The following is a 57671-nucleotide window of genomic DNA, read 5'->3' on the forward strand; positions in this document are numbered from 1 at the left end:
CTCGATGCCTCCGGCAGGGAGGTCCCTCTTGCGATTCTCATGGCACTGACGGGGCTTGGGAAGGGTAAGTGCGAGGAATCTTTGAAGCGTAACAGAGGCCATGTGCGTTCGGCTCTAAAAGAACTTGGAGGAGTAAAGTGAGAGAGGCTGGAGCTCCGGTTTACTACCGAATCTACAAAGAGCTTAAACGGCGAATAGGCAAAGGCGTTTACTCAAAGAAACTTCCTACTGAGAAGGAGCTTTGCGGCGAGTTCAAGGTAAGCAGGTTGACGCTGCGGAGAGCGCTCGACGAACTGAAGAGAGAATCCGTTATCGAGTCTTCTAAAGGTCGGGGGACCTTCGTCGTCGAAGAAAAACACGAAGAAAGTATCAGTTCCCTCACAGGATTCACCGAAGAAGCTGCCAGAGACAATCGTAAAGCGAAGTCGATAGTATTGAAAGACGGTCTCGTCGTTCCTCCTGTAGAGATCGCAGAGCTATTCGGTATTCCCACTGACGGTATGGTAGTGTTGCTCCAAAGAGTTAGGTATCTCGATGATGAACCGTATGGAATTGAGAGAGCCTACCTCAATCCGCTGGCAGATATAAGGATTCTCAACATAGTGAATAGAGATATGAGTGAAGAATCGCTCTACGCAATTCTGAAAAACGAGTTTTCCATTGTCCTCGATCATGCCCAGGAGAACATCGAGGTTTGCAGGTTGTCGAGAGAAGAGGCGAAGCATCTAAAAGTCAAAGAGGACAGCTACGCAATATCTAGAGAGAGACAGACATTTACCAATAAGAATCTATGTGTGGAAGTGGTCAGATCTGTTTACAGAGGGGATCGCTACAGACTAAAAGTTGTGAGGAGAGTAGAATGAGTAAGAAAATCATCGCAATGGACGGAGGCGGAACTAATCTTAGAGTCACTGCAATCTCAAGTGAAGGTAAGATAAGAAAGAACTACGGCACCGGGGTTAATATAACTGCGGTCAGCAGTAGCAATCTCATATCGATTTTCTCGTTAGTTCGCGACGACATATGGGTCCCGGATGTGATAGTCGCTGCCTTCTCCGGTGCGGGAGACAGAACTCGCGAAGGAAAGCTCGTTCAGGCGCTGGAATCGGTTTTCAGAGGAGCTAGCATCGAAGTGATTATGGACATCGAGGGACTTTACAGAGCGGCAGTCGGCGAAGGAAGAGGTGTTGTTGTCGTTTCTGGAACCGGTTCTACTGTTTACGGCCATGACTATGCGGGAGAAGCCGTGAAGTCTGGGGGCTGGGGACACATATTCGATGACGAGGGAAGCGCCTATTGGATTTCCATGAAGCTGATCACCGCAGCGCTCAAGTATAGAGATGGATTGATTCCTCACGATCCCGTTTTCGACCGGCTTGTAGAATTCTTTGAGATGGAGAGCATAGAGGAACTTGTCAATCTTACGCTTCTGCCTGATATGAAAACGAAGATCGCCTCCTTCAGCAGAGTTGCTCTAGAAGACCCTTCGGAACTGACTAAAAGAGTTGCAGATGAGGGAATAGAGATACTGGCAAAAAGGACTCTCAACGTTCTTGAGAGAACAGGTGAGGTCGATACAATCCACACATTTGGCGGCTCATTTGCCTCCGCCTATTATAACGAGAGATTCTCGGAGATGATAAACAACCACAAGACCTCACTCTTCACGGGGAACGTGGATGAGATCCTTGCAGAACAGGCATTTGAGAAACTCAATAGATCCTGAACTCTTCGATCAGACTCTCAAACTCTCTCTGTTCACCTTCCCATAAGCGGGAAAGCTCTGCTGAAGTTGCTCCCTTCAGCAACTCTTCTCTATACCTTTCTTCTCCCATTATCAGGTCGAAATGGTATCTGCCGTCCCACATCTTGTTTAGAGGGATGCTGGTCCCGTGATAATGCACATCCCAGTCAAATTTCTCTGGCCACAATCTTATTAGAGTGGCGATTATGTCTAAAGCAAGTTCCAAGGGTTTAATGGTGTTTCTATCGGCAACATAGAATTCAAGACCATTACAAGACTGGTTGTGCAACTTGAATGCCCCTGGAATGAAACTCCTCTCTCTGAAGGCAACACCGGGATGATCATGCTTTTTCAGTTCCGTATAAAGCGATGAGGAGTCAATCCATGGCGCTCCTATGTATTTGAAGGGATGAACAGTGCCGCGCCCCATGGATAGGTTCGTGCCCTCGAAGAGACAGAAGCCCGAGTATAGTATCGCATGTTCAAGAGAAGGTATATTTGGAGAGGGAGTACTCCATAGATGGCCGGTCTCATCATAATACATGTCTTTGTCGTAGTTCTCCATGGGGATTACGATCAGATCTGCGCCGATGTCAAAAACCTTGTTGAAGTACTTCGCAACTTCTCCCACTGTCATACCGTACCTCAGAGCCAAACCGTAGCCACCAACGATGCTGTCCAATCTCTTCTTAATTGTTGGGCCGACGACTTTGCAGGACAGAGGATTGGGTCGATCGAGAACAACTACCTCTATTCCCCGCTTTGCACACTCTTCCATCGAATATACAAGAGAGTAGAGGTATGTATAGAAGCGAAGTCCGACATCCTGGATATCATAAACAAAGGAGTCAATTCCCGAAAGCATTTCTTCTGTAGGACGTATGACATCTCCGAAGAGCGAATAGATTGGGATGCCGTACCTAGGGTCGAGCGCATTGGCTACACTTACTCCATCTGCCGCGGCTCCCGAGATTCCATGTTCGGGACCGAACAACTTCACGACGTTGAATCTGTTACTGAGCAACAGGTCAACGTTGATTCGTAAATCTCCATTTACACCGCTGGAATTGGTTAACAAGCCGATCCGTTTACTCTTCAGCTGGTTTCCAGCCAGAAGGCAGTCGATTCCAAGCTTCACTTTCACGCCAGACACCTCACTTTATAGCTCCCTGCGTCATACCTGTTATGAATTGCCTTGAGAACAACAAGAAGAGTATTATCGTCGGGGCCACTGCGAGAGTAAGGCCCGAGAAGAGCAGGTGCCACTGATTGACGTATTCTCCGAAGAAGATCGAGACTGCGAGAGTTATAGTTGCCTTGGATCTGTCGGTTATGAAGATCAGCGGGAAGAAGAAATCGTTCCACACATTGACGAAACTGACAATCGATACTATGGAGAGAGCCGGTTTGACCAGTGGAAGTACAATCTTCCAGTATATCTGCATCGGAGAAGCTCCATCGATTCTGGCTGCTTCAGAAAGCTCATTCGGAACCCCGTCAATGAAATTCTTGAGAAGAAAGACAGAGAAAGGGATATTTACGGAGGTGTAGATTAGAATCAGTCCAAACAGAGAGTTCGTGAGATGAAAGTTTCTCAGTAGTATGAATATGGGGATTATTGCGAGCCTCGCCGGAAAGGCTAGACCCAGCATCGAGTAAATGAAGAGAAATCTTCTTCCCTTGAAGGTATACTTAGAAATTGCATAGGCGAACATAGACGACACTATAACAATTCCAATTACCGAGGTTCCGGCAACAATCAAACTGTTTTTGTAGCCCGTCCCTATACCGGCCTGTTGCCAGGCCTTGGAATAGTTCTCGAACATAACCTTTGACGGAAAGGAGAAGGGTTGAAGATAGATCTCCCTCATCGACTTGAGAGAGTTCAAAATCATCATGAAAAAAGGAACAAGTATGACCAGGCAGTAGACGGCCAGAAGGAAGTAGACGATTATCTTTCCGAAAAGACTTAGCTTCAGCATGTTTCAAGCACTCCTTTGTCTCTTCTCGACAATGTATACATACAGAATCGAGACGGGCATAACTATGGTGAAGATAAAGACTGTTACCGAAGCTCCCAGTCCCATGTCGACTGCCCCGCTGCCAAGTCCTCCGAAAGCCGTCCTGTAGAAGAGAGTCCCGAGAACGTCTGTAGTTCTGTAAGGACCAGCCTGTACACCCACAAGAGCGTATACCATGTCGAATATATTGAAACTCCATATGAAAATGAGAATTGCTAGCGTTCTGAAAGTTGAAAACGTCAGAGGGAATATTATTCTCCACGTAATCTTCCAGTTGTTGGCACCATCAATGTAAGCGGCCTCTATCAACTCAGGCGATATATCAAGTATCGCTGCGAGAATAACGAGTACATAGAACCCAAGATTTCGCCAAACATTGACCAGAATAATCGTCGTGAGAGCCGTACTTGCCTGACCCAGCCACGGCTGTGCGAATCTTCCAAGCCCTACAAGTTTTAGAAGCTGGTTAACAAGGCCTGCTTGAGGATTCAGGAAGAGCACCCACATGAATCCCACAAGAACCAGAGGTATCATATTCGGAATGTATGTGACCACTCTGAACACTCCGGCTCCCTTTATCTTGCTTGCCAGCATAAGTGCGATAAGGAATCCGAGTCCCAGCTCAAAGATTACAAGCATGATGAAGAAATAAACGTTATGTGAGAATGCATTGAACAGTTCTTTGGAAAAGCTTCCGGTAAAAAGCGTACGGAAGTTCTTTAAACCGACGAAGGTCCTTGCCCCTACACCAGACCAGCTGAAAAAGCTCAGTATGAGGCTGTCGATCAGTGGGTATATTATGAACATAGAGTACAGAATCAAGGCAGGTAAGATGAAAACAAGAAGGTATCTAAGTTTAATCTGCATCTTCGTTTCTCCTCAATGAACTCTTCCCCGCCGGCTGGCGGGGAAGAGAAGAATTAACTGATTACTTGTTCATCAAAGGCGGGTACCACTGAGAAATAGCGTCCTGAGCCATCTGAGAGAGTCCTTCGGGAGTAAGCTGTCCTGCGTAAAGAGCTTGCATTCCTGGGCTAAGAACGTCGTCATAGAGAGAAGGTTTCTGTGTTGTGAATACAGAGCCTACCCAGTAAACCCATGGAGAGGCGTTGTTGTTGTAAACATCAAGAACCTCTTCTAGAAGAGGATCAGGCGGGATTTCTGCGCCAACAACGGCAGGAATATTGTAAGTGATTCCGGCGAATATCGTACCGAATTCTGGAGTGGCACAGAATTTGATGATCTCTTTCGCGTCCTCGAGATTCTTGACGTTTGATGTCAAAGCGATCGCTCCATCGAGATATGTGTAGGCGTAAGGTGTCTGGTCTTTTGTTTCCGGAGGAACCATGAAGTAGCCGACATTTAGATCGGGATTGAGATCCTTCCATGTCTGGTAGCCCCATGCTCCGTAGAAGACCATTGCAGCCTGTCCAAATGCGAAAGCAGCATCCTGATCTACGGTCGAATTACCCATAAATCCATCCTGATAGTAAACTTTGAGGTCGTTAAGTTTCTTGTTGAGGTCGGTGAACTTTGGATCCAGGAAGTTCGTTTCGCCATAAGTGAGCGCCTTTATCCAGTCTGGTCCGAGAATGCTGACGCCACACATCGCATGCTGCATTGCCAGCGCCCAGGCTTCCTTTCCGTAAAGGAAGAATGGGGTGATACCGTTCTTCTTGAACACTTCAGCATTAGCAATTAGTTCGTCCCAGGTTTCAGGTTCTTCAAGTCCAAACTGGTCGTAGTAGTCCTTGTTGTAGAATATTCCGACCACCTGAACCGCGAAAGGAACTCCATAAACTTCGTCTTCCCATGTAACAGAGTTCAGCGAAGCCTGGGGGAAGTTCGACATGTCCGTGAAATCACCGATCGGAAGATAGAGCCCGTTTTCAATTAGAACCTGAGTTCTTCCTCCAGGAAGTCTTCTGGAGTAAACAATATCTGGACCTTCACCGGTCTGCAGAGCGAGAGCTACCTTTGAATCATATTCCGTCGGAGCAAAGGCTGTGAATTCGATCGTTATGTTGAGTCCCTGACTCCTGAGTGCGGCCTCAACATCTCTCCAGACCTGAGCATCTTGTGTCCGCCAGCTCCAGATCGTTACCTTACCGGCAAACGCACTAACTACGAGAATCGCAATTAAAGCGACTAGCAAGAATTTCTTCATCTTTCGCCTCCTAACAAATTAAAGTGAGAACACATTACTTGTTATGCCATCGTGAATCTATTGAGTGATACATACAACGCATAGATAAACCATTCTGTCTTGTCACAAGAGGGATATCCCGGATCGGCGAATGATATTGTTAGTATGATTATACAATATATGTCTAAGCGAAAAAAACAGTAATTAGCATTGAACAGGCACGATCATTGGAGCTCAATGCTAAAAATTGGCGTTAGGCATTCCTCAATGAAAGAAGATGGGTGTAATTACTGTCGTTGTTATCTATTACCTAAACATTGACTACGAAAGGACGAACAGATCGAGAGCGTTTGGAGGAAGTCTGAAGAGCAAGTTTGGCGTTTTCGACTGCTCTATCGGTAAGCACATAGTTCAGGTGAAAACAAGACTTCATAATATCAGGATAATCATATAGAATCGTTATATGGTTCTGACAGGACCGCGGATATTGGAAAGAGTTACTAGATTATTTTCTGCCGGAGGCGACTCATGGAGAGAGTGACGGTTACCATTGAAGCAAGTATGGAGGGTGCTGTTGACAGCTTCTTGATAAGAAGGCATGGTGACGTTGAATCCCTCAAAGAAGCAATTGTTGCCGATGATTTCGAAAGAATGGGGGAAATCGCCGAATTCATGAAGAATGAGGGAAGCTGTAGCGGTTTTGATCTCATCTCCTCGTTGGGCGCAAAGCTCTCTTTTGCCGCTTCAGAGAAGAATAGACTGGCAGCCGAGATCTGTGTTGACATTCTCAACTGGTACATGACGGGAATAAGGACAGAGATATTCGGAGAGGGATAGAAACGAACGCGTCTACAATGCACGGGGGTTAGTATTGCTTCTGAAACCTATGGAAAAGCCGGTTCTACCGGAAAGGCTTTCTGGAAAACCTTTGATAGCGATAACTATTGGCGATCCCGCAGGCATCGGCCCCGAGATCGTCTGTAAAGCTATAGCACACGGGGAAATCTTCGAGATCTGCAGGCCGGTTGTTATTGGGGACCGCAAGATCATTCAGCGAGAGATCTACAGAAATAAGCTGTCGCTTGACATAACTCTGATTGAGGGCGTAAATGAAGAGATGGAATCAACTTCAGGCAATATCTCGTTGATTGACTTGGGGAATGCTGATGACCTACCCGATTACGGAAAGATCTGCGGTGGATGCGGAAGGGCCGCCTATGAATACCTCGAGAAGGCTGCGGAACTGGCGCAAAAGGGAAAGATTTCTGCAATTACGACTGCACCGATTAACAAAATGTCCATCAAGGCTGCAGGAGTTCCCTTTGCAGGACATACCGAGATTCTGGGCTCGCTATTGGGGGCGAGAGACCCGCTGACGATGTTTGAAATAGCCGGTGAGCTACGAGTCTTCTTTCTTTCCAGACACATTTCACTTATGGAGGCCTGTCGCATGGTGAAGAGAGACAGAATATTCGATTATATAGTTAGATGTGACGCAGCCCTTAAGCAGCTGGACATCGAGCAGCGAAGGCCGATTGGTGTTGCAGCCTTGAACCCACATGGCGGAGAAGGTGGACTCTTCGGGCGCGAGGAACTCGATGAAATTATTCCCGCCGTTGAGCTAGCAAGGCAGAAAGGGATTGATGTCCTCGGACCGATAGGGGCAGACTCGATCTTCTCTATGGCAAGAAGAGGCGCATTTTCTGCAGTTCTCTCTATGTACCATGACCAGGGCCACATAGCAACGAAGACACTGGATTTCGAAAGGACCGTATCGATTACCCTTGGAATGCCAATTCTGAGGACTTCCGTAGATCACGGAACGGCCTTCGACATTGCGGGAAGGGGAATCGCCGATCCCACGAATTTGATCGAAGCCGTTAAGGCCGCAGCCCGATATTCATAAGAGCTGTCGATAACCTCAAAAGACTTCTTCAACTATGATGCGGCTCCCGGAAAATTAATAGGGCACAGCTCCGGAAGGCACGCTCCCCTCACCTTCCTGAAATATCCCTCGATTGATCTCATTGTTTCTATTATCTCAATTTCGCGCCTTCCTCTCTCATCTAAATGGCAGAGAGTTTCTCTTTACTGTTCTTTTCTCGAGTAGTTTCCATTTCGATGCACCGTTACAGAGTACTGATGCTGGATACTTCCTCTTTGTCGCGAAGTGCGGGATGGGCTATAATAGAAGATCAAATACTTTTCCAGAAAGGAAGCTTCGTGAGCACAATAGAAGGCCGAAAACTCGACCCCATGGTTACGAGCGAGAACTCAAATGAAGGATTCAATGCGATTAGTCATATAGTGGCAGCGGTTCTCGGACTTGCCGGGCTGGTGTTCTTGATAGTCTTCTCTGCTATTCAGGGTAAATGGTTACATCTTGTAAGCTTCGCGATATACGGGACAACCGTAGTCGTCTCAATGACCTTTAGCGGACTCCTTCACTTTTTCTTGTGGTTTAGAAAGTATTTCAAGGTCTTCGCTATCCTCGACCACACTGCGATATACTTTCTCATCGCCGGCACCTATACGCCTTTCTGTCTCGTTGTCGTCGGCGGTTGGGTTGGCTGGACGGTCTTCGTGATAATATGGAGTCTTGCCATCCTTAACGTCGTGCTGAAGTCGGTATTCTTTTCCACGATGCCCCTTTGGTTATCAATGGCGGGATACCTCTCAATGGGCTGGCTCTCGCTTGCGCTGGTTTACAGTGTGTATATAAAGTTGGGGCTTTCTGCCATCCTGTTGCTGCTTCTAGGCGGCGCCTTCTATACGGTTGGCGCAGTGATTTTCATAAGGGAGAAACCGAACCCATTCCCAGGGAAATTCGGAAACCATGAACTCTGGCATATTCTGGTCATGCTCGGTAATCTCACCTTTCTCATGATGATGTTTTTCTATGTACTTCCATACTAATTCATTTGGAACAGCAATAGTTCTTCGTAAGTAGTCGAAAATATGAGTGTCGATCAATGCCGAAGTCTTAGTTCCAGCGGGAATGAGGCTTTTTATTGGAAATTGAGGCTCATATGACTTTCACCATCCCTTCAGATAACGCTTACGAAAGTTAATAAACGAAACGGACTCAACTCTTATCTTGAATTAATTGAAGTCTAATACAATAAATTGAAGTGGATCTAAATATATTTAAGTTATAGTTTGACTTTTCGAGTCGGAAGTTGTATAATGAACTCAGTTGAAGGTGATATTTGTTCAACTTATGTTTTGGAGGTGGACCGATGAAATACTCAATTAGCAACTGTCCCGTCTGTGGAGGGAAGATGACGATCACTGAGTACAAGTGTGATAGTTGTGGCACAACGATTAGGGGAAGATTTGAGCTTGACGATATCATGAAGCTATCTGCCGAGCAGCTCGACTACCTGAAGACTTTCATCAAGAATAGAGGCAATCTATCCGAGGTTCAGAAGGAACTGGATATTTCCTATCCGACGGCTAGAAACAGACTCGAGGATATTGTTAGGGCAATGGGCTACCAGGTTGTCGACAAGGATAGGGAGGAGGCTTCAAGAATCCTTGAAAGACTTGAATCCGGAGAACTACAGCCAGATGAAGCCCTTGAGATGTTAAGAAAAGTCAGAAAAAAGAAGTAGGTGATCTAAGTGGATAGAGAAGAAGTCTTAAAGATCCTGAAGCTCGTTGCCGATGGAAAAGTTTCTCCCGAGCAAGGCAGGGACTTGCTAGAGGAGTTCTTTGAATCATATGAAGAAGTGAAGTCAGGAGGGAAATTCGCCATAGAGGTTGTGGACAACATAACGGGAAAGATTGAGGCCAACATAAAGCTTCCCGTAAGACTTGCGAAGTTTGTGGGGAATTTTGTGAAGGAGAAAGACGCGAATTTTAGAATCGGTGGAAGAGTGGTAGACTACAATCTCAAGGAAGTGCTTGAAGAGGTAATCAAGACTAGGGAGTCGGTTGAAATTGAAACCGAGGACAAGAGAGTAACGATAAAGGTAGAGGATTGAGGAGGTATGGTCGTGGAGAAAAAGTTTGAATTCGACAGCTCGGGTATTGAGATTTTGAAGACAACCTCGGCTAGCGCGGATCTTCAGATCGACCTTGTTGAAGAGGGAAATGTGATTGCGTACGTCGAAGTGGATTCGAAAGATTATGTTCCCGAAGCCGAGAGGTCAGGAAAGAAGCTTACGATAAGATTCCAGAAGGGTACTAACATCAATATTCCTTTTATAAAGAATCTCTTTGACGGCGGAGCGGATGTCGAGAATATAAGGCTTCTGGTGCCAAGAGGCATCCAGGAACTTGATGCAAACAACGTTTCCGGCGACATAAGTATTACTGATTTTGATCTTAGAGGCCTTAAGATAAACAACGTCAGCGGTGATGTCAAGATAGAGAACTGTTCGATGAACGAGTTCAATTTCAGCACAGTAAGCGGGGACTTGACTTTCGTCGCTTCGAACTACCGAAGGGGTAAATTTGGCTCAGTTTCTGGCGATCTGAATATAAAGGGGCTTCCTCCGATGGAAAGAGACACAAGTGTTTCTACGGTAAGCGGGGATGCAATTATCTCTTATTCCGATGAGCCAAGATTTGATGCCACTATCTCATCGGTAAGCGGTGATGTCTCCTCTGACGTAGGACTTGTTAAAGTAGACAAGAAGCATTACAGGTCGGGAAACGGAGAGCCACAGGAATACCTGAAAATGAGCAGCGTGTCGGGAGATCTCATTATAAATGCCAAGTACAGGGGAACGCCTGCCAAAGAAGTCAAGGTTGAGACGGCACCAAAGGCTTCGGAAGATCGAAGATCCGATCGAGCGACCGTGGAAGAGAATCTCCAGGATCAGGAGACCAAGAAGATACTTCTGCTTTTCAAAGAAGGGAAACTTACGAAAGAGTATGCTGTCGAGATGCTGGGAATACTTGGATACTCCGAAAAGGAGATTGAAGAGATGCTAGAAGTCGACGAGGAGCTTAAGAAGCTTAAAGACTCAGTAGATGTAGTAATGACAGAGGAAAATGCTGAAAGCGAAGAGTCTTCCGAAGAGCCAGAGGCACCTGAAAAACCGAAATCGACCTGACTAAAGGAAGAGGGTGATAAGAGATGAGATTTGGAGCACTATTTGCGATTTTCCTGGGAATACTGATCATTCTTTCGGTAACCCATATAATACCGAGCTTTGCCTTTACAATTGAAATCTTCTTTGCCATTATCTTCATCTATCATGGGCTTAAGGTGTTTAGAAGATTTAAGTCGGAACATATGGGTAGTTTGATATTCGGAGGAATTCTTGTTATTGACCTTCTGATAGGCTGGAATATTATCAAAGGGTTCAGAGGATGGGGCTTCTGGGAACTCATTGTAGCCATGATAGGATCTTACATAGTGGGATGGGGTGTTGTGACGCTTTTCAAGAAGAGTTTCAAGCTGGGAAAGGCGCCGAGCTCGACCAGACAGGTTCTAAATATGTCAAGACCCAAAGAATTCGACGAACTAGATATTGAACTGGAAGTTAACCTTACAAAGGTGCTGCTTATGGACAACACATCCAACGGAGTTGATGCAAACGTAAGTTTCGATAGAATGAGCTTTAACGGGGATCTGAAATACGATATGGATAAGGGAAAGGGCATTGTAAGGGCGAGGTGCAAAGCAAAATCCGGCGTTTCAAGTGTCTTGTCAAAGTCGAGAATGAACATCGAAGTCAATTCGGAGCCTGTTGTAAGGGTCGAGGCTACGCTTGATGGAGCCGATACAGTGCTTGACTTTTCGAACATCAATCTAGACAGGGCGACAATCAAGACATCGCTCTCCAGATTGTCTATAATCCCCTCCCAATTGAGAGACTCGATTGTGGATATAGATTGTGAAGTGACTTCTCTGAATATAAGGGCTCCCAAAGACGTTGCTTTAAGCATTCTTCACGAAGGTGAGTTGAACTGGAGCAATTTCAACAACCTTATGGAGAGAGAAAAGGGCTATGTCTCGACCAACATAGATAAGGCAGTAACGACCTGTCAGATCAATGTGAAATCAGATATGTCAAAGATATCGATAGACTGGATATAGAGCAGATAACGTCTTGGGAACCGGCCTTGTGGCCGGTTTCTTTTTGGGCTGGTCCAATTCATGAGAATAAGCAGCGGTCGTGAGCCGAAAGTGACTTATTATTATATAATCAGGTTACCGGATACTGTGTTCCGGCGATTTTTGCTCGCAAATACGGCGACAGTAGGGGGCATTCCGTGAACAAGTGCAGAATCGACCCGAGGGTCTTCAAGGTTCCGATAGATAAGATGCGATCAGGCTACTACTCGGACAAATACTTCACGAGACTTGTCGAAGTCCTCAAGAAAGCAGAGAAAAAGTCGAGGGTACTCTATCAGTTTTTCCCGAGGAGAGATTCGACAATAGTGGGAATTGACGAAGCCCTGGCCATTCTTCGCTTTGGAACCGGCTATTACTCTAATGAAGAAGAGGCGAAGAGGCTCTTCGAAGAGGTATTGGAGATTGAGAAGGCAGTCAACCACGCAGCCTGGGAGATGGATCGGCAGGCACTGGTGGAACTGACCGCTCGAAAATGGGATCTGAAGATGAAGCTGAATGATCTCTGGGTTGACAAATGGCCAGAACTCGAAGTTCGCGCCTTGTATGATGGTGATGAAGCAAAGGATATGGAACCTGTTATGACGATAGAAGGCGACCCCAGATATTTCTCGTATCTCGAAACCATATTGCTGGGTGTTATTGCGAGAGCCTCCTCAACTGCGACTGCCGTCAAGTCCGTCGTGAAGGCCGCCAGAGGAAAGGAGATTCTGTTCTTCAGTGCCAGATTCGATCACTTCTGGACTCAGGCAACGGACGGATACGCGGCGCTCAAGGCCGGGGCCTTCGGAGTCTCTACCGATGCGAATGCAGATTACTGGGGCGTTGAGAGCATGGGGACGATACCTCACGCGCTTATCGCAGTATATAAAGGCGATACGGCCGAGGCATCGATTGCATTCGATCGATATATAAAACCGACTGTCAATCGAATCGTTCTGGTTGATTGGGACAACGATGTTATAGGAACCACCGTGGACTGCGTTGCACGAACGTACAAAACCGAGACTGGGGAAGAATTTCTTCCGGGTCAGACGGATCCCTCTTGTGTTATAGGCCCGGGAAAAGGAAAGATTTGGGGTGTCAGGTTCGATACCTCGGGCAGTCTGAGAGACATGTCGGTTGTTCCGAAAGACTCATCTTCTCTAGGTGTCTGTCCGGAGCTTGTATGGAGGGCAAGAAAGGAATTCGACAGGCTAGGAATGAAGGATCTGAAGATCATTGTTTCGGGTGGCTTCACGGCAGAGAAGATAGACCTCTTCGAGAAGTTGAATGTCCCCGCAGACGTCTACGGGGTTGGCTCATCTCTGCTCAAGAACAAGGTGGACTTCACCGCAGACATCGTTGAAGTTGACGGAAGGCCGTGTGCCAAAGTTGGAAGGGGAAAGAGAGACTCTTCAAGACTAAGTGGATTAGATAGCAACTATTGGAACAACGATAAAGAAGAGAGGTGTTGAAAATGGAAGCAAAGGGAACCTGGACAGTGAAAAAAGGGTTCGCTGAAATGTTCAAGAACGGCGTCATCATGGACGTAACGAATCCCGAGCAGGCGAAGATAGCTCAGGAGGCTGGCGCCACAGCTGTTATGGCTCTTGAGAGAGTACCGGCAGATATAAGAAAAGAGGGCGGAGTAGCCCGAATGGCCAAGATTGGCCTTATCAAAGAGATCATGGATTCCGTTACGATCCCAGTCATGGCTAAGGTAAGGATCGGCCATATCGCCGAAGCGAAGATCCTTGAAGCCATCGGAGTTGACTTCATAGATGAATCTGAAGTCCTTACACCGGCTGATGACAGATATCACATAGACAAGCGGATATTCACCGTTCCCTTCGTCTGTGGAGCCAGAAATCTCGGCGAGGCGGTTAGGAGAATCGCAGAGGGAGCCGCGATGATTCGTACAAAAGGAGAGGCCGGTACAGGAAATATTATCGAAGCCGTCAAGCACATGAGAACGGTCAATGAAGAAGTCAGAAAGGTTCAGATGATGAATGATGCCGAGCTCGTCCACTACGGAAAGGAGATCGGCGCACCTGTCGAGATTCTGAGCCAGGTTAGGGAGCTCCGAAGACTTCCCGTTGTCAACTTCGCCGCGGGAGGAGTAGCCACGCCGGCCGATGCTGCGCTCATGATGATGCTCGGCTGCGATGGAGTCTTTGTCGGTTCGGGAATCTTCAAATCCAAAGACCCTGCAAGAATGGCTAAGGCAATAGTGGAAGCAGTTATGCACTATGATAACCCCGAAAAGCTAGCCGAAATCTCTGAAGATGTTGGGGATGCCATGGACGGTCTCGAGATCGGGACTCTCGAAGTCCGGATGGAAGAAAGAGGCTGGTAAGAGTTGAAAATAGGAGTTCTCGGAATTCAGGGTGCAATTCAGGAACATCTTTTGGCTCTGAATAGTGCGGGGGCGGAAGCTATTTGGGTGAAGGATTCAAAGGAGCTATCTTCCGTCAAAGCACTGGTTATGCCTGGTGGTGAATCTACCACGATGATCAGACTCCTGAAGAGATTTGAGATGTGGGAGCTTCTTGAGGAGAGGTTGAAGAGCGGAATGCCTGCTTTCGCTACTTGCGCGGGCATGATTCTCCTCTCGAAGGCTATCGAAAACGTCTCTAATCAGGACTCTTTAAGCGCTCTGGATATTAGTGTGAAAAGGAATGGATACGGAAGACAGATCAACAGTTTCGAGACCGATATCCAGATAGATGAGATCGGTACGGAACCGTTTAGAGCTGTGTTCATAAGGGCTCCGAAGATTGAATCGACAGGAAGAGAAGTGGCAGTTCTGGCAAGCTACGATGGTTCGCCGGTACTTGTTCGGCAGAACAGAGTGATAGCCGCTTCCTTTCATCCCGAACTGACAGATGATCTGAGAATTCACAAGTATTTTCTCGAGATAGCAGAGTCAGTCAAATAGAGGAATTAAAAATGTGCAGAATGCTGGCCTTCAAAGCAGTTGAAGATATCGACACAAGCTGGATATTTGCCCTTCTAAGCAGCATCTCCGAGAAGGGAATCTCAAGTCCTCACAGAGACGGCTGGGGTTATGCCGTGCGCGGCGAAGGAAGAGAGACATTCAATAGCTCGGGCGTGATCTTTGAGAGTGATGTGAAGATGCCGATTTGCAGAGTGGGCATAATCCACTCTAGAAAGGCATCCAAGGGATACACAGTCAATCTAGAGCATGTGCACCCCTTCTATGCAACCGTTAGGGGAAGGAATTACGCCTTCTGTCACAACGGTACGATTTATGATTTTGCAAGCGACGAAGGAACTACAGATACCCAGAGATACTTCGAAATACTCGTCGGTAATCTTGAGCGGTATGAGCCGAAGACAGCTCTAGAAATCACGTCGGGCTTCGTGGCTGCCAACTATAAGTACACATCCATTAACGCTTTTCTTACTGACTATGAGAAAGTATGGGCCATAAGACAGAATTCCGAGAGAGATGACACGGAACACGCCCTGTTCCTCTATGAGAGGGATGGAGTAAGAATAGTGGCAAGCGAACCCATAGAAAAGTTCGGAGCTTTGCAGGGGAGCTCCATAGAGATAAAGAACGGTGAATCTGTCATATTGTGATAAATGATTTAAGGCGCCTGGAGGATCTCCAGGCGCTTCTTTTGTTGAGAGAGCTAGAAATCAATGCCTATCTTATGCATAACAGCAACAAGATTATTGTCAAGTAATTCTATTTCCGCATCTGTGAGGTTTTTCAGAGGTGTCTTGACTCCTCCCATTTCTAGTCCTCTTCTTTCCAGAACATGTTTCATGTACGGGATATTTGCCCCATTTCCGAGGGCCATTGTAAGCCTTGTTAGCGACTTTTGATCCTCAAATGCCTTCCCAATATTACCTTCCCTAACTGCATCGCGGACCTTGACGAAGAACTCAGGGAAAACTGCTCCAGGTCCTGAAACGCAACCTTTAGCCCCGGCGATAAGGACGGATGCGAATGCGGCGTCGCAACCGACTACCGTGTTGAAAGTAGAAGGAAGAGTCTGAATTACACTCGTGGAATTCACGAAGTCACCACTGCTATCCTTAAGACCGACTATATTCTTGTGCTTTTCATGCAATCGCGCAATAACTTCGACGCTCACCGGGTTCTTAGTCAACGATGGTATGTTGTAGATGTAAAGTGGAAAATCATCGACAGCTTCTGCAATCTTATCGTAGAACCAGAATAGTTCCTCTTGTTTGTGATTAAAGAAGAAAGGCGAGACAACTGCGGCAGCATCTGCTCCAGAATTTCTTGAGTGTACCAAAAGTTCGATTATGTCTTCAAAGACCGCCGCTCCACAATGAGAGACAACGGTCATTCTTCCTTCATTTGCTTCAATGAATAACTCGAGAGTCTTCTTTCTTTCTTTAAGAGATAGAGAAGTTCCCTCGCCGGTCGTGCCCAGAACGAACATACCGTCAACGCCCTTATTGGAAAGAAAGTCTACATAAGCTTTTATTGCGCCGTAATCAACACAGGACCCCTCATCGTTCATAGGTGTGAGTGGAGCAACTCCGACCCCTTCAAGTAATCTTCTCACCATGATCTCCCTTCTGACAATCTTCTGGCCGCCTCTTTCATTACATCAAACTCTTGCACCAGGCCCAGTCTAACCTTCCTAGAACCGTTAGCACCATAAGCGGTTCCGGGAACAACAAGAATGCCGTACTCTCTGTAGAGCTTTTCCGTGAAGCTCCAGGGATCGGTCCCTTCAGGAGTGGAAATCCAAACGTACATAGCTCCTTGAGGTGCTGTGAAAGACAACCCGGAAGCTTCCAGACCTTCAAGAATCGCGTCTCGCCTATCCTGATAGATCTCTTTCAACTCACGATAGTAAGAGTCGGGAGTGGATTTCATTGCGGCTACAGCAGCCAACTGAATTGGATAAAAAACGTTTGAGTCTATCTTCGACTTATATAGCTTAACTGAATCAATGAGTCGCCTGTCGGCAACGATGGCTCCGACTCTCCAACCTGCCATGTTGTAAGTTTTTGAGAAGGCGAAGTACTCCAGCCCAAGTTCCAGATTCTGTTGTGCTTCGAAGTAACTGTTCACTTCCAGACCGTCAAAGGCGATTTCCGAGTAAGCGAGATCGCTCATCACAACAAAACCGTATTTGCACGAAAGCTCGGAGAGTCTCTCGTAATACTCTTTGCTCGCCACTCGGCCGGTGGGATTTGAGGGGTAATTGACGATTACCATTTTCGGCTTGTGCAACACTGCAAGACTCTCGATCTCGCCGAGAGTAGCCATTGGATCAACATCTCCATCGTAAGTGATAAGCTTTCCGCCGGTGAAAAGAACGGCTTCGAAATAGGTTGGATAACCGGGGTCGGGAACAAGGATCGAATCACCGGCATTTACCAGTGCATGCAATGCATTGAAAATCGCCTCTTTGATTCCCACCGTAACGAGCACGTTCTCTTCGGGCTTGACAGTTACTCCGAAGCGTTTCTTGTACCAGTCTGCAACACCTTCCAATAGTTCAGGAGCACCATGCTGCGGCGGGTAAGTGTGGTAGGCCGGGTTTGACAGGTTCTCCTTCATTACCTCCACTATCCATTTTGGGGTGGACCTGTTCGGGGCACCTATTGAAAGGTTGATCATTTTCTGCTTGGGTGGTTCTTTCTTCAGGCCATTGATAAATGCGAACGCATCGGGCCTGAAAAACTCAAGCTTGGAGCACTCGAGCTGGAATTTCATCTGTCAATCCCTCCCTCTAGTTTTTTTGATACTACAATAAGCGGATAGCACACAAGTATGAAGAACACAGACACAATACTGAATGCCGTAAAAGGACTTAGAGTCAACTGCATTATCTGTCTGGAGGTTCTTACGATCTCAACCATTCCAACTAGCGAGATTATTGAAGTATCTTTAATTGTCATTACTATTTGGCCCACAATTGATGGCATTGTTGCCTTTATGATCTGAGGCAAAACTACATGCATCAGTTTTTGAAAGTAGTTCATTCCAAGAGCTTCGGCCGCTTCAAACTGCCCTTTATCTAGAGACAGAAGACCGCTTCTGAAAACCTCTGAAAGATATGCCGTTGCCGTAACTGAAAGAACGACTATTCCCGTTTGAAACGCGCCCAATTCAATTCCAACGTACGGCAGCGCAAAGTAGATAGCATAGACGATTATCAAGAAGGGCGATCCCCTGATTATCTCTACAACAATGGCCAGAAGTTGCGAGATAACAGGAATTCGATGAAAACGAATTAAGGCGATCACAATTCCCAGCACTATACCGATACCCAGAACGAATGGAAGGAAAGCCAGGTTATTGAGGAAGGCAACTCCGAGTCTGAATATTTGCTGCAATAAAGATATGTCTTGCATCATACCACCTTCTTAAAACCGAACCATCGCTTCGCATCCGATTGTCCCGACTTCTGATTTCTGCTTATAATACCGCTTAAAAGAGCAAGAATCAGATATATTCCAAAATACATAAGCATCGGTACACCGAATGATTCGAATGGCATATATGTTCTCGCGGCAATCTTTCGAGCAGTATAAGTAAGCTCGGGGATAACTAGAACTGCCGCAAGACTTGTGTCTTTTATCAAATACGAGAATTGGCTGATCAGTGGAGGCAGAATACTTCTAAAAACTTGCGGCAAGATTACCTTTCGCATCGTCTGGAACCACGACAAACCGAGAGCCTTTGAGGCTTCTGTCTGTCCTTTGTCAATTGAGTTGAGACCGCCACGTACTATCTCAGATATATAGGCGCCGCTGTTCAGAGAAAACGCAACTATGGCGCTCTGAAAGGAAGTTAACATCAGACCGGTAATTGGAAGGCCATAGTGGACGAAGTACAACTGCACAAGCAGAGGCGTCGACCTGATAAATCCAGTGTATATTCCTACGGGAATAATGGCGAACTTCGATTTCATTGTTGATAGTATTCCTACCACTGTTCCTATTAGAAGTGAAAAGACACCGCTCAGGGCCGCTACCTTTAATGTTTCCAATAAGGCCTCAAAAAAGTCAGGGAGATACTGTGAGATCATTCTCATGTCAAGCATGATATCACCTAAAGTATCTTACTCAGGAATTCCTTGGTTCTGTCACTCCTGGGGTTGTTGAAGAACTCATCCTTAGGGGTGAGCTCGACTATCTTCCCGTCATCCAGGAAACCGATTTTGTTGGCAACCTGACGCGCAAAACCCATCTCATGGCTGACAATGATCATCGTCATTCCTCCGCGTGCCAGGTTAGTCATGACATCCAGTACTTCGTTGATCATCTCTGGATCCAGTGCTGACGTTGGTTCATCAAAAAGCATTAGTTTAGGATCCATTGCCAAAGCTCGCGCTATCGCAACTCTCTGCTTTTGCCCTCCTGAAAGCTGAGGAGGAAAGGCATCGTACTTAGCAGATAATCCGACTTGATCAAGTAGTTTCCTGGCTTTTTCGAGAGCTTCATCCTTGGGCACCTTCTTTACGAGTATGGGTGCCAGGGCAACATTGTCTACTACTGAAATGTGAGGGAATAGGTTGAAATGCTGAAAAACCATTCCAGTGTTCTTTCTAACAAAACTCAAATTGGCTCTCGCCTGCTTAATGTCTTTTCCGAGAACTTCGATTGATCCCTCATGAAAGTTTTCAAGCATGTTTATGCAGCGAAGAAGGGTGCTTTTCCCAGCTCCGCTCGGTCCGCAAAGAACCAGTACATCGCTTTCGAATACATCTAGCTCGATGTCTTTTAGAACGTGCAGTTTTCCGAAGGATTTGTTGAGACCCCGGATTCGAACAATTGGTTCCATTAGAATTCCCCTTTCGACTCCTAAAATGAGATGGGGGCTAGCCCCCATCTCGTCTTGAATTAACTACTCTCCAGGCTTAGTCAATAATGAAAGAAGGTTCCCAGGCTTTGCCTACGTACTTCTCGTAGATCTTTCCGTACTCGCCAGTCAGCTTCTCCCACTTGAGGAACCAGTTGAACCATTCAACCAGTGAGTCGGAATCCTTGTCCTGCCTGAAAGCGAGTCCGTAAGTGTCGGGTCTCACATACCCATCAAGGATCTTCAGATCTGGGTTCTTGTTAACTAACTCAATACAGATCATTTCGTCGTCCATAACCGAGTCGATTCTACCCAACTTGATATCAGTCATCCATTCGGCAAGATTGTCGTATAGAGACGCCTTTTTGCCCCATTCGTCTTCAATGAAGTCTGCGTGAACAGAACCCATTGTCGCACCCATTTTGACTGAAGGATCGGCCAGATCTCTCCAGCTCTCCAGAGGAGAGTCTTTTCTAGCGATCGCGACAATTCCTGTCAGGAAGAATGGATCGGAGAATCTTATCGACTTCATCCTTGTTAGAGTCATGGACATGTTTGCTGCTATCATATCTACTTTTCCTGAGAGCAATGACGGAATAAGACTTTCCCATGCCACGTCTTGCCAGACCAGTTCAACACCCATTTCTCTTGCAGCAAGTTCCATCAACTCAACGGTAAACCCAGTCGGCTTCCCTGATGCGTCCCTATACTGCATCGGAACTGCAGTCATATCCGTTGCAACAACGAGTTTCCCGTTTCTAACAACATTCTCCAGTGTGGTAGCCGCGAGACCAAATGAAACAAACATACAAGCAACAACCAGTAAAACAACCAGTTTTTTCATCTCAATTCCCCTTTCACATTTTAGTTTGCGCCACGATTATCCACGCAATCGGAAATTTTCCTATGTGTTCATTATTGTGGAACTAGTTTCAACAATGTGGTAACTACAACTACTCTACCAAATGAGTAGCATAATCTCCAACACCATTCACGGATGTTGGACAGATTCCAGAGATGATTATGCGTGTTGAACGAAGATTCTCTCTCTTGCAGGTGAATATTCAGGCTAAGAGGGCTATTTCGATAAGGGCACTAGTTGGATTTCTGCATAATTATTATGTTGCGAAGTCTATGAATAGTTTGTTCAGTTTCCCTATTGTTTTCAAGAATGGTTCTTTGTATCTCTCAATTGCTTCGTCTGTCATTCTGTTGGCAGGGCCTGCAATGCTAACAGCATATCTTGCAACTTTGTGATTATCAAGTATTGGGGCGGCGATACACTTAATGCTTTCTTCCTGTTCTATTCTGTCGTACGCATATCCGTGCTCTCTTATCCATTGTATTTCCTTCCTGAGCTGTTCCTTATCTGTTATGGTGTTCTTCGTTCTTCTCGCAAGAGTCACTCTCTCGAGATATCCGTCTATGTAAGAATCCGGCTGAAATGCGAGCAGGGCCTTCCCCACGCCTGTACAATACATAGATGCAGTAACTCCTACGGTCGAATGGGGGCGCAGAGCGTGCGTTGGGTGCAGACATTCGAGATAAATTACTTGATCTCTGAACAGAGATGTGAGATGAATCGTCTCATTTATTTCGTTCCTTAGTTCCTCAAGGTAAGGCAAAGCCACTTCTCTGAATTCGAGGTTCCTCCGCATGAGACCACTCAGTTGAAGGATCCTGTTTCCGAGCATGTAGAAGCTCTTGTCTTTTGTAAGGTAGTCAAGTTCAGTCATTGCAGACAAAATATGATGCACAGTTGCTTTGGGATAACCTAGCTTGGCCACTATGTCGGTAAGCCTCCATCTGCTTTGCTCAAAGAACAGCTCGAATATCTCGTCCACTTTTCTGAATGCTTTGAAGTGTTCCATAATGTTGACTCCGATCAATGATGTTGATAATAGAATATCAGAAAATGCTTTTGATAGCAAATCTTCGATCTCCGGGGAGCAAAGGAATTCATAGGCTTCGCGGCCGCGATGACTTTCACGGCAGGGTAAGCGATAGACAGAAACGGAAAGTGATATGCATCCTGGTAAAGCCCGATAATTGACTATTGGAGGTGCTGTACTTTAGCAAGAATCGGCCGAGGAATCACTTGACGGCCTCAGTGTGGCCGTCAAGGAAATCATGAAGACAGTGTTATTTCAGCAGAAAGCCTATGCTAAAGTTTATGGTAGCCAGTTTGTTGTCTGTGAAACCATCGGGGCTACTCGCGTTTTCGGAGGTGCCTTTCGCAGTTCCACCTATGAAACGGATGTTGAAATAGGTCTCGAGATAATCTGTGAGAAGCAGCCCTGCCCACAATGAAGCGTCAAGGACCGATCCTTCGAAGTCGAAATCCGCTCCGTTAATGAACCTGCTGGATGCGTAGAACCCGTCGATATCTGTTGCGAAGTAAGTCTTTTCGCCAAGCCAGAGTTCGCCTTTAATTTTGCTAATCGGTACTGGACCGACGTTCTTGTTCGCGATGAATTGAGGTCCGTTCAGTGATTCGAAGTAGATGTCGGCATTTCTCAACTGAAGAGACAGATCGAGAGCCAGATAGCTGTTGCCCTTCCTCAAAACGTCATAGGTGTAACTCACCCTGTAGGAGGGAAAAGCGTAATTGAGAAGAACACCGCTTCCTGCAGGAAAGGTGACACCGTCAACAACGAGGTCGTTCTTCAGCTGCACTTTCGTTTGAACGGTAAGTGGCTGATATAGACAGTGTGCCTCCCGATACCCAGTCCGGCGGTATATCTCTCATATGGGAAGAGAACATCCTGTCCCTCGTCTTTGACATAGTCGAGAACAGTTCCCGTTTGCCCGAACTGAATCGTGTGAAAGAGGACTCCTGAGAACCCGATCTCATAATCGAGCTCAAGCCTATACCTGTTGTGGGGATCGTTCAAGAGACCTGCTGTGGAAATTACCGCAAGAAGAAGGACTGCAACCATTACCGTTCTTGTTTTCACGATTTCACCTTTATTCATACTTATTATAATTATAAAGCGTGTGGTTACATAAGCGTCAGGTCTGTAGAAGACTCAAGATTTCTTCTACACTGTTAAAATTGTGGCAAAGGGGGAAGCTATGGAGAAGAGTTTGCCTTTTCTGACACATGATTATGAAAGACCGGCCGTCATAGAACCGACGAAGGTCATCTCCTCGATACCTGAGATGCCCGAAAGAGCTGTGATTCTCTTCTATCAGGGCGTGATAGAGAGTCTCTTGAAGAAGGGTCTTCTGAAGAAGATCGTTGACAGGAGAAGTGAGGTAGGATTGTTCCCCGTCTACGAGATCGAACACAGAGGAGAAAGAGTTGCCCTGTTGAATCCAGGACTTGGAGCACCATCCGCTGCGGGCTTCTATGAAGAGCTGATAGCCCTGGGAGTAAGAAAGACAGTAGCCTGCGGTTCCTGCGGAGTGTTGAAGAGAGAAATTCCGAGAGGTGAGATCATCGTAGTGGAATCGGCAGTCAGGGATGAGGGGACCTCATTCCATTACGTGGAGCCCTCAAGAGAGATTTCAGTCGATAAGAGTGTGATCGAGATGATCGAATCTACATTGAGAAGGCTGTCTATACCTTATGTAAAGGGAAAGACCTGGACAACCGATGCCTTCTACAGGGAGACTAAGCGCATAGTCAGCAGAAGAATTGACGAAGGGTGCATAACAGTCGAGATGGAGGCTTCGGCCCTCATGGCCGTCTCTAAGTTCAGAAATGTGGTCTTTGGCCAGCTCCTTTCGTCCGGAGACGATGTGAGCGGTGAAGAGTGGGACAGACGATTCCATCCCGAAGCTTCGAATCACAAAGAGCGTGTATTCTGGGCAGCTCTCGAGTGTTGCCTGAGATTATAACTCCGTCGGTAGTATATTCCTTCGCTTCACAGAGTGGAAAGTTCAGAGTGGGTGATGGTATGGTCGAACCGATTAAGGTTTCCTCGAAAAAACACGGAAGGGCAATAGAGCTACTTGCCGAAGCATTTGCTAATGACCCGATGATCAAATACGTATTAAGTGATAAAGCAAGAAAGTACGTAAATAGGATCTATGGAGTAATGTTCAAGACTTATCTGGAGAAAGGATCCGCGTACTTTGATTCATCCGAGATGAACGGAATAATTCTCTGGATTGACTCTAAAGAAGATCCGGGCCTTGGCGTCTGGATAAGGAGCGGAGCCTTGAAGATGCTGACATTTCCTGGAAGATCACTAAATCGCCTTATGAAGGTCGGTAGGGCGATTTCGAGGGTTCACAAGGAATGCATAAAGGAACATCACCTTCACCTGATTTTCATTGCTGTTTCGCCAGCTTCTCAGGGGAAAGGTATCGGCAAACAACTTCTTAGCCTTCTTGCGCATGAAGCAGACTCAAAAGGTCTTCCCTGTTATCTTGAAACGCAGAATCCTTCAAACTTAGGATTCTATGAATCCTTTGGGTTCTACGTTGCGAAGGAAATCGAAATCTCGCCCGAACTCAGATCGTGGAGTATGGTCAGACCAATTTCGTGAAGAGCGGCAGCGATCCGCTGAACGCTGGGAAGAGCCACTGCCCGGAGAAGCTCTGGTAAGCAAGGCGTCGAAGAACATCGGCCGACGCAATGCACTGAGGAGCATCAGTGGACGCAAGGCTGCCCTCGGCAGGAGGCGAGGCCGACTACGTCGGGAAGTGAGGCTCGCTGGCGCGAGGAAGTGATGCTGGGGAAATCATCCCAGGAAGTGATGCTGGCGCTTGAGCGCCAGGAAGAAAGGAAGAGTCGGTGGCTGATTTTTTTATCTGTGAGCTGATTCGAAATCATGCACTTCTTGTAGGGGCGAACGGCTGTTCGCCCTAGCAGAAAGCTTTGTCAGAGACGAAAGCTTAGCTCCAGGAGCAAAGAGCCGCCCTCGGATGACAGTCTTCAGTGAGTGCTCTTACGGGACTACAGCCTTTCTTCCCGTCATTCTGGCATGGTTCTGGCCAGAATCTCGATCCTTACCGTGTTTTGAAGACCAGATCCCGTGCAGGTGCATCACGGGATGACCAGGTAAGTGGATTTAAGGGAAGGTTCTACGGGGATAACAGTCTTTTCTTGCTTTTCGTCATTCTGACGAAGGTCCTGGTCAGAATCTCGATCCACGCGAAAACGCGAACAGTTGCAAGTTATAAGAGCAAATGCTAAGAAAAAGGTTCTCGGGTTTGATTTCAACGAAGACGGCTCTAAACAGCGTTCAGCGGCCTTTCTGGACCGTTGACGGGCAACGTTGTCTTCGTCAGCGTTCAGCGGTTCCTAGCCCGCGAAATCTGACTGGCTTTCAGATCGCTTCCTGCCGAAGGCAGCCCTGCGTCCGCCGATGCATTCCGGCGCCTTGCGTCTTACTCCGCTCTTTCCTACCCCAACCTGCTACCCCCGACCACGTTTCTGCCCTCTGATCCCTTCGGTCAGCTTTCCTTCCCGGCCAATCTTATGCCTTCTTTGGGGCTGTCGACAATATGCAGGTCCAACTGGCTGAACGGTATCTCTATTCCGTTTTCATCGAATTTCGATTTTATGATCTTCGCGAGTTCTGTGCTTGAAGCAATGAAGTCCGGCCTCTCCACCCAGAATCTCACGACGAAGTCGATCGAAGACGCGCCATACCCGGTGAACTGGATCATGGGTTTGTGATTGTCGTCTACATATAGCTTTTCATAAGAGTTGACAGAATCCTCGAGTATCTTCATCACTTTGTTCAGATCGCTCGAATACGAAACGCCTACCGTGAGATCGTTTCTTCTTATATTTTCGGGCCAGAAGTGAATTATCGTTGCGGCCCAGACGTTTCTGCTCGGTATGGTTACGAGCTTGCCGTCCCAGGTTTTGATCAGTACGTGATTCAGTTTTATCTCCTGAATCGCGCCTGAGGTTCCGCCAATGTCCACGGCTTCCCCTTCGTAAACCAACTTGTTGATCATTATAAGAATTCCACAGATGAAATTGTCTAGAGGCTCTTTGACTGCGAGACCTACAATAATACCTGATACTCCGAGTCCGGCAAGCATAGGAGCCAGATTCTTGAAGAGAACCGAGATGATTATGAAGGCTGCCAGCGCATAGAACGCCAGATTGAAAAGCGTTCTCATGGTCTTACGATACTGAGTGGAGACAACGGTTGTCTTCTCCGCGAATTTCATGAATGTTTTGTAGAAGAGACCTGCCAGCCATTTTGCCAGCAGCAGGATTACAACGCTAATCCCTATTCTGATGGCCCACTCGATAATTGTACTGAGTACTTCATTCATGGTAACCCCTCCTATAGTCTCATGTAGTTATTCTTACATACGATCCTTCAAAAACCCAAATTCGATGAAAACGGAAACCTTTCTACCTCCTAAGCAGTTTGGAGAAAGCAGCCGAGGATCTCAGAATCGGAGCGTTTTGCCTTTTGATTACATGGACTGTGAAAAGCCGATCCCTTTCGAGAAGGGGCAGACCCTAATGCAAATACCGCAATCGGTTCCATTCGTCCTCCAATAAGAGTAACAGAGCTCGTGACTAATTCTCCATCTCCTGGTTCCGTTTACGATCTCCTTTCCATTGACGGGTATTGCAGAAGCCGGGCACTTTTTTGAGCAAATACCGCAGCTGCCGCAGAAGCTCTCTAGATCAACATCGATTGATTGGTCGCACTTCAAAGGCATATCCGTAGTTACCAGTCCGAGTTTTATTCTTGGGCCGAACCTGTCAGAGATGAGAAGGCCGTGTCTTCCGAAAACGCCAAGTCCTGAAGCTTCCGCCACCAGAGGGAGAATTGCGAGATAATTTCCGTCCATATGATTTCTAGCCGAGTATCCAAGACTTCGAATGAAATAGGAGATGCTTAGTCCGATCGTGGCTGCCTTCAGATACGTTCTGGAGCTTTCGACCATTGCGGTCATCGCCGGTGCGCTGTCAATCATATCCTTCTTTATTTCAATCGCGAATGCTATTCCAAAGGGAAGTAGATCGGTTATTTTCTTTCCGTAGTGTTCTCGATGCCTGCCTCTGTGGCTATAATAAAACTCCGGTTTCATTTCTGCCACACCTACTAGATCTGCACCAAAATCGTGGGCGACCCTTTTGACTAGATCGGTGAAGCTTGACGAGTCGGATCGAAATCTGTTATTTGATGGCATACCTTCGCATAGAGGTCGAAGATCTTCTATCAGGGAGAAATTCGAACGAACTTCCGAAGCTTCAAACGGCTCGTAAGACGGACTAGAGAAGTCGCACAGATCCGGTCTTCCTCGAAGATCGTCATCAACCTCTTTCAACTCAGGATGCATGGAGTAGTAGTCACGGTACTCGGGAGATCCTGCTTCGTAGTTCATCCTGGCAAACATCGTGTCACGCTCATCGTATCTAGTCATTCTATTCACCACCGGCCTGCACTGATCATACAATTATACTAGCAGCGGCCTTTGCTCCTATGCCATCGACGGGATTTAAGATAGGCGCTACACAGAGCCGGCTTCAAGCAACTTCAGTTCCGATCACAGACTCTTTCCTTCATTTGTTTTGATTTGCCCGATGCTATACTTGTGAGGTATCCAGAGATTCAGTGACTCCAGAGGATCTATAGCAGTGAGCAGTTTTTCAGCCTTCTGAACGGATTGGTCGGCCGTTCTGGCTTCATAGAAAAGCAGAACAGGACAGGTTTTCTCTGCCCGATCCTTTGTGGATCATCTTGGTGAGGAATCGCTTAGTCTTTTTCGAAAGAAGATTGAACATAATCACCAACTCATGGCCGATGAAGAGATCAAGAATCGGGCCTTTTGCTTTCAAGTGATTGACCGGAAAAACAGTGAAAACTGCATGTCTATGGCGAAAATTAGGATGGTGATGAAATGAAGGATGGTAGGGAAAAATTCGACGCGATAGTTATCGGTTCCGGTCAGGGAGGCACTCCTCTGTCGCTTTCGCTTGCGGATGCAGGATGGAAGGTCGCACTTGTGGAAAGAAAGGCAGTTGGAGGTACATGCGTCAATGAAGGGTGTACTCCAACAAAGACCATGATAGCCAGCGCAAGAGTAGCGCATCTGGTAAAGCGCGCAGCAGATTTTGGAGTTGATGCCGGGGAGTTCTCTGTCGATCTGGAAAGAGTTATCCGGCGGAAAAAAGAAGTGGTTGAGAGTTTCAGGGAAGGAAGCAAGAAAAGGATTCTCGATTCTCCAAACCTATCATTGATAGAAGGCAGCGCGCGTTTTGTAAGGGAAAGACAGCTCGAAATAAGTCTTCTAAGTGGAAGTACGGAGTTCTTTGAAGCAGACATCATCGTCATAAACACCGGAACGAGACCTGCGAGACCTGAGATAAGAGGGCTGGATAATTCAGTGGCTTATGACTCGACTTCGATAATGGAGCTCGATGAGCTTCCGGAACACCTCATAATCGTTGGTGGCGGCTACGTTGGTCTCGAGTTCGGGCAGATGTTCAGGCGTTTTGGAAGTGAAGTGACGATTATTCAAAGGGATAAACAGCTGCTCTCACGCGAAGATGAGGACATTGCCGGCATGGTTCTGGAAATTATGAGGGACGAAGGCATCGATGTCCTTCTAGATGCCGAGCCGCTTGAAATCAGAAGCGCCGGGGGAAACAGGATAAGCCTGAGAGTGCAGTCTTCTGGGAAGGAAACGACGTTAGTCGGAAGCCATCTGCTGCTCGCGACCGGCAGGTTACCCAATACTCCCGACCTGAATCTGGAAAAGAGCGGGGTTGCGGTTGACGATAGGGGATTTATAAAGGTAAACAACAAACTGGAGACCTCTTCGGAGGGAGTTTACGCGATAGGCGATGTTAAAGGTGGACCGGCCTTCACGCACATTTCCTACGACGACTTCAGAGTATTGAGGGAGAACCTTATGAACGGGGGAAGCTCGACGATAGAAGAAAGGGATGTCCCTTATGTAGTATTCATTGATCCTCAACTTGGAAGAATAGGCCTCACCGAGAAGGAAGCATCGAGTCGGGGGTGCAGCTATCGCGTGGCAAAGCTGCCTTTTGACAGGGTGGCCCGGGCCATTGAAACGGACGAGACACGGGGATTGATGAAGGCGCTTGTCGACTCAGAGACAGACCGGATTATCGGTGCCGCCATTCTAGGAGTTGAGGGCGGAGAGATTGTATCTGCAATTCAGATTGCCATGATGGGCGGACTTCCATTCACTTCGCTCAGAGACGGCGTCTTTGCACACCCAACGCTCGTGGAATCATTGAACAATCTCTTCATGACGCTGGATGGCTGACCGTATTTGCAAGAGTATATTAGAATGCTCGCGGGATCTCTTTCGGGGTTAGTCGATGGAGGTAGCCCTTCGAGAAGAAAGGTGGTTGGATTTCGTGGCGCATGGAAGTCAATACTCCTTCGTGGGGTTCTAGTTGTAGCCGCGAATCTTTCTTTCTTTGAATAGATGAGAACAACCTGTGCCTCTCTGTGAATCAGCTGCTTTCAGGTTCTCTCTTTTTGGGGTTATCTGTCTGAGCCGAAATGGGAAAGAGTGAGAAACCGGGTCTCAGATTCTGGGCTGGAGCTTTCAGTCGGAACATGTATATGTCAACATAGACAACGGCGCATTGAAAACTTTCAGAGATAGTGTACAATTAAATGGAGTAGAATTATCGGCAATACGAATTATGGAGGTTGGTTGTATGAAGAGAATAATGCTGATTGCACTGATACTAATGACGGCCATTGGCTTTGCACTGAAGGGACCGATTACGGTCGCATCGAAGATAGATACCGAAGGCGCACTGTTGGGACAGATGATAGTGATAGTCCTACAGAAGAATGGCTTTGAAGTGAACGACAAGACTGAGTTCGGAACTACGAGTGTTATCAGAAAGGCGATCATTGCTGGAGAGATCGATATATATCCCGAGTACACCGGCAACGGAGGTTTCTTTTTCGATAACACAGATCCGGGCATATGGAAAAACGCGCAGCAGGGATTCGAGACAGTCAAGAGACTCGACTTTGAGAACAACGGCCTGGTGTGGCTAACCCCCGCCCCTGCCAACAATACATGGGCTCTGGCGATCAGGAAGGATCTTTCCGACAGTGAAGGAATAAAGACACTTGAAGACCTCGCGTCTTACCTAAATCGCGGCGGCTTCATTAAGCTGGCCGCTTCAGAGGAGTTTCTTACCAGACCGGACGCTATGCCGGCTTTTCAGGAGGCTTATGGCTTCGAGCTTTCAAATGAGCAGCTACTTGCCTTCTCTGGAGGAAATACCGCTCAGACCATAAGGGCCGCTTCCCAGAACATTGACGGTGTAAACCTCGCGATGGCATATGGTACTGACGGCGCCCTCTCTGCTCTCAAGTTGGTGGTCCTTGAAGACACCAAGGGAGTTCAGCCCGTTTATGAACCCGCTCCGATCGTTAGAAAGGAGATACATGAAGCCTATCCGGAAATCGAGGAGCTCCTTAAACCCGTTTTCGAGGCTCTTGATCTCGAGACGCTGCAGATGCTAAACGCTTCGATAGCGATAGAAGGTTTAGATGCGGGATACGTCGCCGAGCAGTTCCTTATAGCGAAGTCTCTGATTGACTAGAGGTATGACGCTGATTTCCAAACGAAGAGACATGATGGCCATTCTAGGAATGGCCATCATGTTGTTGTCTCTCCTGGTCCCGGGATTCCTTTCAGTTAAGGAGACGAGAATCTCGGAGACATTTCCCGTAGCTTTAGGCAGCTTCTCAAGTGTGGGCCTCTCTCTCCTGTTAGTGGCCTCATTTGCAGTCCTGTTTTTGTCCTACGCGGGATTCAGCTTTTTGATGGGCCTCGTGGGAGGGATTGCCCCCGTCTTCGGCTTCTTTCTGGCCGGAAGGCATGCCGCCTCTATAGCTTCAAAGGCAGGTCCCTTTGCAAGGGTCTCCCCTTCCACCGGTTTGTGGGTTCTTCTCCTGGCCGGCTACATTGTTGTATTCGCTGCCAGAAGAAGACTGAAGGACAGGAAGATCATCTCATCGCTTCTGGTCTTGGTTCCGATTGGCCTGTTCCTGTTGCTTCTAGGCTCGGGTCATCTGAAAGACCTTGCAATAATGAAGGAGTACGCAAACAGAAGCAACAGATTTCTTGAAGAGACTGTGAGGCATCTCGTAATTGCAGGAGGAGCAGTTCTCGCCGGAGTACTCATAGGAGTGCCGCTTGGAATAGTTGCCAACAGGTCTCCAAAGATCGAAAGACCTGTATTCGCTGTTGTGAACTTCATACAGACGATTCCGAGTATAGCCCTGTTCGGCTTGCTAATAGCTCCGCTATCCTACCTTTCACGCAGTCTGCCATTTCTTAGGGAGATAGGAATAACGGGTGTCGGCTGGGCTCCGGCCATGATAGCTCTCGTCCTGTATTCGCTACTCCCGATAGTCAGAAACACTTACTCAAGTCTGAAGGTCATTCCCACAGATACAGTGGAGGCTGCCAGGGCGATGGGAATGAGCAGAATTCAGGTTCTCGGAAAGGTCGAGATTCCGATTTCGCTGCCGGTTGTCCTTGCTGGCGTTAGAACAGCGGCCGTTCAGGCCGTGGGGAATACTACCATGGCGGCCCTGATCGGAGCAGGAGGCCTAGGGGTTTTCGTATTTCAGGGTCTCGGTCAAGCCGCAATGGATCTTGTCCTTCTAGGAGCGTTGCCTATAGTTGCTCTCGCTTTGATAGTCGATTCCCTAATGCAGCTGCTTATAGGAATACTGACTCCTAAGGGGTTAGTCTCGGAGGGAGCCAATGATTAGATTTGAAGATGTTACAAAGAAATACGACGAGAATACGCTGGCCGTAGATTCGATTACCTTCGAGATCCCCTCGAACGAACTGACGGTTCTAATCGGGCCTTCGGGATGTGGTAAGACGACTACGCTCAAGATGATAAACAGGATAGTCAGACCGACAACGGGGAAGATCCTGATAGACGGCAACGACGTAACCGCCATGGATGTGAAGCAGCTCAGGAGAGGAATAGGTTACGTAATCCAGAACGTGGGGCTCTTTCCACATATGTCGGTGAAGGATAACATTGCCACCGTGCCGAGACTGCTGAAGTGGGAGAGATCGAAGATAGATAGAAGAATCTCTGAACTGCTTGAGCTTGTAGGGCTTGAGCCGAAATCTTATGCAAAGAAACTTCCGAAAGAACTGTCTGGCGGCGAGGCCCAGAGAGTCGGCGTTGCGAGGGCGCTTGCAGCCGATCCCCCGATAATACTGATGGACGAGCCCTTCGGAGCGGTAGACCCATTAACTAGAGTGAGGCTCCAAGACGAGTTTGCCAGAATTCAGGAGGACCTCCACAAGACGATCGTCTTCGTAACCCATGATATAGATGAGGCGATAAGGCTTGCAGATAGAATCGCGGTCATGAGAGCGGGCAGAATCCTTCAATATGACACTCCCGAAGAGATCCTGGCGCATCCGAAGGAGAAATTCGTCCACGACTTCATGGGATCAGATAGAGCGCTGAAGAGGCTCTCGAGGATCCCGGTCAGGGAGTATATAGAGAAGAGCTTCGCGATAGACCTTTCAGGAAGCTGGGAACAGCTAGGCAAGATCGAAGAGGAGTTCGTCTGGGCGCTGGACAAGGATAAGAGACTTGTCGGCTGGGTAGATGTCTCCCATTCGAGCAGGGAGAACCCGGTAAGAGAAGCTCTGACTGAAATGAAGGAAGAAGAGATCTTGAGTCCGGACAGCACTGTTAAGGAGGCGCTTTCCAGAATGCTTGAAAGCGGAACCGCGGCGTTGCCGGTCGTCGAGAGAACGGGACGTTTTCTCGGCCAGATAAGCATGACCAGAATCCAGGAGTTGACCAGAAGTGACAGAGAAGAGAAGTAGAGTCTTATCCTGGGTCTTGTTGGGACTGTTCTTGCTGGCCTTTGTCCTTCTCATCTCCAATATGGCATGGTGGGAGAGCTTTCTGCGATGGCTCTTTCCCGGAGAGAAGCAGGTTCTTCATCCAAGAGGGACTTTGTTGGAGCTGGTGACCGAACATCTCTGGATGGTCATCGTATCAAGCGGACTTGCCACGATTATCGGCATCTCGATAGGAGTGCTGGTTACACGTCCGATGGGCAGGCAGTACTTGCCTCTCGTTTCAAGCCTGAGTTCCCTCGGCCAGACCTTCCCTCCCGTCGCTGTTCTCGCTCTCGCCGTACCGTTGCTGGGATTTGGATTCAAACCGACGGTCGCTGCTCTGCTGCTTTATGGACTGCTTCCCATCTTAAGAAACACAATAGCGGGAATTGAAAACATCCCCGCAGATGTGCGTGAAGCAGCATATGGAATGGGTATGTCTTCCTGGCAGGTGCTGTTTAGAATTGAGCTCCCGCTTGCGCTCAAAGTAATCATGTCGGGGATTCGGATTTCAGTCGTAATTAACATCGGGACGGCAACTGTGGGGGCAACCATTGGGGCCGGTGGCCTCGGGTCGCCCATTATCGCCGGACTTGTCGCAGAGAATCCCGCCTTTGTACTTGAAGGGGCCATTCCGGCGGCGCTTCTCGCATTTTCAGCCGATGCTCTGCTCGGTAATATCGAGAAAACGATTTCTACAGCGTAGGATTTGCCTCTTGAATCAGGTATCCTTTTCGGCGTGCAATTGCGGGCTTTCCGTAAAGAGTTGCTCGGAGTTATCCTGTTCATGCCCTTGCCTCTTGCCGACAAGAAGATCTCCCATTGCCCTCAGGTCCTTTCCCGAAGGATTCTGGAATACCCTCAAATCGAAGTGAGGGAGTGTAGCAAAGATGTGATCGAAAATGTCTGACTGCAGAGATTCGTAGTTAACCCATGATGTGTCTCTACTGAAGGCGTATATCTCCAGAGGCAGCCCGGTGTCGGTCGGCTGCAACTGCCTGACCATCATGATAAGATCTTTGTTTGTCCCGGGATGATTTCTGAGGTAGGCGGTCAGGTATGCCCTGAAAGTCCCAATGTTCGTCATCCTTCTGCCGTTTACCGGTTCGGTTACGTCTACCTCGTTCATTCTGTTGAACTCCTCGATCTCCTTCTTCCTGCTTTCGAGGTAAGGTCTCAGAATCTGGATCTTGTACAGCCTGTCATACAGGTCGTCATCGAGAAAGCGGACGGAAGAGGTGTCTATGTAGACAGATCTCTTGATTCGCCTTCCGCCGGCCTGAAACATCCCCTTCCAGTTCTTGAACGATTCAGAGATTATCGCGTATGAAGGGACTGTAGTTATCGTCTTGTCCCAGTTCTGAATTCTTATCGTTGTAAGGGTAATGTCGATTACATCACCATCGGCCTGGTATCTTGGAACCTCTATCCAGTCCCCGATGCTCACAAGGTTGTTCTTAGAAATCTGGATGCTGGCGACGAGCCCGAGAAGCGAATCCCTGAATATGACGAGGAGGACGGCGGTCATCGCACCGATTCCGCTCAGGATACCCCACGGAGAAATCCCCGTCAGAACGGACACCGCAACGACGCCGGCTATGATATACACCATTAGTTTCACAACGGTCATGTAGCTCTTTATCGGCTTATCCTTAGAGGTTTCCAGAGACTGATAAGCGCTTGTGAAAACGTCCAGGAGGGCGTCGATCACAACGGCGGCGATGAATATCAGATATGTGGCTACCAGCCTGTAGATTAAGTCGCTTATCGCGGGAAATGCAGGAGCGAATAGCGCAATGACGATGGCCGGTATCATAAGGGCAATCTTGTTGAGCAGTTTGTGTTTTACGAGAAGGTCATCCCATTTGAATGCAGATTTTCTCACAATAAGCTCAATAGGCTTAATCAGGACCTTTTCGAAGATGTATTTGGATAAGAAGGCCACGACTATCATGATTATTCCAACAACTATATTGGCAAGTACCAAGTCAAAAGTCTCACTGAGTCCGAGGGCAGAAAACCACCCGGCAAAGATATTGACCACTAGATCGCCCCCTCAAAGATATTGGTCACTAGATAGCCCGCTCAGACAATAATAACATCACTGACTCCATAACTGCCTCTTCACGTTGGGCTTCCAACATCAGACACTTATCGGTTTGCCAATCCCCAAAGTCGAGAAGTGAGTGGAATTATTCCGATCAAAACGTCAATCTGAATGGAGGCTTTCAGAGATCGCCACAATGTCGTAAAATAGTGTATTGGAGGTGAGTGAGTTGAAATGTCCCGAATGCTACTCTAGTGACAGTAGGGCGACGCCGCTGAAGAACCCCGAAGAATGCCTCTTGAACCACGTTCAATACGTTTGTTCCACCTGTGGAAGGGCGATCTGTATGGATGACGACGAGCGGGAAAGGCACGGCCCTCGAGCTTCTTTCAGTTCCTTCAATGACGCTATGCTTTACCTCCGGGCAGCCGAGGCGCTGTTCAACGGACCATGCGGGATCTATGAACTGACCGACGGAACGAAGGTCTTCTACAAGATCTTCGTAGACAAAGACGGGTTAATGAACTACCTAATAGAGAATCCCGAGAAAAGGTGCCCTCTGGGAGAAGCTCTTCACGAAACCGAGGAATTCAGACCTGCATCCAAAGGACAGATTCAGAGACTGGATGAAGAGAAAGTAGAGCAGTACATGAAAGAGAAAGAAGAAGTAGATGGCTAGCTTCGAGATTGTCTTTCTTCTCGTTGTCTATGGAATCAGTCTCTTTGAACTAACGTTGCTGTCTCTAAACTACAGGAACGCTAGACTCTCGAGGGTATCCCTTCCCGACAACTTGCGCGACGTCTTCAACGATGACCTCATTGGAAAGTCCGTGGATTACACGAGGGCAAAGGGCTCTCTTGCCATCACCTCATCGATTGTGAGTCTTGCAGCGTTGAGCATAGGCATCTTCTGGTTTTTCAGAGCCGTTGAATCCTTAGCGGTTAGAGCGGCGGAAGGGTTCGTGATTCAGGGGCTTTTGTTCTTCATCGTCATTGGAGCGACCGCTTTTATCATCACTTTGCCCTTCTCTATCTATTCAACGTTCGTTCTCGAGAGGAGATTCGGCTTCAATCGGATGACACCGGGAACGTTCGTTGCGGACAAGCTGAAGGGAATAAGCCTGGTGGCTGTAATCGGTATCCCCATAGTAACTCTGGTTCTACTGGCCGTCGACTCGTTTGCTTACTGGTGGCTGTATCTGCTTATCGGTGTCATAGTCTTCGAGCTTCTGGCCCAGCTGATATTTCCAACAGTAATCCTGCCCATCTTCTACAAGCTCAAACCTCTCGATGATGAAGACCTTAAGGGCAGGCTAAGGGCTATCGCCGAAAAGGCAGGCTTTGAAGTGAAGTCGATCCTAGTCATGGATGCTTCGAGAAAGACCGGCCACACAAACGCCTTCTTCACAGGGATAGGCCGCGCGAAAAGGATCGTTCTATTTGACAGCTTGTTAGAGAAGCACACTTCAGAAGAGATACAGGCGATCTTCGCACACGAGGCAGGCCATTTTAAACGCAAACACATCCTGAAGGGGATGCTAGTTTCAAATGCTGCTGCAGCCTTTGCGGTGATCTTGCTCTGGCTGATCGTCGAAAGCCCTCTGGCTTCTGGTATTTTCGGAATTGAGAAGAAGTTCACCACTCTTCTGTACGCAGGTGTTTTCCTCTCATCGGTCTTCACGATGCTCGACTGGATAGACTCGTTAATAAGCAGAAGATGGGAGTTCGAAGCCGACAGGTATGCAGCCGAGATGCTGGGCACATCGCTGCCCATGATAAGCGCGCTGAAGAACCTGTCCGCGTCCAACCTGTCAAACCTGAGTCCACATCCGCTATATGCGGCCCTCAATTATTCCCACCCGCCGCCATGGGAGCGAATTGAAAAACTGAACAGCATAGTCTCTAATATAAATGAGAGAGAGTAGGGGGTGAGAGCTTGAAACTCAAGTTCATTAACAGCATTACTCCTGTGAACAGGCTTGAATGGATTGAAGAGTACCTCGAACTTCCGTTCGAACTATTCTGCAAGCATGATGAATTAACGGGTTTCATTACGAGCGGAAACAAGATCAGGAAGCTCGAGTATCTTCTGAAAGATGCTCTGGAAAAGAAGGCAGATACGGTATTCACCTGCGGGGGCATTCAGTCTAATCACTGCAGGGCAACGGCCCTTGCCGCTAGATCGCTCGGAATGCAGCCTGTTCTCTTCCTCAGGGGAAGGCCGATGGAGATCCCCCAGGGGAATGTTCTTCTTGATACAATGGTGGGCAGCGATATCCATTATGTGACAAAAGAAGAGTATTCGAAGATAGACGAGATCTTCGCCACGAAGAAGGAAGAATACGAGAAGAAGGGCAGCAAAGTCTACCTGATCCCCGAGGGCGGCTCAAACGCGCTTGGCGCCAGGGGATATGTGGATGCTGTCAAAGAGCTTTCAGGACAAATTAATCTCGACGGTGTCGAAGCCATCTTCACAGCGGTTGGTAGCGCGGGCACCTATGCGGGCCTCGTGGCCGGTCTAAAATCGCTCGGATATAACACCAGAGTGATCGGCGTAAACGTCACGAAAGATCCCTCGTCCTTATTCGTGGAAAAGACGAAACAACTAATAGAAGGCCTGAAAGAGTACGGGATAGCCGTATCGCTTGAAGGCAGTGAAATCGAAATAGTCGATGACTTCTCTGGACCGGCATACGCCGTGCCTTCGGAAGAGGATATGGATCTCATAAAGAAACTCGCGAAGGAGAGAGCATTCTTCCTTGATCCCGTCTATACGGCAAAAGCCTTCAGAGGCATGCTCGAAATCTCTAGAGGGAGATTTGCCGGAAAGAGGGTTCTCTTTATCCATACAGGCGGACTGTTCAAGCTGTTCGACAATCCGGCAGCTTATGTGAAGTAAAGCCCTGCGTCGCAGGGCTTCATGCTTTCTTTAGATCTTCAAGCCTTTCAAGAAACTTATCTATATTGTCTTTGAACCTTCTGATCCTGACTTCGGCAGATTTAAGATATTCAAGGCCCGCTTCGGTTATCTTATAATTCTTCCGGGCTGGACCTGTGTCTTCAGTATCCCATTCAGAGGTTATAAGACCCGTTTCCTCGAGACTCCCGAGCACCCGGTAAAGACTGCCCATCTGACCGACACCAAAGATAGGGATCTCGAAGTCGTTGATTCTAGAAGACAGTTCATACCCGTGGCTCGGTTTCTCAGCGATGAGGAGAAGCAGATACAACTCGATCCATGATCTGCCCATCCCCATTCGTCTTCCTCTAATACTTCTCATATATGCTCCGTCGTCTTTTTTCTAGTGATTGTGGAACTTTCCATGGTCTTCGGGCTCGTATTCAACGCTGGAAAGTTCGCCTTCAATGTAGGTTCTTACTAGCGCTTCGACGGTCCCACTGGCTCCGGTAATGGCATGTACGCCCAGCGTCTCGAAGAACTGTCTTGCCCGGCCGCCCATGCCTCTTGTTATTATCACATTGGCGCCTTTACTCTTCACGTAGCCTGGAATCTCGCCCGGCTCGTGCTGTTCGAAAGGGTTCGCTTCGATTTCGTGAGAGACAATCTCGTTGTTCTCCACAGTTACGAATGCGAAGAACGGAGAATGACCGAAATGCTCTGAAATCTTGGATTTGATACCGTTATTATCAACAATGGGAATTGCGATCTTCACAAAAACTACCTCCTTACCTATATTCATCTAACATATATTATAGCATTCGAACAAGACTGAGTTATGATAGCATCTGCGATCTGATTTGCTCTTCCTCAAGGGGAGATCAGTTTCACGGCTTTGCCGGAAAGAAATGACTAAAATGCCTCCTGTTTTGAGACTGTCCATCCGTTTCTGGTGAAACAATAGTTCTTGAGGGAGGCATGAAGCGGCGGCCGTCCTAATGAGCAATTGTGAGAGAATCATCATATAGGAGGTGCGGCAAGAAAAAGACTCTTGCTTTACTGATAATTGCGGCACTGTGTGTTGCGGCGCTTGCGAATGGTCTATTGGTAATCACTCTGAAGGACGGTTCGATCTACGAATTCTACTTGGATGAGATCGAGAGTGTTATCTATACTGCAGAAGTTGAGGAACCTCTGGGATCAGCCTATATGAGCCTTTACAAAGACGTCTTTGCGCCGGGCGAAGAGATCACTCTGTACTTCTACGGAACAGAAGGCCTCGAAACGTACGCCTGGATAGGAATAGTACCATCGGATATCCCTCATGGAAGCGAATCCGATAACGATATGCACGATATCGCCTACGAATACATAAGGGGCAGAACAGACGGGATGATTGTTTTCACGGCTCCTCTAGATCGTGGGTTCTACGACTTCAGATTGAATGACTCGGATTACAACGGCAAAGAACTCGACTACATAACCTTTGAAGTCAGATAGGAGCTCTCAGAGAGGGTTACGGGTGTCTGCAAACTGCTCCCGGAGTCATTCCTCTCTTGAAAGGTAATCCCAACTGTGATAGAATCTTCGAGTACGGGGCGTAGCGCAGTTGGAAGCGTGTCTGCATGGGGCGCAGAAGGTCGCTGGTTCAAGTCCAGTCGCCCCGACCAAGAACCCTCGATTCGTTCGAGGGTTTTTTATATTAGAACGGGTTATACTTTAGATGTCCTTCTCAAGAAGACTCTTGGTTCATGCGTTCTTCCAGGAAGCTATTACAACCAAAGATTCACTGTCAAGAAATCGAAGCTCCAAACAGGCGACAACAACAGGCAGGTCGCCTGTCACTTTGTATAAAGGGGGTAGTTATGGATTCAATTAAAACGGTAATCAAGAATGTACCGGAATACGAATACTTCAAGACGGTCGACGAGCTGAACGAATCGAGCAAAAAACTCGCGGAGCAGTATCCCGATCTTGCCAGCTTCTACAAGATAGGTGAATCGATGGCCGGAGATCCTATCTATTGCCTAAAGATTGGCAACGGTTCCAGGGCGATATTGATGTATGGTTTTCCGCATCCAAATGAACCGATAGGAAGCATGATGCTCGACTATCTATCTCAGCAGCTGGTCGAAAACAAAGCCTTCAGAAATACCTTTAAGGACGTGAGCTGGTACATAGTGAAGGTAGCTGACAACGACGGGGCGAAGTTGAACGAAGGCTGGTTCAAAGGACCTTACACGCCCTTGAACTACGCGCTGAACTTCTACAGGCCGGCGAGTTTTCAGCAGGTAGAATGGACCTTCCCCATAAAGTACAAGACTCTCGACAACAACGATCCGATTCCAGAGACAAGGGCTCTGATGAACATAATCGAAGAGGTTAAGCCGATCTTCATATATAGCCTCCACAATGCTGGTTTTGGCGGGGTCTACAACTACATATCCGACGATGCTCCGATCCTTTATCCGATATTCGAGAAGGCCTACGAAGACCAGAATATCCCGGCAGCTCTTGGCGAGCCGGAGATGCCGTATGCAGTCAAACTCGCCGAGGCCGTCTACAAGATGCCGACGATGAGAGACACCTATGATTACTACGCAGCCAATACAGACAGAGATCCGGCTGAAATAATCGGGAAGGCGGGAACCTGCAGCTACGAATACGGAAAGCAATTCAATGAGAAGGTATTTGAGCTGGTATGTGAAGTCCCGTATTATTACAATCCAAAGATTGAAGATCTTTCCGAAACGGAGTTCATCAGGAGGGATCTCGTTCTGGCCAATCTCGAAGACACAAAGCAGGAGTACAAGAAGATAAAAGAAATCTACTTCCCGTTGAAGGACAGGCTCGTGGTCGACACTCCTATTCGGACTGCTCTCGATGACTTCCTCGAATCTTCCGAAAGACACCTCCCTGTACAGGAGAACTGGGCGAAGACCGCCAAGGAATTGGAAAAGAAAGCGACGGTGGCCGAGGCCTTCGACAACCAGCAGGTCTCCAAGACCTACAAGATGCTTTTGTGGGGAATGCTCAGAAGGATCATGCTTCTCAACTACGAGAAGACGAACGACGGTGAGTTCAAAGCTGCCGGAGAGAAAGCATATCGGTACATGAAGGACATGAGCGACAAACTGGAGAAGGAACTCGAGTACACGATTATCCCCATAAAGAAACTCGTTCAGATACAACTGATGAGCGGACTATATGCTGCTCTTTATGCTCTCGATAGAAGCTAGTAGTATCAGGACATTCCTCGGCAGAGCTCAGAGAAAACGATGGAATACGGCTTCGGCATCCAGTTCATACGAGGCGAAAAAAGGGACTGACGAGTTCCTCTCTTCTGTCCCATTTTTCGCCGATTTCGGCTAAGCTTGACTTGCCTGAGTTGTAAATGCCTGGCAATCGCTGGACACAAATAAGACCGCATTCAGTTGGAGGTTCAGAAGATGGACAATCTCAGAATGCACGGCGATCCTCCATACAGAGTTGTAGTCGCTCATGGAAAACCGGGAGCGGCAGGGGCAGTTGCACCTCTTGCGAAAGAGCTGGGAAAGAGACGAGGAGTTCTGGAGCCCTATCAGACAAAGAAGACAGTGTCCGGACAGATAGAAGAGTTGAGGGAGATTGTCGAGAATTACTGCATTTCCCCGGTTATTCTTCTGGGACATTCTTGGGGAGCTTGGCTCGTCTTCTTGTTTGCGGCGGAGCATAGCGATCTCGTGGATAGGATAGTACTCATAAGCAGCGGTCCTTTCGAGCAGCATCACGCTTCCGGTATTATGAATACTCGCCTGAACCGTCTTGGCGCAAAAGAAAAGGCTCGAGCGGGAAAACTCATGAGCCTCCTGAACAATGCAGAACTGAAAGATAGAGAACTGCTATCTGAGTTCAGAAAACTCCTGGCCAAGACAGACCACTTCGATCTTCTCGAAGATGCCGAAAGAGTCGAAGTCAATATCGATGCAGAAATATACAAGAGCGTATGGACAGAGGCCTCAGAGATGAGGCGCAGCGGAGAGCTTCTCGAGAACGGCAAGAAGATTCGCTGTCCCGTTCTCGCAGTCCATGGCGATTACGACCCTCATCCGGCAGAGGGTGTCGAGATCCCGCTTTCAAGGGTACTTGAGAATTTCACGTTCAGACTTCTGGAAAGATGCGGTCACATGCCCTGGATGGAAAGACATGCCGGAAAAGAGTTCTACAGGATTGTAGAAGAAGAACTTGAGAAAAGATAATCTCTCTCGGCATCTGGATATGCAGAGGCTTGAATTGACAAAAAACACCGATTACTTCAGGAAGATCTCAAAGAGATGAATCAAAACACCAAACTAGCTTGTGGAGCGCAAGGTTCATGAACAGCTTCATGTAATCATTCTGAATCCAAGCGCAAACGGAATTCAACAATCCTCTTCGCCAAAGCATAAATCGGAGTCTGACCCTATTTAATGACCCAATCAACAATCAATGAGTTCATCTCAAATGAAGTTCAAGAAAATCGATGAAAGTCAAATTCGATGTTGCTTTGAAGATCTTTCCATTTATTTGATTCTGTCGTCCAAAAACCTGTATAATATCTTTGTAATAGAAGCGGTTGCGTGAGAACCATAGTGGTATGGAAACAAGAGATACGGAGATACATATGTATCGCTCTCTCTGAGTTGCGTGAGAACCATAGTGGTATGGAAACGTACCGGGTTTACAATGGCGCCCTGACCGGCGAATTCGTTGCGTGAGAACCATAGTGGTATGGAAACATGGCTTCGGCCAACATTTGCGCTGCACGCCGGGGGTGTTGCGTGAGAACCATAGTGGTATGGAAACTTTCTCCATATTCCGGACATCTTGCGGCGACCTTAATTGTTGCGTGAGAACCATAGTGGTATGGAAACTTGTCTGATGGAGTTTTGAGATGTCTCCGCCCTCTTGTTGCGTGAGAACCATAGTGGTATGCTAAGAGCCGTGGCTGGTGGTACGTGGTAGGTGGTTGGTAAGTGCTTATAAACAAACAAGAGCACAATCACGACTAGAATAATTTCAGGAAAACCATCCGGGGACGCATGGCTGGCTTCGCCAGGAAGGAAAACCTTTCTAGGGGCAGGACGTTATGTTGTATGAACTAACTCAACTGGTCATCCTGACGCGCTCTTGGTCAGGATCTGGTCTTTGATCTTATCGGAGGACGGGTCCTTGCTCTTGGACGGTCAACGGAGGACGGCTCTTATATGAACCATAGTGGTATGCTAAGAGCCGTGGCTGGTGGTACGTGGTAGGTGGTTGGTAAGTGCTTATAAACAAACAAGAGCACAATCACGACTAGAATAATTTCAGGAAAACCATCCGGGGACGCATGGCTGGCTTCGCCAGGAGGGAGAAGCTTTCTAGGGGCAGGACGTTATGTTGTATGAAACAACTCAACTGGTCATCCTGACGTGCTCTTGGTCAGGATCTGGTCTTTGATCTTATCGGAGGACGGGTCCTTGCTCTTGGACGGTCAACGGAGGACGGCTCTTATATGAACCATAGTGGTATGCTAAGAGCCGTGGCTGGTGGTACGTGGTAGGTGGTTGGTAAGTGCTTATAAACAAACAAGAGCACAATCACGACTAGAATAATTTCAGGAAAACCATCCGGGGACGCATGGCTGGCTTCGCCAGGAAGGAAAACCTTTCTAGGGGCAGGACGTTAGGTTGTATGAACTAACTCAACTGGTCATCCTGACGTGCTCTTGGTCAGGATCTGGTCTTTGATCTTATCGGAGGACGGGTCCTTGCTCTTGGACGGTCAACGAAGGACGGCTCTTATATGAACCATAGTGGTATGCTAAGAGCCGTGGCTGGTGGTAGGTGGTTGGTAAGTGCTTATAAACAAACAAGAGCACAATCACGACTAGAATAATTTCAGGAAAACCATCCGGGGACGCATGGCTGGCTTCGCCAGGAGGGAGAAGCTTTCTAGGGGCAGGACGTTATGTTGTATGAACCAACTCAACTGGTCATCCTGACGTGCTCTTGGTCAGGATCTGGTCTTTGATCTTATCGGAGGACGGGTCCTTGCTCTTGGACGGTCAACGGAGGACGGCTCTTATATGAACCATAGTGGTATGGAAACTTCTTTCTGACTAAACAGAAATCCAACTCAAGCTTTCTAATAACCAGCCTCTATTTAACACAAGGATATTATGTTAAATTCATCTGTTCTCTCCTATCCCAATCCCAGTAAAGGCTTCATTCGAAACTCTAACTCTTCTGTTTGCTCTATTCAATTTTGTATTTTACTTAATATGTGATGTTATCTATTTATGTTAAATTACTGAATTTAGACACGGAGGCCTCAAATGCCATCGGTTTACCTGGAGAAAGTGTTGCCCGAGAACAATATGAAGAGGTTCTATTTCATAAGCGATGAACGCCAGAGTACCTTTACCGGGTATCCGGTTACCATCATTTTCGGGCGGATCTTCGAGCGCGCAACAGTCGTGACTAAAATATTCCCGAGTCAGGGTATGGCAACTAGATATGTACGCAAGCAGCTCAGGATAAGACATAGACACCATTACTCAGTGGTTAAACCGAGATATTTGAGGGATAAGATAGACTCCAAGCCTGTCCAGCTCCCCCCATCCTTTCTATATTCGTAGTTTGTAATCGTCCCATCCGGATCGTTCCCACTCTAAGTGAATGTGCTACTGCTCTGAGAAACCTCTCCGGTCGGCCCACTTACCTTAGTTACTGTGGGAAGTCTATTTTGATGAGGAGGACATCCTGTCTGTCAATAGAAAAATGCCAGTTGTTAGCAACAAGAGCAAACAAAATCCGAAGAATCTGCTTTTCATACTTTCACCCACATAGCGAGGCCTCGCACGTGAAGACTCAGGCAATATACAGAAAGAAGTGCAATGCACTCATTCAATTAATATAGCACTTGTTACATTCTATACAAAGTCAAACTCTGTTCCGTGAATTCCTGTCACTGAAGGTTGTTGGCGATTGTGGTTGATTTCCGAAGTGGTATTCTCTTATCAAACATCCAGCCTGGCGCGCATAAAAGCTTCTCCCGGGCCGGCCATAAGTATTGGGGTGATTTCGGATAAAATAAACGGCTAATCTGTTAGGTTTCGGAATTAATACCCAATAATGATAAACTTCAGTTACAGAGAAGAAATAGCGAGAATATGCAGGGTAGGTGTAGTATGGGCGCTAATATCCCGGAAGCTGGAAGACTTGCCAGAGTTAGGGACAGAATCTGGCTTATCAGTGATGTTTCGTTCTCTGACGATGTAGTATCTAACCCCGCAACGCTGGTGACATTAGAGAGCTTAGAAGATTCGGATCAGGGAAGCAAGACATCCGTCGTATTTGAAAGAGAAGTTGACTTCCAGGTTCTGCCCGAAAACATACTCCCCGACATTGGCAATTCACTCGACACTCCCACTGTATTCGACAGCTTCGTCAATGCCCTGAGATGGACAAACAAGAGCATACTCAGCGGGGGTGTTATTCGGGCTCCGTTTTACGGTGCCATACAGCAGCAGACATTTCAGCTAGAGCCAGTGATCAAGGCTCTGTCTATGCCAAGGATAAGCCTTCTCATAGCAGACGATGTTGGCCTGGGTAAGACAATTGAAGCAGGTATGATAATCCAGGAACTCATTCTGAGAGGCAAAGCTCGCCGGATACTTCTTGTTTGCCCGGCATCTTTACAGCTCCAGTGGCAGTGGGAAATGGAAAATAAATTCGGACTTGACTTCAAAATAGTAGATAGCAACCAGATAACGAATTTCAAGAGGGAGTACGGGATAAACGTCAACCCCTGGTTAGCCTACCCCAGGATAATTGCCTCAATGGACTTCATAAAGATGGAGGGCAGGAAGACAGAATTTCTCCGCTCTTGCGAGGTTAATTCAGGTAAGTATATCCGCTCTTGGGATCTCCTGGTAGTAGATGAAGCCCACAACGCTATGCCCCAACCAACGAAGAAGTACTATCGAGATTCAGACAGGACGAAGATGCTCAATGAGATAGGAAGACACTTCGAGCATAAGATCTTCCTTACCGCAACTCCCCACAATGGACGAAAGGAATCCTTTGTCGCCTTTTTGGATATGCTGGATCCTCTAAGCTTCAACAGAGGGGAAGATCCAGCGCTCAATAAAGCCAGCTTCAAAAGAAGGTTAGATCGAATAATGGTACGAAGATTGAAGAGGGGCCCAACAGGCGTTAAAGACTCTCTCGGTCGTGCAATGTTTGCAGGCAGAGAGATCGTTCCCTTAGACATAGATCCTTCAGAGGACGAGAAGAAGTCGTTGAGCTTGCTCAATCAATACATTCACCAAAGGGTGCGTGGCGGAGGAAACGGCGAGAAAAACAGGCCTCTCGAATTCGCTATGACGATCCTGAAGAAGAGACTTCTCTCTTCACCAAGAGCTTTCTACAATTCAATTGTAGTTCACACGGAACACTTGAACGATGCGAAAGACTCTCCGAAGTACCTCCAGCTGATTATGGACAGGCTTGACGAAGACTGGGATAATGATGTCGTCAGAGAGCAAACAGAACAGGAGTTAATAAGCGCTACGGCAACCGATAACGGGAAGAACTACCTGAGTGAACTTATAAGCGTTGCCTCCCGCCTCAGAAACAAGCCAGACAGTAAAGCGAAAGAGCTTATCAGATGGATAGACAACAACCTCAAAGAGAACGGCCGTTGGAACCGCGAAAGAGTCGTCATATTCTCCGAATTCAAAGACACAATGGAGTACATCACAGACCAGCTGATCGATCACGGTGTTGAAGAGGGGAGAATCCTCCAGCTCTATGGCGGTATGGAAATGGAAAAAAGAGAGGCCATAAAGGCGATGTTCGAAACCGATCCAGACGAATCACCCGCGAGAATACTCGTCGCAACCGATGCCGCCTCTGAAGGAATAAACCTTCAGCAACACTGCAGATATATGTTCCATATGGAGATCCCCTGGAATCCAATAAGACTCGAACAGAGAAACGGCCGAATAGACAGACACGGTCAGTCTCGCGACGTCACCATATATCACCCCGTATACAAAAACGATTCAGATAGCCAGTTCCTGAAAACTATAGTGAGAAAGGTGGAACAGATCCGCGAAGATTTGACCACGATGAACCCTGTGATCGCAGATAAGATTCAGAAGCAGATGCTCGGGATTGAGAAGATGGACGAAAAACTACTGGACGCGATGAGAGATGATTTGACAAGAGACCTGTTGGACGTCAGGAGTGAGGCCGCGAACCTCGGCCAGAAGATAGCCGAATCGAGAGAGAAACTCAATCTTACCCCGGACACAGTTAGAGAGCTGCTAGATAGCGCTATCAAATTGAACGGTGTTTCCTCAGGTGTTAAGCCTGTAGAAGGAAATCTGTACAAGATAGAGAGACTGCCTGACGGCTGGAAAGAGCTTCAAAAATACATCTTCCAGGACGGTAGAACAAGACTCTTATCTTTCGTACCGCCAACTGGAGCCAAGGCCCAGCACCTTCATCCCAACCACCCACTTGTGAAGAAGGCCATAACGTACTTCCGAGCGAATATATGGTCAAAGGGGATTGAAGGCACAAACCAAAAACTGAACAAGGTAACCTGCAAGGTAGTTCCTTCAGGGAAGATGGATGTTCCTCACGTGCTTCTGTATGTTAGGGCTCTTGCGATCAACAAGCTCTCACAACCACTTGTTGAAGAAGTGGATGTCATTGGCGGAAGGTTCGAGCAGGGGGAGTTCCTCCCGGTTTCGGATACCTCAAGCCTCCATCATCTCGATTCTCTTGCAGTATTTAACCAAAGGGCTTCCTCGCTCGTCCCCGACCTGAAAAAGGTAATGAAGATGAATGAGAAAGCAATACAGGATACTGTCGAGAAGTTCAAACGTAACTGGAAAGACAGACTCAACAGAGAATTGAAAGAAGTGACCTCAACCGAGAAGACGACACTTCTGGAAATGATAAAGGAACGAGCGAAAGAGATAGACAAGACGATAAACAAGCTAAGTAGATACGAAGGAACGATGTTCGAAGATCAGATGCAGTATTCCGAAGACATTCGTCTTCTGAAGAACAGACAGGAATATCTAAAATCCCAGCTTGAGGGGATTCCAAAGAAGATAGAAGAGAAATACACACTCAAAGGCGATCCTCTGGTCAATGTTGTCGCTCTCTGCTTCATCATTCCCGAGGAGATGATCAGATGAGCACAACAATGAAGACCAAATTCGACTGGTTTGGCGTTCTGAAGATGTCGGGCCTGCTGGTCTCTGAAGTCATTTATCGCGATCACTTCGAGAAGACAGAGGGAATCAGCAGGGACGAACTCTTCAGACTCCGAAAGTTTATTGACCGCTTCAACAGCGAAAGCTTCTCTGTTAATGATCTGGTTAAGGGCCTCCTTTTCGACATTCTCGCTCACGATCCAAACAACTGGAAATTCGGAAGAGATGCTTCGGCTTTCTCAGTCAAGGAAAGTGATCACGATGAGCAACTCACTTCCGACTTTGTTCTCCTATCTGACGATAGAAAAACACCGGTCTTCATAATAAAGACACTGGACAAATACAATGAGCTTGACAAGAGAAAGCCAGTCGGTAGTGGAACCTGGCGGGCGAGTGAACATATAAAATTCGAGACGTTGCTTAGACTTTCAGGCTGCCCTCTGGGGCTTCTCACTAACGGTTATGAGTTCAGACTGTTTTTCGTTGAGGAAGGCCTTTCGGCAGCATACATATCCTGGAAGCAAAGTGACTGGCTTGAAGAAGAATCAACCTTCGAGGCCTTCAGAAATCTCCTGAACGCAGAGACCCTCCTTCCAAGCAAGAAGAAAGGTCTTTACAACATAGTCAAAGAAAGTCACGAGAAGCAAGCTGAAGTTACTGACGCTCTGGCCGATCAGGTATATCTAGTCATTAACAGGATTCTCGATTATACAAACCAGAGTGCAATAGACATCGAGCCGGACAAGATATATGAAGCAGTGATAAAGGTCGTTATGAGGTTAGTCTTCATACTGTATGCCGAAGAGAATTCTCTGCTTCCTCACGGATTCCCCGAGTACGATGACAATTACGGCCTAATCCATTTAGCCAATTCGCTCGAGACTGAGAGGTCTTCGCTGGGAGACATCGACTTCGAGTCGGTTTCCTCATACAGACTGGATGCCTGGTACAGGATACTTGCGTTGTTCAACCTTATCTATTACGGCTCAGATCACCAGGAGCTGAAGATAACTGCTCACGGTGGCGCCCTTTTCTCCCCGGAAGGTGTTCTTCCCCTTCTCAAGAGAATTAAACTTAACAACAGAGGCGTAAGGGATATTCTCCACGATCTCCTGTATATGAAAGGCCTCAGGCTAAGTTATGCTGCAATAGACGTCGAACAGATAGGATACGTATATGAAGGCCTCTTGGGATACACCGTTTCCCGGGCAAGTGAACCGCTGGTGGTTACAGCCAAGGAGAAGTTCGTTCTTCCTCTTAGTGAACTGGAAAAACGTACACCAAAAGAGATAAAGGCGCTACTGAAAGAGGTCGATTCAAAGATAAGCAACATTCCGGATTCGTTCTCCGATGCTACAGATAATTCGGTACAGGCAAGGGTAGCCAAATATGGGGTGATACTAGCCCCGGAAGATGAAAGGCTCATACCGGAGGGTGCCTATTATATGTCATCCTCCGGTGCCAGAAAGTCTAGCGGGAGTTACTACACTCCAAAGCAGCTGACAACTTATCTGGTTAAGGAAACGCTTGGACCGCTGTGTATGGATGAAGAGAAAGACAGGGTAAAGAGTTCTTCTGAGATTCTTTCAATGAAGATAGTCGATCCTGCTATGGGTTCAGGAGCCTTTCTCGTACAGGCAACGAATTTCGTCGCAGAGAAGCTCTTGAAGGCCTGGGAAATAGAGGGCAAAAATACTGAGATTCCAGATTCAGACAGAGAGATTCTTGCACGAAGAAACGTTGTTGAACACTGTATATACGGGGTGGACATAAACCCAACGGCCGTAGAGCTCGCGAAGATGTCTCTCTGGCTTAATACCTTCTCCAAAGATAAGCCATTTACATTCCTCGATCATAAGCTGAAGTGTGGTAACTCTCTTGTGGGTGTGTTTCACGGCTGGGAGGATACAAGCGTTATTCACCCGGAGGTGTACAAGGCTTCGGGGAACGCCAGTAAAGAATGGAAAACTAGACTCAATGAACTGAAAAAGGCAAACGCAAAATACAAACCTACCAAGAAGGAAAGCCAGGCGAAGCATCAGAGTAGTATGTTCTCTCTTACAGGCTCTCCGGACAATGAGTTTGCGAGAATAACGAGTGAGCTCGCAAAAGTCTCACACCGGATAGATGTCGCTGGAAGAGAAACGGAAGATTATTTTGCCAAGGAACAGGTTTACAAAGAGCAGTTCCTTAGGAACAGAGATTATGAAACAGAGAAGCTTAAGGCTAATGTTTGGGTAGCTCAGTGGTTCGCAAATGAGATTGATGGAGTCCTTCCGTTGACAACCGGAGAGCTTCAGGATCTCTACCAGGGAATAGACAAAAACCAGGATAACAGATCGGTCCTTATGGAAGTCTCCGAACACATTAACTGGACAGAACGGATAAGCGAAGAGCAACGCTTCTTCCACTGGAAACTTGAATTTCCGGATGTCTTCGAGGCAGGGGGTTTCGATGCGGTTATAGGGAATCCGCCTTGGGAAGTGCTGAAGCTTAAGGAAAGAGAGTATTTCGCAGGAAAGGACCTTCAAGTTTATTCCAGCAAGAAGACTAATGAAAGACGGGCACTTATAGCAAGATTAGAAACAAGTAACCCAAAGCTGTTCAGATCGTATATGAAGGAACTGGAGAAATACTCATCCACAGGCAATTACGTGTCTAATAGAACTCTATACAGTTTGACAGGCAAAGGCGAACTAAACACTTACCAGCTCTTCGCCGAGCTTTTCTTGAAGATGCGCAAAGAAGAGGGAAGATCGGGCGTGATAGTTCCAACAGGAATTGCGACAGACAAGGGAAACAGCGTCTTCTTCAAGTATGTTGTCGAGAATAAATTGCTGGCTTTGCTCGCAGATTTCACCAATGCGGAAGGAATTTTCCGGAACCATAGACAGAATAGATTCAGCCTAGTAGTTCTGGGGAGCTCATCTATTACAAGGATGTTTTTCTACTTGACTAATGTAGGACAGTTATACGCAAAAACACCTCTTTCCCTATCCACCAAAGAGCTGCTCCTTGTTAACCCCAATACTGGGACAGCTCCAATGCTTAGAACGCAAAGAGATATGGATCTGGTACTGAAGATTTACCGTAACAGCAAGATTCTTCTGAGGGAGTACGAAGACGGTAAGACGGATAACCCTTACGATATAGAAGTCTCGACTCAATTCCATATGTCAAACGACTCCGACAAGTTCGTTCGAGAGCAGGAGCTTATAGGGAGAGGTTATAAGAAGAACTGGATCTACTACGAGAAAGAGGGAGAAAGATATGTTCCACTGTGTGAGGGCAAGACTTTCTACATTCTTGATAGCCGCTATAACCACATAGCAGATGACGGCAACTGGACCGCCTGTACTGCTGAGGAGAAAACCGATCCGTGGTTTTTTCCCAGGACAAGGTATTTTGTTAAGGAGAGTGAAAGTGAGGTCTTCTATATATCTAAGAGTTGGAACAGAAAGTGGGTTATTGTATTTAGGGACACAACAAATATCGAAAACAGAAGAACTATGATTGGTGCTCTGGTACCAAGAGTTTCTTTTGGAAACACCGCCCCATTAACCTTAGTAAGTCATCTCGGCCGATCTCTTCTAGGTTTATTGGCCTTGATTGCGAGTCATAGTATTGATTACATAACAAAGAGGAAGCTTCAGAACAAACATATTAACTTTTACACACTCTATCAGCTACCGGTGCCCGACCCCTCAAAGTTCAAAGAACTCCCCGGACTGGATTCTGGAGACACTTGCCTTGAAGATTCCGTTATCCGCCGGCTTGTTAAGTGTGTGAACTACTCCTATGATATGGAGCCCTTCGTGAAAGATATGGGCTACGAGATAGAACCCAGACCGTGGAACGAGAAAGAAAGACTTGACTATATGGCCCAACTTGATGCAATAGCTGCCCATCTCTACGGCATTGACTATGAGGACCTGAAGTATATCTTCACTACATTCCCAATAGAGAAACGAGAACAGGAAAAAGAGTATGGGACTTACTTATCCAGAGACCTGGCCTTGAAGTACTTTGAAGAATACAGGCCTAAACTCTTTCAGGGAGGAAATCTATATTGATGAGGTTCTTGCTTCCTTAAGAAATTTGATCCAGAATATCGAATGATTCAGAGGTGGTCCTATGTCCATTAACCCGGTAGTCTTCAGTAAAGAGACCTTCGAGAGCTTTACAGACTTTCTTATAAGTACCCTGAATATCGCAGATGAGAGTCTCGAGAATCAACTCAAAGACCTAATAGCCTATGATCTTCTAAGAGGATCTCGCCTGGTTAATGGACCATACATTTACCTAAATCGCCCTTTCGTAAAAGGCAAAAGCATAAAAGAGTTCACGGAAGCACTCAACCTTGATCCGGTATTGAATACAGTATTCACATACGAAAACTTACATAAGCATCAGGAAGAAGCAGCCGAGAGCATTGTAAACAAACATCACACCATAGTCTCAACAGGTACCGGCTCCGGAAAAACCGAGTCCTTCCTACTTCCAATAATCGACCGGGCGAAGAAACAACAGGAGAAGAAACTGCTGGCGCTTCTTATTTACCCTATGAACGCTCTGGTAAATGATCAACTAAGACGACTCAGAATGATGCTTGCAGGAACCGGCGTGACGTTTGCCAGATACACCGGAGACACTCCTGAAACCCTTCCTTCGAATATCCGGAGACCTGCAAATATGGTGAGGTTTACGGAAGAGCAGCTCGAAGAGGTCATAAAGGGTACACTGGCACCCTGGGAAGAACGCCTCTGTCGAGAAGAGATCCGCGAAAACTCTCCCCAGATAATGCTCACAAACTACTCTCAGCTTGAGCATTTGCTTCTTCGAAACAAGGATCTAGATATTTTCAGAGACTCCGATTTACAGTTCATCGTTATGGACGAAGTTCATAGTTATGTCGGAGAACTTGGCTCGGAAGTGGCCTGTCTTCTCAGAAGACTGAAGCTCGTTGTTCCGCATCCGGAAAACATCACCTTCATTGGCACCTCTGCGACGGTCGCCTCTCGTGACGAAGAACCTGAAACGGTAGTAAAACGCTTCGGTTCAAGACTCTTTGGTGTTGAACAAAACGATATTAAGCTGGTAACCGAGTCTTACATAGAGCTCGAAAGAGAACCGGATGAATACGTTCCGCTATTTCCCAGAGATCCCGGAGAAATTCTAAAACAGATGGTATATGAGGTTTCTCAGATTCCTGAAGATGGAGAACCGGGGCCAGAATTCTACAAGCTGCTGACACAGTTGACTTACAAGACCATAAACAAAGACAACGCTTACACGACATTGAAGAAGAACGTTATCATAAGCGAATTGCAGGAACTTTTCAGCAAGCCCACACTTCTGGAAAAGGCTGTTGAGAGAATCAGGACGTTAGCTGGGAGGAAAGATGCTGGCAATGATGCTCTCGCGGCGGAGATATATTCCTATCTACTTGCCGGGCTCATAGTAAAAGAAGACAACGAACCTTTGCTCCGCCCGAAGATCCACTTCTTCGTAAGGGGCATTCAAAACCTGAAGGTCGCATTTGTAGATGGCCAGAGACAGATAATACTGAACGATATAGACGAGCTTCAGGACCACTATTATTTCAGCCTTTACGGTTGTGCTAGATGTGGCCAGCATTACTTTGTCATTCCCTCGGCATCTGCTAACCAGGCTGAAGGAGTCACTTTCTACACACCCGTTGGTATGGGGGATGAGCCTGAAGAAAGCCGGATGGTTCTCCTTACAGATGTAATTACCGGGGACGAACAGGCCTACCCCAGTCAAAATGTATGGGTCTGTGAGAAATGCGGGACCGTCCACGAAGCACCTGTGCAGAAATGTATGAATACTCTTTGTGGTTCAGACAAACTTATTCAAATGAAGAAGGTTCCAATTGCAGCACGGCTTAGATGCCTCTCCTGTGGTGTTTCGCTAGGGAAAGATGATGAAGAGGATAGATCCTCGAACCTAATGCCCTCTGTTTCAAATGAAGCTTTAGACATTCTAATTCTCGCTCAGAATATGCTAAATTCTGTTTCCAAAGATGCGGCAAAGCTTCTCGTATTCACGGACAACAGACAGGAGGCCGCCTTCCAGGCAGCCTTCATAAACCAGAGGTCGAAGCGGTTTAGGCTCAGAGACTATCTCTACGCTGTTCTAGAAAAGGACCGAGCATACACAAGCGATGAACTGGCTGGAGAAATAGCCGAACGCATTCGTGAAAAGGGTGAGTACAGAGACTTTGAAGTTGAAAATGCAATGAGGCCTAATTACTTCAAAGATTCTGTAGAATGGTTTCTTCTAGAAGATTTCTTTATGCCCCGCTATAGACGCGGAAGTCTTGAGAACCTTGGGCTTGTTAAACTTACTTACGGGAATGTAGTTAGCAGCAAGGAATTCGTGAAACACTGGGCAGAAGAATTCGGAGCCCCTGTAGAAGAGATACTGGCAATAATCGAAAATCTTCTAGACCATATGAGAGTGAACACAGGTGTAAGCCATAAGCTTCTCGGAATAACAAACCGTGATCCCCGAGTTGCTAGCGGTTATATCAACCTTAGCAAGTGGTTCGGCCCCGAAGTTTACATCCTGAATGCCCCTACCTACAATAGCAAGAGCAATCTCAAATGGTGGATTTCAAACAGTGGGACTTCATATTATCAGAGGTTTATGAAAAAGGCATTTCCGGAAAAGAAGGATCTCACAGATGATTTTCTAAGGGAGCTGTGGCGCTTTCTGGTGGATGAAAGGGTCCTAGTCGAACGCGAGAACTCACATTTTGCAATAAACAGCGACGCCATTTACTTCACTAAGGCGCCTAAGAGCAAAGACGATAATCTTCCTCATCTTTACGAGTGCAAAAAGTGTGGTACGAGAACCTTCAGAAAGACGCCCAGCCTGGTTTGCCCCAGGCACAACTGTGATGGTCAATTAACTGATGTATCAGTTGATACGGATGATTATAACGTCAAGAGACACTTATCAAACAGAGAGACAAGAAGTCTGAGGGCCTTTGAACATTCCGGCCAGGTTCGCAGACCCGAAAGGGAGAGAATCGAGAAGGAATTCAAAGATGAGAATGGAACGGTAAACTGCATTGTGGCAACTCCTACACTTGAACTGGGAGTGGATATAGGGAAACTGGATATGGTTCTTTTGAGAAATGCTCCGCCCACACCGGCAAACTACGATCAACGAGCTGGAAGGGCCGGAAGGCGACACAGGATAGCCGTCGTTACTGCATACTGCGGGCGAAGCTCCCACGATCTGTACTTCTTTTCAAGACCGGAAGAGATGATTACAGGAAAGATAAAGGTCCCAGCCTTCTCTATGGTGAATATCCCGCTAATTGCTAAACACTGTCATTCGGCAATCACGACGAAACTTCACAGCGTTACGAATATAGAAGACAAAGCATTGATGGAGGCCTATCTTCCTAATTACATAAACGCCTTCTTCAACGGGATAGACCTGTTTGCGGATAATGCAGCTGAAACGCTTAAGAACCTATTTTGTTTCTCCAAACCCCTGGAAGAACTGATAGACAGACATTACGAGCTTCTCAGAGAAGAGTTAGAGCGTTTCTTCAAGTACTGGCCACCTGAAGCTTTGAAGACGTTAAGGGAGTCGGTGGAGGGAGAACTGGAAGACTTTCTAATAAACGGTTCTCCGGAACAGCTTGATAAGATATTTCTTCACATACGCGACGATCTCGTTTTCCTGATAAACGAAAGGGCCGAGTTGTTTAGACGTGGTTCTACTTCGAGAGAACTTGGTTCAATTACAAAGCACTTGAATGCCTTTATGCATCCACAAGGCGGTGAGAACTCAGTCAGTGATTTCTATACGATCTCCGTGCTGATTAAATATGGGTTTTTCCCCGGTTATTCACTCGCAAGGGGCCACGTTACTGCTCGCTGTCTGGACAACGAAGGTTTCGTTGAAATAGACAGAAACTACAATATCGCTCTAAGGGAATTTGCCCCGCTTTCCAGGCTCTACGCGGTAGGGAAAAAGTACCGACCGACACGGTACAACTTCTACAACGCTGACACAAAGGCGGGCTTTAGGCAGAGATTCATCATAATCGAAGACTGCATAATGCCTGAAAAACCCGATGAACCTTCTTTCGACAACCCAGCTCAGTTGAAGCTTGATTCAATACACCTCACGGACCCCAAGTTGACTCTCGAAGGCAGGCCCGGGGATAGTGAGAATCGTAGAGTCATTATGGGCTACGACATAAGGGGAATCGTTAAGGAAAATCACCTGGGAGGATTTACTGCCAAGTCTGACGGAATGATTACTTCTTTCAGGAGAAAAGACGTAGTTGTCCTCATAAACGTTGGTTCGAAACGCGATATAACTAACTATGGCTACGGTTTCTATATTTGTCCCGAATGTGGGGTGATAGAAGAGAATACTCCTAGTGGGAAAGATCACTTCAAGAGACATTTGGAAACCGTCCATAACAAGCATATTCAAGGAGAAAGACTTAACGAGTATAGGAGAGGCATTCACGCAGAATTCGTGTCTGACGTAATGGTGGTGGGCCCTTTCAAGAGCTTCGAAGAGGCAGCCAACTATATGGAAGCGATGAAGGTGGGGGCATCTATTGACCTGGATATTAGCACCAGTGAAATTGATAGCTTCATAAACGGGCGTGAAGAGAACTACCACGTTACTTTTTTTGAAACAGTACCGGGTGGCTCGGGATACATTGAGGTGTTGTTCCAGTACAGAGAAAGTGTAATGAAGACCGCAAGGACACTTCTTGATTCCTGCGATTGCAAGACTGCCTGTTACAGGTGCCTGCTGAGCTTCTGGAATCAACCCTTCCATTCAGTTCTCAAAAGGAAGAAAGCAATCGAAGTACTTGACTTCATACAAACTGCAGGGGCTACCACAGTGGTGAAAATACCCGGCACCAGGCGAGAGAAGACTTCTGATGGGAACCTAGAGTCGCCGGCTGAGGCGAAGTTTCTTAACATTGTTAGGGAGTTCGGGCTTCCAGATCCTAATCTTCAATACCAGGTAACCATCTCAAATATGACGTCCATCGCAGATTTTGCATATCCTGATAAAAAACTCCTTATCTACATCGATGGCTACACTTATCATAAGGGCAAAGGGCAAGAGAAAATAGACCTTGACAGAAGGCAAGAACTAATACTTAGAGCCAGCGGCTACGAAGTCATTCGGATCGGAGCCAAAGACCTGGATGATGACGAGATAATGGAACTGTATCTTAAGTCAATATCCAAGATATTTGACTAGCAGTGTTCCGTCAAGAAAGCAACTCATTAGTACTGCCCAAGCTTGCTTTGGAAAACCTTCGCTTGAGTTTATCACTTAATCTTCTAAAAACAGCTAAACAAGCGAAAGTATTTTTAGAAACTAAGAATTTTGCCACTACAAACTCTGTATTCAGAGAGCGAGTTCTTCTTGAGGCGTTACCTTGTCGGGTTGTGTTATCTTCATTAATGAAAGAATCTTCGAAGCAAGGGGTAGTGATTTGGCTTTCATGTAGTAACTTTGCTCACCATGGCTGAACTTCATCACTTTGAGTGAGTTTATCGCTCGTTGAATCTCCTGGGTCCAAGTGATAAAGTCAAGAAAAAAGACGCCTCGAAAGCGTCTTCATTATTAATTCTATCATGAGAATTCGTTAAAGTCAACCGGTCTAGCTGTTGCTGACAGGTTAAATAATCTCTGAAACACGCGCCTCTTGATTAATTAAACGGAGCAGTAGAGAATTCAATCGTTGTTGGCGTTCCTTCGGCATCTGGAAGGGCAACGGGGACAATCTCAATCAAGAAGTCGCTTCCGGGCTCGAGATGAAGGCCCGTATCGATCGTGGT

The 57671-nt window shown here is 47.1% G+C and carries 51 protein-coding genes, 1 tRNA gene and 1 CRISPR repeat array (2 of these 53 cut by a window edge); of the genes, 33 read left to right on the top strand and 19 right to left on the bottom strand.

What is annotated here, in order from left to right:
- The 3 genes in view from murQ to RJ60_RS13225 are tightly spaced (each overlapping or abutting the next) and all read left to right on the top strand, a layout consistent with a single transcriptional unit that may run on beyond the window.
- Positions 1-141 carry the 3' end of an N-acetylmuramic acid 6-phosphate etherase gene (gene murQ, locus RJ60_RS13215; RefSeq protein WP_103135019.1) on the top strand. Its footprint begins 768 nt before the window's first position, so 141 of the gene's 909 nt are visible here — the last part of the coding sequence; its start codon lies beyond the left edge, outside the window; its stop codon occupies positions 139-141.
- Positions 138-863, top strand: a complete 726-nt coding sequence (locus tag RJ60_RS13220; RefSeq protein WP_103135020.1) for a GntR family transcriptional regulator — start codon at positions 138-140, stop codon at positions 861-863. The genes murQ and RJ60_RS13220 overlap by 4 nt, the downstream gene beginning before the upstream one ends.
- Complete coding sequence (locus RJ60_RS13225; protein ID WP_102819249.1) at positions 860-1726, top strand: BadF/BadG/BcrA/BcrD ATPase family protein; 867 nt, start codon at positions 860-862, stop codon at positions 1724-1726. Before RJ60_RS13220 ends, RJ60_RS13225 begins: the two co-directional genes overlap by 4 nt.
- On the opposite strand, the gene RJ60_RS13230 is transcribed toward RJ60_RS13225, so the two are convergent.
- The 4 genes from RJ60_RS13230 to RJ60_RS13245 all read right to left on the bottom strand — a co-directional run bounded on the left by RJ60_RS13230 (position 1713) and on the right by RJ60_RS13245 (position 5932).
- Positions 1713-2888, bottom strand: a complete 1176-nt coding sequence (locus RJ60_RS13230) for a DUF1343 domain-containing protein (RefSeq protein WP_258006335.1) — start codon at positions 2886-2888, stop codon at positions 1713-1715. The two genes, RJ60_RS13225 and RJ60_RS13230, sit on opposite strands and share 14 nt — an antisense overlap.
- 10 nt (positions 2889-2898) lie before the next feature.
- On the bottom strand, positions 2899-3726 hold the full coding sequence (locus tag RJ60_RS13235) for a carbohydrate ABC transporter permease (protein ID WP_103135022.1): 828 nt from the start codon (positions 3724-3726) through the stop codon (positions 2899-2901).
- A gap of 3 nt (positions 3727-3729) precedes the next feature.
- Positions 3730-4632 (bottom strand): carbohydrate ABC transporter permease, encoded by a 903-nt coding sequence (locus tag RJ60_RS13240; protein ID WP_103135023.1) that lies wholly within the window; start codon positions 4630-4632, stop codon positions 3730-3732.
- A 61-nt stretch (positions 4633-4693) separates the two neighbouring features.
- Entirely contained in the window at positions 4694-5932 is a 1239-nt protein-coding gene (locus RJ60_RS13245) for an ABC transporter substrate-binding protein (RefSeq protein ID WP_103135024.1), read from the bottom strand.
- 256 nt (positions 5933-6188) lie between these two features.
- Between RJ60_RS13245 and RJ60_RS15650 the strand changes: the two genes are divergently transcribed.
- The 12 genes from RJ60_RS15650 to RJ60_RS13300 all read left to right on the top strand — a co-directional run bounded on the left by RJ60_RS15650 (position 6189) and on the right by RJ60_RS13300 (position 15587).
- A complete protein-coding gene (locus tag RJ60_RS15650; protein ID WP_180979957.1) occupies positions 6189-6365 on the top strand; it encodes a hypothetical protein in 177 nt (58 codons plus the stop codon).
- Positions 6366-6439: 74 nt separating this feature from the next.
- Positions 6440-6748 (top strand): cytoplasmic protein, encoded by a 309-nt coding sequence (locus tag RJ60_RS13250; protein WP_103135025.1) that lies wholly within the window; start codon positions 6440-6442, stop codon positions 6746-6748.
- A gap of 49 nt (positions 6749-6797) precedes the next feature.
- A complete protein-coding gene (gene pdxA, locus RJ60_RS13255; protein WP_180979967.1) occupies positions 6798-7817 on the top strand; it encodes a 4-hydroxythreonine-4-phosphate dehydrogenase PdxA in 1020 nt (339 codons plus the stop codon).
- A 317-nt stretch (positions 7818-8134) separates the two neighbouring features.
- Complete coding sequence (locus RJ60_RS13260) at positions 8135-8827, top strand: hemolysin III family protein (RefSeq protein ID WP_103135104.1); 693 nt, start codon at positions 8135-8137, stop codon at positions 8825-8827.
- A gap of 323 nt (positions 8828-9150) precedes the next feature.
- Positions 9151-9525, top strand: a complete 375-nt coding sequence (locus tag RJ60_RS13265) for a DUF2089 domain-containing protein (protein WP_006489399.1) — start codon at positions 9151-9153, stop codon at positions 9523-9525.
- Positions 9526-9534: 9 nt separating this feature from the next.
- Positions 9535-9897 carry a hypothetical protein gene (locus RJ60_RS13270; protein ID WP_103135027.1) on the top strand — a complete coding sequence of 121 codons (363 nt, stop codon included), beginning with the start codon at positions 9535-9537 and terminating at the stop codon, positions 9895-9897.
- A 6-nt stretch (positions 9898-9903) separates the two neighbouring features.
- Positions 9904-10974, top strand: a complete 1071-nt coding sequence (locus RJ60_RS13275) for a DUF4097 family beta strand repeat-containing protein (RefSeq protein ID WP_103135028.1) — start codon at positions 9904-9906, stop codon at positions 10972-10974.
- 23 nt (positions 10975-10997) lie between these two features.
- The gene (locus RJ60_RS13280; protein WP_103135029.1) at positions 10998-11963 is read left to right on the top strand and encodes a hypothetical protein; all 966 of its coding nucleotides are present in this window, start codon (positions 10998-11000) and stop codon (positions 11961-11963) included.
- 227 nt (positions 11964-12190) lie between these two features.
- A complete protein-coding gene (locus RJ60_RS13285; RefSeq protein WP_180979968.1) occupies positions 12191-13456 on the top strand; it encodes a nicotinate phosphoribosyltransferase in 1266 nt (421 codons plus the stop codon).
- A gap of 2 nt (positions 13457-13458) precedes the next feature.
- Positions 13459-14337 carry a pyridoxal 5'-phosphate synthase lyase subunit PdxS gene (pdxS, locus tag RJ60_RS13290; RefSeq protein ID WP_103135031.1) on the top strand — a complete coding sequence of 293 codons (879 nt, stop codon included), beginning with the start codon at positions 13459-13461 and terminating at the stop codon, positions 14335-14337.
- Between the two features lie 3 nt (positions 14338-14340).
- Positions 14341-14919 (top strand): pyridoxal 5'-phosphate synthase glutaminase subunit PdxT, encoded by a 579-nt coding sequence (pdxT, locus tag RJ60_RS13295; RefSeq protein ID WP_103135032.1) that lies wholly within the window; start codon positions 14341-14343, stop codon positions 14917-14919.
- Positions 14920-14930: 11 nt separating this feature from the next.
- On the top strand, positions 14931-15587 hold the full coding sequence (locus tag RJ60_RS13300) for a class II glutamine amidotransferase (protein WP_258006336.1): 657 nt from the start codon (positions 14931-14933) through the stop codon (positions 15585-15587).
- Between the two features lie 53 nt (positions 15588-15640).
- Here RJ60_RS13300 and RJ60_RS13305 read toward each other — a convergent pair whose 3' ends face one another.
- From RJ60_RS13305 to RJ60_RS16355, 9 genes are all read right to left on the bottom strand, one after another.
- Positions 15641-16552: a dihydrodipicolinate synthase family protein gene (locus tag RJ60_RS13305; protein WP_103135033.1), complete on the bottom strand. Its 912-nt coding sequence runs from the start codon at positions 16550-16552 to the stop codon at positions 15641-15643.
- On the bottom strand, positions 16546-17712 hold the full coding sequence (locus RJ60_RS13310) for a pyridoxal phosphate-dependent aminotransferase (RefSeq protein WP_103135034.1): 1167 nt from the start codon (positions 17710-17712) through the stop codon (positions 16546-16548). The genes RJ60_RS13305 and RJ60_RS13310 overlap by 7 nt, the downstream gene beginning before the upstream one ends.
- The gene (locus RJ60_RS13315) at positions 17709-18356 is read right to left on the bottom strand and encodes an amino acid ABC transporter permease (protein ID WP_258006337.1); all 648 of its coding nucleotides are present in this window, start codon (positions 18354-18356) and stop codon (positions 17709-17711) included. The genes RJ60_RS13310 and RJ60_RS13315 overlap by 4 nt, the downstream gene beginning before the upstream one ends.
- Positions 18353-19045 (bottom strand): amino acid ABC transporter permease, encoded by a 693-nt coding sequence (locus tag RJ60_RS13320; protein ID WP_103135036.1) that lies wholly within the window; start codon positions 19043-19045, stop codon positions 18353-18355. The genes RJ60_RS13315 and RJ60_RS13320 overlap by 4 nt, the downstream gene beginning before the upstream one ends.
- Before the next feature lie 8 nt (positions 19046-19053).
- Positions 19054-19785 (bottom strand): amino acid ABC transporter ATP-binding protein, encoded by a 732-nt coding sequence (locus tag RJ60_RS13325; RefSeq protein WP_146028930.1) that lies wholly within the window; start codon positions 19783-19785, stop codon positions 19054-19056.
- 76 nt (positions 19786-19861) lie between these two features.
- A complete protein-coding gene (locus RJ60_RS13330) occupies positions 19862-20647 on the bottom strand; it encodes an ABC transporter substrate-binding protein (protein WP_103135037.1) in 786 nt (261 codons plus the stop codon).
- Positions 20648-20921: 274 nt separating this feature from the next.
- Positions 20922-21674, bottom strand: a complete 753-nt coding sequence (locus tag RJ60_RS13335) for an IclR family transcriptional regulator (RefSeq protein ID WP_146028931.1) — start codon at positions 21672-21674, stop codon at positions 20922-20924.
- 271 nt (positions 21675-21945) lie between these two features.
- Positions 21946-22479 (bottom strand): hypothetical protein, encoded by a 534-nt coding sequence (locus tag RJ60_RS13340; protein WP_258006338.1) that lies wholly within the window; start codon positions 22477-22479, stop codon positions 21946-21948.
- Entirely contained in the window at positions 22470-22760 is a 291-nt protein-coding gene (locus RJ60_RS16355; RefSeq protein ID WP_258006339.1) for a hypothetical protein, read from the bottom strand. The genes RJ60_RS13340 and RJ60_RS16355 overlap by 10 nt, the downstream gene beginning before the upstream one ends.
- A gap of 118 nt (positions 22761-22878) precedes the next feature.
- Between RJ60_RS16355 and RJ60_RS13345 the strand changes: the two genes are divergently transcribed.
- The gene (locus RJ60_RS13345; protein ID WP_103135039.1) at positions 22879-23646 is read left to right on the top strand and encodes a nucleoside phosphorylase; all 768 of its coding nucleotides are present in this window, start codon (positions 22879-22881) and stop codon (positions 23644-23646) included.
- Positions 23631-24299: an N-acetyltransferase gene (locus RJ60_RS13350; protein WP_258006340.1), complete on the top strand. Its 669-nt coding sequence runs from the start codon at positions 23631-23633 to the stop codon at positions 24297-24299. The genes RJ60_RS13345 and RJ60_RS13350 overlap by 16 nt, the downstream gene beginning before the upstream one ends.
- A 910-nt stretch (positions 24300-25209) precedes the next feature.
- Here the strand turns inward: RJ60_RS13350 and RJ60_RS13355 are convergent.
- Together RJ60_RS13355 and RJ60_RS13360 are read right to left on the bottom strand one after the other, a co-directional pair.
- Entirely contained in the window at positions 25210-26049 is an 840-nt protein-coding gene (locus RJ60_RS13355; RefSeq protein ID WP_103135041.1) for a mechanosensitive ion channel family protein, read from the bottom strand.
- A 147-nt stretch (positions 26050-26196) separates the two neighbouring features.
- The gene (locus RJ60_RS13360; RefSeq protein ID WP_103135042.1) at positions 26197-27156 is read right to left on the bottom strand and encodes a 4Fe-4S dicluster domain-containing protein; all 960 of its coding nucleotides are present in this window, start codon (positions 27154-27156) and stop codon (positions 26197-26199) included.
- A 477-nt stretch (positions 27157-27633) separates the two neighbouring features.
- On the opposite strand from RJ60_RS13360, the gene RJ60_RS13365 reads away from it, so the two are divergent.
- From RJ60_RS13365 to RJ60_RS13385, 5 genes are all read left to right on the top strand, one after another.
- On the top strand, positions 27634-29031 hold the full coding sequence (locus RJ60_RS13365; RefSeq protein WP_103135043.1) for a mercuric reductase: 1398 nt from the start codon (positions 27634-27636) through the stop codon (positions 29029-29031).
- A 403-nt stretch (positions 29032-29434) separates the two neighbouring features.
- Entirely contained in the window at positions 29435-30340 is a 906-nt protein-coding gene (locus RJ60_RS13370; protein WP_103135044.1) for an ABC transporter substrate-binding protein, read from the top strand.
- A gap of 4 nt (positions 30341-30344) precedes the next feature.
- Positions 30345-31520, top strand: coding sequence for an ABC transporter permease (locus RJ60_RS13375; RefSeq protein WP_180979958.1), 1176 nt, complete (start codon positions 30345-30347; stop codon positions 31518-31520).
- Positions 31513-32610 (top strand): ABC transporter ATP-binding protein, encoded by a 1098-nt coding sequence (locus RJ60_RS13380; protein ID WP_103135045.1) that lies wholly within the window; start codon positions 31513-31515, stop codon positions 32608-32610. The genes RJ60_RS13375 and RJ60_RS13380 overlap by 8 nt, the downstream gene beginning before the upstream one ends.
- Positions 32591-33334 carry an ABC transporter permease gene (locus RJ60_RS13385; protein WP_103135046.1) on the top strand — a complete coding sequence of 248 codons (744 nt, stop codon included), beginning with the start codon at positions 32591-32593 and terminating at the stop codon, positions 33332-33334. The genes RJ60_RS13380 and RJ60_RS13385 overlap by 20 nt, the downstream gene beginning before the upstream one ends.
- 15 nt (positions 33335-33349) lie before the next feature.
- Here RJ60_RS13385 and RJ60_RS13390 read toward each other — a convergent pair whose 3' ends face one another.
- The gene (locus RJ60_RS13390; RefSeq protein ID WP_103135047.1) at positions 33350-34672 is read right to left on the bottom strand and encodes a mechanosensitive ion channel family protein; all 1323 of its coding nucleotides are present in this window, start codon (positions 34670-34672) and stop codon (positions 33350-33352) included.
- A gap of 232 nt (positions 34673-34904) precedes the next feature.
- Here RJ60_RS13390 and RJ60_RS13395 point away from each other — a divergent pair, with 232 nt between their 5' ends.
- The 3 genes from RJ60_RS13395 to RJ60_RS13405 are packed head-to-tail and all read left to right on the top strand — an operon-like array spanning position 34905 to position 37574.
- Positions 34905-35354: a hypothetical protein gene (locus RJ60_RS13395; RefSeq protein WP_103135048.1), complete on the top strand. Its 450-nt coding sequence runs from the start codon at positions 34905-34907 to the stop codon at positions 35352-35354.
- Entirely contained in the window at positions 35347-36600 is a 1254-nt protein-coding gene (locus tag RJ60_RS13400; protein ID WP_103135049.1) for a M48 family metallopeptidase, read from the top strand. Before RJ60_RS13395 ends, RJ60_RS13400 begins: the two co-directional genes overlap by 8 nt.
- An 11-nt stretch (positions 36601-36611) precedes the next feature.
- Positions 36612-37574, top strand: coding sequence for a 1-aminocyclopropane-1-carboxylate deaminase/D-cysteine desulfhydrase (locus RJ60_RS13405; protein ID WP_103135050.1), 963 nt, complete (start codon positions 36612-36614; stop codon positions 37572-37574).
- A 19-nt stretch (positions 37575-37593) separates the two neighbouring features.
- Here RJ60_RS13405 and RJ60_RS13410 read toward each other — a convergent pair whose 3' ends face one another.
- Both RJ60_RS13410 and RJ60_RS13415 read right to left on the bottom strand, forming a co-directional pair.
- Positions 37594-37932, bottom strand: a complete 339-nt coding sequence (locus tag RJ60_RS13410; RefSeq protein WP_258006341.1) for a PadR family transcriptional regulator — start codon at positions 37930-37932, stop codon at positions 37594-37596.
- Between the two features lie 45 nt (positions 37933-37977).
- On the bottom strand, positions 37978-38349 hold the full coding sequence (locus tag RJ60_RS13415) for a NifB/NifX family molybdenum-iron cluster-binding protein (protein ID WP_103135052.1): 372 nt from the start codon (positions 38347-38349) through the stop codon (positions 37978-37980).
- Positions 38350-38582: 233 nt separating this feature from the next.
- Here RJ60_RS13415 and RJ60_RS16360 point away from each other — a divergent pair, with 233 nt between their 5' ends.
- From RJ60_RS16360 to RJ60_RS13455, 8 genes are all read left to right on the top strand, one after another.
- Positions 38583-39074: a hypothetical protein gene (locus tag RJ60_RS16360; RefSeq protein WP_258006342.1), complete on the top strand. Its 492-nt coding sequence runs from the start codon at positions 38583-38585 to the stop codon at positions 39072-39074.
- A 94-nt stretch (positions 39075-39168) separates the two neighbouring features.
- Positions 39169-39244: transfer RNA gene (locus RJ60_RS13425), tRNA-Pro, on the top strand.
- 195 nt (positions 39245-39439) lie between these two features.
- Positions 39440-40813: a M14 family zinc carboxypeptidase gene (locus tag RJ60_RS13430; RefSeq protein ID WP_180979960.1), complete on the top strand. Its 1374-nt coding sequence runs from the start codon at positions 39440-39442 to the stop codon at positions 40811-40813.
- Positions 40814-41023: 210 nt separating this feature from the next.
- Complete coding sequence (locus RJ60_RS13435; protein WP_103135054.1) at positions 41024-41812, top strand: alpha/beta fold hydrolase; 789 nt, start codon at positions 41024-41026, stop codon at positions 41810-41812.
- Between the two features lie 355 nt (positions 41813-42167).
- Positions 42168-42532: a CRISPR direct-repeat array (repeat unit 30 nt; unit sequence GTTGCGTGAGAACCATAGTGGTATGGAAAC).
- Positions 42533-43911: 1379 nt separating this feature from the next.
- The gene (locus tag RJ60_RS16590) at positions 43912-44214 is read left to right on the top strand and encodes a WGR domain-containing protein (protein WP_103135055.1); all 303 of its coding nucleotides are present in this window, start codon (positions 43912-43914) and stop codon (positions 44212-44214) included.
- Between the two features lie 552 nt (positions 44215-44766).
- Positions 44767-47793 (top strand): DISARM system SNF2-like helicase DrmD, encoded by a 3027-nt coding sequence (gene drmD, locus RJ60_RS13445; protein WP_180979961.1) that lies wholly within the window; start codon positions 44767-44769, stop codon positions 47791-47793.
- The gene (locus RJ60_RS13450) at positions 47790-51884 is read left to right on the top strand and encodes an Eco57I restriction-modification methylase domain-containing protein (RefSeq protein ID WP_103135057.1); all 4095 of its coding nucleotides are present in this window, start codon (positions 47790-47792) and stop codon (positions 51882-51884) included. Before drmD ends, RJ60_RS13450 begins: the two co-directional genes overlap by 4 nt.
- Before the next feature lie 61 nt (positions 51885-51945).
- Complete coding sequence (locus tag RJ60_RS13455; protein WP_103135058.1) at positions 51946-57087, top strand: DEAD/DEAH box helicase; 5142 nt, start codon at positions 51946-51948, stop codon at positions 57085-57087.
- A 455-nt stretch (positions 57088-57542) separates the two neighbouring features.
- Here the strand turns inward: RJ60_RS13455 and RJ60_RS13460 are convergent, their stop codons facing one another.
- Positions 57543-57671, bottom strand: partial view of a hypothetical protein gene (locus tag RJ60_RS13460; protein WP_103135059.1) — the 3' end only. The gene runs 1725 nt beyond the window's last position; the window shows 129 of its 1854 coding nt (coding positions 1726-1854); its start codon lies off the right edge, out of view; it ends in the stop codon at positions 57543-57545.

This window comes from Mesotoga sp. B105.6.4 (assembly GCF_002896535.1).
GTDB lineage: Bacteria > Thermotogota > Thermotogae > Petrotogales > Kosmotogaceae > Mesotoga.

Coding starts and splice junctions, on each gene's coding strand:
- RJ60_RS13250 (WP_103135025.1), top strand. CDS start 6,440: ATGGAGAGAGTGACGGTTACCATTGAAGCAAGTATGGAGGGTGCTGTT.
- RJ60_RS13435 (WP_103135054.1), top strand. CDS start 41,024: ATGGACAATCTCAGAATGCACGGCGATCCTCCATACAGAGTTGTAGTC.
- RJ60_RS13365 (WP_103135043.1), top strand. CDS start 27,634: ATGAAGGATGGTAGGGAAAAATTCGACGCGATAGTTATCGGTTCCGGT.
- RJ60_RS13280 (WP_103135029.1), top strand. CDS start 10,998: ATGAGATTTGGAGCACTATTTGCGATTTTCCTGGGAATACTGATCATT.
- RJ60_RS13265 (WP_006489399.1), top strand. CDS start 9,151: ATGAAATACTCAATTAGCAACTGTCCCGTCTGTGGAGGGAAGATGACG.
- RJ60_RS13235 (WP_103135022.1), bottom strand. CDS start 3,726: ATGCTGAAGCTAAGTCTTTTCGGAAAGATAATCGTCTACTTCCTTCTG.
- RJ60_RS13300 (WP_258006336.1), top strand. CDS start 14,931: ATGTGCAGAATGCTGGCCTTCAAAGCAGTTGAAGATATCGACACAAGC.
- RJ60_RS13455 (WP_103135058.1), top strand. CDS start 51,946: ATGTCCATTAACCCGGTAGTCTTCAGTAAAGAGACCTTCGAGAGCTTT.
- RJ60_RS13370 (WP_103135044.1), top strand. CDS start 29,435: ATGAAGAGAATAATGCTGATTGCACTGATACTAATGACGGCCATTGGC.
- RJ60_RS13335 (WP_146028931.1), bottom strand. CDS start 21,674: ATGGAACACTTCAAAGCATTCAGAAAAGTGGACGAGATATTCGAGCTG.
- RJ60_RS13360 (WP_103135042.1), bottom strand. CDS start 27,156: ATGACTAGATACGATGAGCGTGACACGATGTTTGCCAGGATGAACTAC.
- pdxA (WP_180979967.1), top strand. CDS start 6,798: ATGGAAAAGCCGGTTCTACCGGAAAGGCTTTCTGGAAAACCTTTGATA.
- RJ60_RS13450 (WP_103135057.1), top strand. CDS start 47,790: ATGAGCACAACAATGAAGACCAAATTCGACTGGTTTGGCGTTCTGAAG.
- RJ60_RS16590 (WP_103135055.1), top strand. CDS start 43,912: ATGCCATCGGTTTACCTGGAGAAAGTGTTGCCCGAGAACAATATGAAG.
- RJ60_RS13245 (WP_103135024.1), bottom strand. CDS start 5,932: ATGAAGAAATTCTTGCTAGTCGCTTTAATTGCGATTCTCGTAGTTAGT.
- RJ60_RS13375 (WP_180979958.1), top strand. CDS start 30,345: ATGACGCTGATTTCCAAACGAAGAGACATGATGGCCATTCTAGGAATG.
- RJ60_RS13325 (WP_146028930.1), bottom strand. CDS start 19,785: ATGGAACCAATTGTTCGAATCCGGGGTCTCAACAAATCCTTCGGAAAA.
- RJ60_RS13400 (WP_103135049.1), top strand. CDS start 35,347: ATGGCTAGCTTCGAGATTGTCTTTCTTCTCGTTGTCTATGGAATCAGT.
- pdxS (WP_103135031.1), top strand. CDS start 13,459: ATGGAAGCAAAGGGAACCTGGACAGTGAAAAAAGGGTTCGCTGAAATG.
- RJ60_RS15650 (WP_180979957.1), top strand. CDS start 6,189: ATGGGTGTAATTACTGTCGTTGTTATCTATTACCTAAACATTGACTAC.
- RJ60_RS13410 (WP_258006341.1), bottom strand. CDS start 37,932: ATGGGGATGGGCAGATCATGGATCGAGTTGTATCTGCTTCTCCTCATC.
- RJ60_RS13345 (WP_103135039.1), top strand. CDS start 22,879: ATGGAGAAGAGTTTGCCTTTTCTGACACATGATTATGAAAGACCGGCC.
- RJ60_RS13275 (WP_103135028.1), top strand. CDS start 9,904: ATGGTCGTGGAGAAAAAGTTTGAATTCGACAGCTCGGGTATTGAGATT.
- RJ60_RS13240 (WP_103135023.1), bottom strand. CDS start 4,632: ATGCAGATTAAACTTAGATACCTTCTTGTTTTCATCTTACCTGCCTTG.
- RJ60_RS13430 (WP_180979960.1), top strand. CDS start 39,440: ATGGATTCAATTAAAACGGTAATCAAGAATGTACCGGAATACGAATAC.
- drmD (WP_180979961.1), top strand. CDS start 44,767: ATGGGCGCTAATATCCCGGAAGCTGGAAGACTTGCCAGAGTTAGGGAC.
- RJ60_RS13330 (WP_103135037.1), bottom strand. CDS start 20,647: ATGAAAAAACTGGTTGTTTTACTGGTTGTTGCTTGTATGTTTGTTTCA.
- RJ60_RS13355 (WP_103135041.1), bottom strand. CDS start 26,049: ATGAATGAAGTACTCAGTACAATTATCGAGTGGGCCATCAGAATAGGG.
- RJ60_RS13285 (WP_180979968.1), top strand. CDS start 12,191: ATGCGATCAGGCTACTACTCGGACAAATACTTCACGAGACTTGTCGAA.
- RJ60_RS13310 (WP_103135034.1), bottom strand. CDS start 17,712: ATGAAATTCCAGCTCGAGTGCTCCAAGCTTGAGTTTTTCAGGCCCGAT.
- RJ60_RS13305 (WP_103135033.1), bottom strand. CDS start 16,552: ATGGTGAGAAGATTACTTGAAGGGGTCGGAGTTGCTCCACTCACACCT.
- RJ60_RS13225 (WP_102819249.1), top strand. CDS start 860: ATGAGTAAGAAAATCATCGCAATGGACGGAGGCGGAACTAATCTTAGA.
- RJ60_RS13380 (WP_103135045.1), top strand. CDS start 31,513: ATGATTAGATTTGAAGATGTTACAAAGAAATACGACGAGAATACGCTG.
- RJ60_RS13315 (WP_258006337.1), bottom strand. CDS start 18,356: ATGATGCAAGACATATCTTTATTGCAGCAAATATTCAGACTCGGAGTT.
- RJ60_RS13320 (WP_103135036.1), bottom strand. CDS start 19,045: ATGCTTGACATGAGAATGATCTCACAGTATCTCCCTGACTTTTTTGAG.